This is a genomic window from Erythrobacter sp. JB2-19, assembly GCF_057365005.1.
The window spans coordinates 1,642,196-1,699,866 of sequence record NZ_CP200290.1; the positions used below are offsets into that span (position 1 = coordinate 1,642,196).

Annotated in this window: 53 protein-coding genes and 2 pseudogenes (2 of these 55 running past the window's edge); 15 read left to right on the top strand and 40 right to left on the bottom strand. The window is 57.1% G+C overall.

The annotated features are described in order from the left end of the window. Both AC0V6O_RS07800 and AC0V6O_RS07805 read left to right on the top strand, forming a co-directional pair. On the top strand, positions 1-907 hold the 3' portion of the coding sequence (locus tag AC0V6O_RS07800) for a thiolase family protein (RefSeq protein WP_486142963.1). Its footprint begins 290 nt before the window's first position; 907 of the gene's 1,197 nt are visible here — the last part of the coding sequence; the start codon falls outside the window, past its left edge; the stop codon is at positions 905-907. Then, positions 907-1,350 (top strand): hypothetical protein, encoded by a 444-nt coding sequence (locus AC0V6O_RS07805; RefSeq protein ID WP_486142965.1) that lies wholly within the window; start codon positions 907-909, stop codon positions 1,348-1,350. Before AC0V6O_RS07800 ends, AC0V6O_RS07805 begins: the two co-directional genes overlap by 1 nt. Before the next feature lie 5 nt (positions 1,351-1,355). Here AC0V6O_RS07805 and AC0V6O_RS07810 read toward each other — a convergent pair whose 3' ends face one another. Beyond that, the gene (locus AC0V6O_RS07810) at positions 1,356-1,838 is read right to left on the bottom strand and encodes an SH3 domain-containing protein (RefSeq protein WP_486142967.1); all 483 of its coding nucleotides are present in this window, start codon (positions 1,836-1,838) and stop codon (positions 1,356-1,358) included. A gap of 82 nt (positions 1,839-1,920) precedes the next feature. On the opposite strand from AC0V6O_RS07810, the gene AC0V6O_RS07815 reads away from it, so the two are divergent. The 3 genes and pseudogenes from AC0V6O_RS07815 (at position 1,921) to AC0V6O_RS07825 (ending at position 4,368) form a co-directional block, all read left to right on the top strand. Beyond that, complete coding sequence (locus tag AC0V6O_RS07815) at positions 1,921-2,943, top strand: 2-hydroxyacid dehydrogenase (protein WP_486145550.1); 1,023 nt, start codon at positions 1,921-1,923, stop codon at positions 2,941-2,943. Positions 2,944-3,203: 260 nt separating this feature from the next. Further along, a pseudogene (locus AC0V6O_RS07820) lies at positions 3,204-4,013 on the top strand (ammonium transporter); the annotation flags it as partial. Positions 4,014-4,122: 109 nt separating this feature from the next. Further along, a complete protein-coding gene (locus tag AC0V6O_RS07825; protein ID WP_486142969.1) occupies positions 4,123-4,368 on the top strand; it encodes a hypothetical protein in 246 nt (81 codons plus the stop codon). Positions 4,369-4,386: 18 nt separating this feature from the next. Here the strand turns inward: AC0V6O_RS07825 and AC0V6O_RS07830 are convergent, their stop codons facing one another. From AC0V6O_RS07830 to AC0V6O_RS07870, 9 genes are all read right to left on the bottom strand, one after another. After that, positions 4,387-5,442 carry an esterase/lipase family protein gene (locus tag AC0V6O_RS07830; RefSeq protein WP_486142971.1) on the bottom strand — a complete coding sequence of 352 codons (1,056 nt, stop codon included), beginning with the start codon at positions 5,440-5,442 and terminating at the stop codon, positions 4,387-4,389. Positions 5,443-5,484: 42 nt separating this feature from the next. Further along, entirely contained in the window at positions 5,485-5,946 is a 462-nt protein-coding gene (locus tag AC0V6O_RS07835; RefSeq protein ID WP_486142973.1) for a GNAT family N-acetyltransferase, read from the bottom strand. A 10-nt stretch (positions 5,947-5,956) separates the two neighbouring features. Beyond that, a complete protein-coding gene (locus AC0V6O_RS07840) occupies positions 5,957-6,745 on the bottom strand; it encodes an enoyl-ACP reductase FabI (RefSeq protein WP_486142975.1) in 789 nt (262 codons plus the stop codon). Between the two features lie 44 nt (positions 6,746-6,789). Then, the gene (locus tag AC0V6O_RS07845) at positions 6,790-8,019 is read right to left on the bottom strand and encodes a beta-ketoacyl-ACP synthase II (protein ID WP_486142977.1); all 1,230 of its coding nucleotides are present in this window, start codon (positions 8,017-8,019) and stop codon (positions 6,790-6,792) included. A 25-nt stretch (positions 8,020-8,044) separates the two neighbouring features. Continuing rightward, the gene (fabA, locus tag AC0V6O_RS07850) at positions 8,045-8,554 is read right to left on the bottom strand and encodes a bifunctional 3-hydroxydecanoyl-ACP dehydratase/trans-2-decenoyl-ACP isomerase (RefSeq protein ID WP_486142979.1); all 510 of its coding nucleotides are present in this window, start codon (positions 8,552-8,554) and stop codon (positions 8,045-8,047) included. 256 nt (positions 8,555-8,810) lie between these two features. Then, positions 8,811-9,533 (bottom strand): class I SAM-dependent methyltransferase, encoded by a 723-nt coding sequence (locus tag AC0V6O_RS07855; RefSeq protein ID WP_472638738.1) that lies wholly within the window; start codon positions 9,531-9,533, stop codon positions 8,811-8,813. Beyond that, a complete protein-coding gene (prfB, locus tag AC0V6O_RS07860; protein WP_486142982.1) occupies positions 9,533-10,660 on the bottom strand; it encodes a peptide chain release factor 2 in 1,128 nt (375 codons plus the stop codon). Before prfB ends, AC0V6O_RS07855 begins: the two co-directional genes overlap by 1 nt. 101 nt (positions 10,661-10,761) lie before the next feature. Continuing rightward, positions 10,762-13,269 (bottom strand): penicillin-binding protein 1A, encoded by a 2,508-nt coding sequence (locus tag AC0V6O_RS07865; protein ID WP_486142984.1) that lies wholly within the window; start codon positions 13,267-13,269, stop codon positions 10,762-10,764. A gap of 115 nt (positions 13,270-13,384) precedes the next feature. Continuing rightward, complete coding sequence (locus AC0V6O_RS07870; RefSeq protein ID WP_486142986.1) at positions 13,385-14,275, bottom strand: N-acetylmuramoyl-L-alanine amidase family protein; 891 nt, start codon at positions 14,273-14,275, stop codon at positions 13,385-13,387. Between the two features lie 451 nt (positions 14,276-14,726). Between AC0V6O_RS07870 and AC0V6O_RS07875 the strand changes: the two are divergent. Continuing rightward, positions 14,727-17,487, top strand: a pseudogene (locus AC0V6O_RS07875) (Rne/Rng family ribonuclease). A gap of 60 nt (positions 17,488-17,547) precedes the next feature. On the opposite strand, the gene AC0V6O_RS07880 reads toward AC0V6O_RS07875, so the two are convergent. Together AC0V6O_RS07880 and AC0V6O_RS07885 are read right to left on the bottom strand one after the other, a co-directional pair. Next, positions 17,548-18,183, bottom strand: a complete 636-nt coding sequence (locus AC0V6O_RS07880; RefSeq protein WP_486142988.1) for a class I SAM-dependent methyltransferase — start codon at positions 18,181-18,183, stop codon at positions 17,548-17,550. 71 nt (positions 18,184-18,254) lie between these two features. Continuing rightward, entirely contained in the window at positions 18,255-19,670 is a 1,416-nt protein-coding gene (locus tag AC0V6O_RS07885; RefSeq protein WP_486142990.1) for a hypothetical protein, read from the bottom strand. A 239-nt stretch (positions 19,671-19,909) separates the two neighbouring features. Between AC0V6O_RS07885 and AC0V6O_RS07890 the strand changes: the two genes are divergently transcribed. The 4 genes from AC0V6O_RS07890 (at position 19,910) to AC0V6O_RS07905 (ending at position 22,959) form a co-directional block, all read left to right on the top strand. Beyond that, positions 19,910-20,929 (top strand): D-alanine--D-alanine ligase family protein, encoded by a 1,020-nt coding sequence (locus AC0V6O_RS07890; protein WP_486142992.1) that lies wholly within the window; start codon positions 19,910-19,912, stop codon positions 20,927-20,929. Then, entirely contained in the window at positions 20,916-21,503 is a 588-nt protein-coding gene (locus tag AC0V6O_RS07895) for a P-loop nucleotide/nucleoside kinase family protein (protein ID WP_486142994.1), read from the top strand. The genes AC0V6O_RS07890 and AC0V6O_RS07895 overlap by 14 nt, the downstream gene beginning before the upstream one ends. Before the next feature lie 24 nt (positions 21,504-21,527). Further along, a complete protein-coding gene (locus AC0V6O_RS07900; protein WP_486142996.1) occupies positions 21,528-22,232 on the top strand; it encodes an FMN-binding negative transcriptional regulator in 705 nt (234 codons plus the stop codon). Between the two features lie 136 nt (positions 22,233-22,368). After that, positions 22,369-22,959 carry a histidine phosphatase family protein gene (locus AC0V6O_RS07905; RefSeq protein WP_486142998.1) on the top strand — a complete coding sequence of 197 codons (591 nt, stop codon included), beginning with the start codon at positions 22,369-22,371 and terminating at the stop codon, positions 22,957-22,959. Between the two features lie 63 nt (positions 22,960-23,022). Here the strand turns inward: AC0V6O_RS07905 and AC0V6O_RS07910 are convergent, their stop codons facing one another. The 14 genes from AC0V6O_RS07910 to AC0V6O_RS07975 form a co-directional block, all read right to left on the bottom strand. Then, the gene (locus AC0V6O_RS07910; RefSeq protein WP_486143000.1) at positions 23,023-23,316 is read right to left on the bottom strand and encodes a hypothetical protein; all 294 of its coding nucleotides are present in this window, start codon (positions 23,314-23,316) and stop codon (positions 23,023-23,025) included. 196 nt (positions 23,317-23,512) lie between these two features. Next, positions 23,513-25,045, bottom strand: coding sequence for a hypothetical protein (locus tag AC0V6O_RS07915; protein ID WP_486143002.1), 1,533 nt, complete (start codon positions 25,043-25,045; stop codon positions 23,513-23,515). Between the two features lie 2 nt (positions 25,046-25,047). Then, positions 25,048-25,980 (bottom strand): hypothetical protein, encoded by a 933-nt coding sequence (locus AC0V6O_RS07920; protein WP_486143004.1) that lies wholly within the window; start codon positions 25,978-25,980, stop codon positions 25,048-25,050. Further along, a complete protein-coding gene (locus tag AC0V6O_RS07925; RefSeq protein WP_486143006.1) occupies positions 25,977-27,296 on the bottom strand; it encodes a hypothetical protein in 1,320 nt (439 codons plus the stop codon). Before AC0V6O_RS07925 ends, AC0V6O_RS07920 begins: the two co-directional genes overlap by 4 nt. A gap of 11 nt (positions 27,297-27,307) precedes the next feature. Then, entirely contained in the window at positions 27,308-28,615 is a 1,308-nt protein-coding gene (locus tag AC0V6O_RS07930; protein ID WP_486143008.1) for a hypothetical protein, read from the bottom strand. 45 nt (positions 28,616-28,660) lie between these two features. Then, entirely contained in the window at positions 28,661-29,707 is a 1,047-nt protein-coding gene (locus tag AC0V6O_RS07935) for a hypothetical protein (protein ID WP_472639876.1), read from the bottom strand. Positions 29,708-29,744: 37 nt separating this feature from the next. Continuing rightward, complete coding sequence (locus tag AC0V6O_RS07940) at positions 29,745-31,517, bottom strand: hypothetical protein (RefSeq protein WP_486143010.1); 1,773 nt, start codon at positions 31,515-31,517, stop codon at positions 29,745-29,747. 67 nt (positions 31,518-31,584) lie between these two features. Continuing rightward, positions 31,585-33,078, bottom strand: a complete 1,494-nt coding sequence (locus tag AC0V6O_RS07945; protein ID WP_486143012.1) for a S8 family peptidase — start codon at positions 33,076-33,078, stop codon at positions 31,585-31,587. Then, positions 33,075-33,884, bottom strand: coding sequence for a hypothetical protein (locus tag AC0V6O_RS07950; protein WP_486143014.1), 810 nt, complete (start codon positions 33,882-33,884; stop codon positions 33,075-33,077). The genes AC0V6O_RS07945 and AC0V6O_RS07950 overlap by 4 nt, the downstream gene beginning before the upstream one ends. Further along, entirely contained in the window at positions 33,881-34,150 is a 270-nt protein-coding gene (locus AC0V6O_RS07955; RefSeq protein WP_486143016.1) for a hypothetical protein, read from the bottom strand. The genes AC0V6O_RS07950 and AC0V6O_RS07955 overlap by 4 nt, the downstream gene beginning before the upstream one ends. Next, positions 34,147-35,220: a hypothetical protein gene (locus AC0V6O_RS07960; RefSeq protein ID WP_486143018.1), complete on the bottom strand. Its 1,074-nt coding sequence runs from the start codon at positions 35,218-35,220 to the stop codon at positions 34,147-34,149. Before AC0V6O_RS07960 ends, AC0V6O_RS07955 begins: the two co-directional genes overlap by 4 nt. A gap of 155 nt (positions 35,221-35,375) precedes the next feature. Beyond that, on the bottom strand, positions 35,376-38,036 hold the full coding sequence (locus AC0V6O_RS07965; RefSeq protein WP_486143020.1) for a papain-like cysteine protease family protein: 2,661 nt from the start codon (positions 38,034-38,036) through the stop codon (positions 35,376-35,378). A gap of 6 nt (positions 38,037-38,042) precedes the next feature. Further along, the gene (locus AC0V6O_RS07970; protein ID WP_486143022.1) at positions 38,043-38,498 is read right to left on the bottom strand and encodes a DUF3467 domain-containing protein; all 456 of its coding nucleotides are present in this window, start codon (positions 38,496-38,498) and stop codon (positions 38,043-38,045) included. Between the two features lie 108 nt (positions 38,499-38,606). Continuing rightward, positions 38,607-39,566 carry a sigma-54 interaction domain-containing protein gene (locus AC0V6O_RS07975; protein WP_486143024.1) on the bottom strand — a complete coding sequence of 320 codons (960 nt, stop codon included), beginning with the start codon at positions 39,564-39,566 and terminating at the stop codon, positions 38,607-38,609. Positions 39,567-39,872: 306 nt separating this feature from the next. Between AC0V6O_RS07975 and AC0V6O_RS07980 the strand changes: the two genes are divergently transcribed. Next, entirely contained in the window at positions 39,873-40,322 is a 450-nt protein-coding gene (locus tag AC0V6O_RS07980; RefSeq protein ID WP_486143026.1) for a hypothetical protein, read from the top strand. A gap of 88 nt (positions 40,323-40,410) precedes the next feature. Here AC0V6O_RS07980 and AC0V6O_RS07985 read toward each other — a convergent pair whose 3' ends face one another. Then, positions 40,411-41,169, bottom strand: coding sequence for an SDR family NAD(P)-dependent oxidoreductase (locus AC0V6O_RS07985; protein WP_486143028.1), 759 nt, complete (start codon positions 41,167-41,169; stop codon positions 40,411-40,413). Positions 41,170-41,187: 18 nt separating this feature from the next. Between AC0V6O_RS07985 and AC0V6O_RS07990 the strand changes: the two genes are divergently transcribed. The 4 genes from AC0V6O_RS07990 to zapE are packed head-to-tail and all read left to right on the top strand — an operon-like array spanning position 41,188 to position 43,825. Then, entirely contained in the window at positions 41,188-41,457 is a 270-nt protein-coding gene (locus tag AC0V6O_RS07990) for a hypothetical protein (protein WP_486143030.1), read from the top strand. Beyond that, on the top strand, positions 41,457-42,236 hold the full coding sequence (locus AC0V6O_RS07995; protein WP_486143032.1) for a succinate dehydrogenase iron-sulfur subunit: 780 nt from the start codon (positions 41,457-41,459) through the stop codon (positions 42,234-42,236). Before AC0V6O_RS07990 ends, AC0V6O_RS07995 begins: the two co-directional genes overlap by 1 nt. 4 nt (positions 42,237-42,240) lie before the next feature. Next, positions 42,241-42,699 carry a PaaI family thioesterase gene (locus AC0V6O_RS08000; protein ID WP_486143034.1) on the top strand — a complete coding sequence of 153 codons (459 nt, stop codon included), beginning with the start codon at positions 42,241-42,243 and terminating at the stop codon, positions 42,697-42,699. A 19-nt stretch (positions 42,700-42,718) separates the two neighbouring features. Beyond that, on the top strand, positions 42,719-43,825 hold the full coding sequence (gene zapE, locus AC0V6O_RS08005) for a cell division protein ZapE (RefSeq protein ID WP_486143036.1): 1,107 nt from the start codon (positions 42,719-42,721) through the stop codon (positions 43,823-43,825). 8 nt (positions 43,826-43,833) lie between these two features. On the opposite strand, the gene AC0V6O_RS08010 is transcribed toward zapE, so the two are convergent. The 13 genes from AC0V6O_RS08010 to AC0V6O_RS08070 all read right to left on the bottom strand — a co-directional run. Beyond that, on the bottom strand, positions 43,834-44,757 hold the full coding sequence (locus AC0V6O_RS08010; protein WP_486143038.1) for a crotonase/enoyl-CoA hydratase family protein: 924 nt from the start codon (positions 44,755-44,757) through the stop codon (positions 43,834-43,836). Between the two features lie 203 nt (positions 44,758-44,960). Further along, positions 44,961-46,859 carry an XrtA/PEP-CTERM system amidotransferase gene (locus AC0V6O_RS08015; protein ID WP_486143040.1) on the bottom strand — a complete coding sequence of 633 codons (1,899 nt, stop codon included), beginning with the start codon at positions 46,857-46,859 and terminating at the stop codon, positions 44,961-44,963. A 12-nt stretch (positions 46,860-46,871) separates the two neighbouring features. Next, positions 46,872-47,084 carry a hypothetical protein gene (locus AC0V6O_RS08020; protein WP_486143042.1) on the bottom strand — a complete coding sequence of 71 codons (213 nt, stop codon included), beginning with the start codon at positions 47,082-47,084 and terminating at the stop codon, positions 46,872-46,874. Then, the gene (gene xrtA, locus AC0V6O_RS08025) at positions 47,050-47,916 is read right to left on the bottom strand and encodes an exosortase A (protein ID WP_486143044.1); all 867 of its coding nucleotides are present in this window, start codon (positions 47,914-47,916) and stop codon (positions 47,050-47,052) included. The genes AC0V6O_RS08020 and xrtA overlap by 35 nt, the downstream gene beginning before the upstream one ends. Next, positions 47,906-49,168, bottom strand: coding sequence for a TIGR03087 family PEP-CTERM/XrtA system glycosyltransferase (locus tag AC0V6O_RS08030; protein WP_486143046.1), 1,263 nt, complete (start codon positions 49,166-49,168; stop codon positions 47,906-47,908). The genes xrtA and AC0V6O_RS08030 overlap by 11 nt, the downstream gene beginning before the upstream one ends. After that, positions 49,144-50,205 (bottom strand): FemAB family XrtA/PEP-CTERM system-associated protein, encoded by a 1,062-nt coding sequence (locus AC0V6O_RS08035; RefSeq protein WP_486143048.1) that lies wholly within the window; start codon positions 50,203-50,205, stop codon positions 49,144-49,146. Before AC0V6O_RS08035 ends, AC0V6O_RS08030 begins: the two co-directional genes overlap by 25 nt. After that, the gene (locus AC0V6O_RS08040) at positions 50,202-51,101 is read right to left on the bottom strand and encodes an XrtA system polysaccharide deacetylase (RefSeq protein WP_486143050.1); all 900 of its coding nucleotides are present in this window, start codon (positions 51,099-51,101) and stop codon (positions 50,202-50,204) included. Before AC0V6O_RS08040 ends, AC0V6O_RS08035 begins: the two co-directional genes overlap by 4 nt. Beyond that, positions 51,102-52,232 carry an XrtA/PEP-CTERM system-associated ATPase gene (locus tag AC0V6O_RS08045; RefSeq protein ID WP_486143052.1) on the bottom strand — a complete coding sequence of 377 codons (1,131 nt, stop codon included), beginning with the start codon at positions 52,230-52,232 and terminating at the stop codon, positions 51,102-51,104. A 16-nt stretch (positions 52,233-52,248) separates the two neighbouring features. Next, the gene (locus AC0V6O_RS08050) at positions 52,249-53,895 is read right to left on the bottom strand and encodes a TonB-dependent receptor (RefSeq protein ID WP_472638769.1); all 1,647 of its coding nucleotides are present in this window, start codon (positions 53,893-53,895) and stop codon (positions 52,249-52,251) included. Then, a complete protein-coding gene (locus tag AC0V6O_RS08055) occupies positions 53,895-54,884 on the bottom strand; it encodes a P-loop NTPase (RefSeq protein ID WP_486143055.1) in 990 nt (329 codons plus the stop codon). The genes AC0V6O_RS08050 and AC0V6O_RS08055 overlap by 1 nt, the downstream gene beginning before the upstream one ends. A gap of 51 nt (positions 54,885-54,935) precedes the next feature. Beyond that, positions 54,936-56,456, bottom strand: a complete 1,521-nt coding sequence (locus AC0V6O_RS08060; protein ID WP_472638771.1) for an XrtA system polysaccharide chain length determinant — start codon at positions 56,454-56,456, stop codon at positions 54,936-54,938. After that, positions 56,453-57,112, bottom strand: coding sequence for an XrtA/PEP-CTERM system exopolysaccharide export protein (locus AC0V6O_RS08065; protein WP_472638772.1), 660 nt, complete (start codon positions 57,110-57,112; stop codon positions 56,453-56,455). The genes AC0V6O_RS08060 and AC0V6O_RS08065 overlap by 4 nt, the downstream gene beginning before the upstream one ends. Before the next feature lie 203 nt (positions 57,113-57,315). Further along, positions 57,316-57,671, bottom strand: the 3' portion of a protein-coding gene (locus AC0V6O_RS08070; RefSeq protein WP_486143058.1) for a pyridoxal-dependent decarboxylase, exosortase A system-associated. Its footprint extends 889 nt past the window's final position; only the last 356 of its 1,245 coding nucleotides appear in the window; the start codon falls outside the window, past its right edge — the gene reads right to left on this strand; the stop codon is at positions 57,316-57,318.

Below are 57,671 nucleotides of genomic sequence, written 5' to 3' on the forward strand. Positions count from 1 at the left end.
CATGCAGACAGTGATCATGGGCAGCGAGGCTCTGGCATCAGGCACGATCGACATGGTGGTTGCCGGCGGGATGGAGAGCATGACCAATGCACCGTACCTGCTGAAGAAGCATCGTTCTGGTGCGCGCCTTGGCCATGACACGACCTATGATCACATGTTCCTCGACGGGCTGGAAGATGCCTATGAAGAAGGCCGGGCGATGGGCACTTTCGCGCAGGACACGGCAAACGATTATCAAATGACGCGCGAGGAGATGGATGAATATTCCGTCGAAAGCCTGCGCCGCGCTAATGCTGCGATTGAAAGCGGCGCGTTTGCGGACGAAGTCGTGCCGGTGACGTTCAAGACACGCAAGGGCGATGTTACCGTCGACACCGACGAAGCTCCTGGTAAAGGCCGCCCGGACAAGATCCCGCAATTGCGCGCAGCTTTCGCCAAAGACGGCACGATCACGGCGGCAACCTCCAGCTCAATCTCTGATGGCGCGGCCGCAGTCGTTTTGACACGCGAAAGCGTAGCGGCGGAAAAGGGCGCGACGCCAGTTGCAAAGATCGTTGCCATGGCGGCCCATGCGCGCGAACCGAAGGATTTCACGATCGCGCCGATTGGAGCGATCGAAAAAGTGCTCGCCAATGCAGGCTGGTCGGTTGACGATGTTGAGCTGTGGGAAGTGAACGAAGCGTTTGCTTGTGTGGCGATGTTCGCAATGCGCGATCTCGGCATTGATCACGCAAAGATCAATGTGAACGGCGGCGGCACAGCCCTGGGTCATCCCATTGGCGCCAGCGGCACCCGGATCATTGTGACGCTGCTCAATGCACTGAAACAGCAGGGGAAAACTAAAGGTGTCGCCAGCCTATGCATCGGTGGCGGCGAAGCAACCGCTGTTGCGGTTGAGATCGTCTGATGCAATTTCGCCGAGCCGCCGCCTGTCTTGCTCTTCCAGCGCTGATCGCGCTCAGCGCTTGCGGAGAACCGGCGACCGGCAGCGATGGCGATGCAGAGGTCAGCGGTGAGGCAGTGGACGCCCCTGCCCGCGCTGAAGCCGCCGATGGCCCAGGTTTTGTTATGGTCCCTGGCCTCTATGCCATTGGCAGCAATGGCACGATCTACGCCAAGACGAAGCTTGAGCCGGACGGAACCTACATCGACTACAACCCGCAGAATGTCCGAGTTGGTAGCGGAACATGGGACGTCGATGGCGCGTCGTTCTGTTTCAATCCGCGCGGTGAGGATGGTGAAGCGCGTGAGCAGCGTTGCTGGAATAATGGCGCAGCAAATGCTGATGGCAGCTTCACCACGACATTGTCAGACGGCAGCGAAAGCTATGAGATTACGCCGCTGAAATAGAGCGGTCAGGGCGCGCCGGTGCCCCACAGGCGGTCTTCTGGTGCCCACCCCGTACGTCCGGCAATATCAAGCTCGCACCAGCCAGCCTCGCAATTCCCCAGTCTGCCGACATTGCCCGGCATGGCGCGCCATCTGAGCGCGGATGTGGCGCTGGCGGATGCACGCAGGTCAATCGGCCCCTCGCCAATGATCATGGCGGTGCGCGCGGCGCTTAGGAGGCTGCGCGTGACCCATCCTTGCTGCCCATCCGGATCTTCAATCAGGCGCCAGCCTTCGCGTAGGCGGATGACTTTGATCGGCAGACCTTTGCGTTTGTAGACCCATTCAATCGGGTAATCGACGCTCGGCCCGACCCGCATATTGACCCGCTCAGAATCAATCGAAGCCCAATATGGCGTCTCGCGGTCCTGCGCATACAGCGGCGCGCCAAGCGGCGCTAAAGCGAGCAGGCCCAACACGGCCAAGACAGAGACAACAAATCGTTTCATAACAGATCCATCCATAGCTTCATTGGATACGCGGCTTCAAGCGCGCTTGACCTGTGCGCCCACAAGCCATTAGCGCTAGATGATGCCAAATGAACCTGCGCAGACCCAGCGCCGCAATGCGCGCGAGATGAAAGTGGTGGTGACCCGCCAGTTGATGCCTTCTGTGGAGGCGCGGATGAGCGAGCTGTTCGATTGTCAGCTCAACACCACTGACGAGCCGATGAGCCGAGATGCTTTGATCACAGCGATGAAAAGCTGCGACGTGCTGGTTCCCACCGTTACAGACAGAATTGATGCGGATATGATCGCAGAGGCAGGCGAGCCGCTGGGCCTGATTGCGAGCTTTGGCGCAGGGATTGAGCATATTGATCTGGCCGCTGCGGCAGCGCGCAAGATCTTCGTCACCAACACGCCCGGTGTTTTCACCGACGACACCGCCGATATTGCGATGGCAGGCATTATCGGAGTGCCACGGCGCATTCGCGAAGGCACAGCACTGGTTAGGCGCGGCGAGTGGACCGGATGGGCGCCATCGGGCCTGCTGGGGCGTAAGCTTGGCGGAAAGACACTGGGAATCGTCGGCATGGGCCGCATTGGCCAGGCGGTTGCGCACCGGGCGCGCGCTTTTGGCCTGTCGATTCTCTATCACAACCGCAAGCCATTGCCTGTGGCGATCGAGAGCATGCTGGGCGCGAACTATGCGGAAAGCCTGGATGATCTGCTGAGCGCGGCTGACATCGTCACATTGCACAGCCCGCTGACCGATGAGACACGTAATATGCTCGATGCTCGCCGCTTTGCTTTGATGAAACCTGGTTCGTGCATCATCAACACGGCCCGCGGCGAGTTAATAGACCAAGAAGCGCTGATCGCCGCACTGGAAAGTGGGCATCTCGCGGGTGCGGGTCTTGATGTTTACCCAGAGGAGCCGAAGGTTGATGAGCGTCTCATCAGAAGCCCCAATGTCATGACACTGCCCCATATTGGCAGCGCAACGGCGGAGGGCCGCGAAGCCTCTGGGGAGAAGGTGATCGCCAATATCCGCTTTTGGGCCGATGGACACCGCCCACCAGATCAAGTGCTAGAGGCGCTGATCGCGGGGTAAGTTGCATTAATGCCATTGATATTGAGCGCTGTTTGAAACAAAGCGCGTGCAAAGGGATTAATTTGAGCAATGACCGCATGACTGCGCGGCCTTGGGGGGACATAACAATGCTGCGCACCGCGCTTTCACTCATTATTGCTGCGGGCCTTGCCGCGCCGCTTTCTGCTCAAGATGCGGTTCAAGAGGTGGCGCCCGCTGTCGCGGTGCCTGATACTGGCGACACCGCATGGATATTGGCCTCCGCAGCGTTCGTGCTGCTGATGACATTGCCAGGCCTTGCGCTGTTTTACGGTGGCCTCGTGCGCTCCAAAAACCTGCTGTCGGTTGTCTTGCAATGCGGCGCGATTGCCGCCGCTGCTTCGGTGCTGTGGGTGATCGCCGGCTACACCATCGCCTTTGGCCCGGTTACAACAGGCTGGATGGGCGGTGGCAACGCGTTGATGTTCGATAATCTGGGTACGGTGCGTGAAGGCACTTTGGTGCCTGAAAGCACATTTGCGCTGTTCCAGATGACTTTTGCGGTCATTACCCCTGCCCTGATGGTGGGTGCATGGGTAGAGCGCGCTCGGTTTGCCTGGGTGCTGGCGTTTTGCGCGCTATGGGGCCTCGTCGTATACGCGCCGGTTGCGCATTGGCTGTGGGGCGGCGGATGGCTGGCAAGCCAATTTGGAACGCTCGACTTTGCCGGCGGCCTAGTGGTGCACACCACCGCTGGCGTTTCTGCGCTGCTGGTTGCGATGCTGCTGGGTAGGCGCGACGGTTTTCCCAAGAAGCTGATGTTGCCCCATGCTCCGGCGCTAACGATGGCGGGTGCGGCTCTGCTGTGGGTGGGTTGGTTCGGATTTAACGGCGGCTCTGCCCTGGGCGCGAATGACAACGCCTCTTCCGCCATCATCAACACACATATTGCTGCCAGCGCGGCCGCGCTCACATGGCTGCTTGTTGAGCGGCTTGCGTTGGGTAAGCCGACCACAATTGGTTGGGCAACGGGCGCGATTGCTGGCCTGGCCACGATCACACCGGCTGCGGTGTTTGTCTCGCCTGGCGCAGCGATCCTGTTCGGCGTGGCCGGTTCAATGGTTTGTTACGGCGCGATCCAGCTGATCAAGCTGAAATGGCACATTGACGATCTCGCTCGACGTATTTGCGGTTCACGGTGTGGGCGGTCTGCTGGGCACTATGTTGCTGGCTGTGTTCCTGGCACCAGAGCTTGGCGGAACGGGGTATTTCCCGGGAATGGACATGGGCAGCCAATTGTTTGCGCAATTTGTCGGGATTGGCGCGGTCGCGCTGTGGAGTGCGATTGGCACAGCGATCTTGGCGTTGATGGTGTCGGCTTTCTTCCCGATGCGGGTCAAACAGGACGAGGAAATCGAAGGCCTTGATGTGACCAGTCACGGTGAGCGCGCCTGGGATATTGAGTGAGACCCAATCGCAGAGCGGTTAGAGTGCGTCCAAGGCGCGGCTGATCTTCACCCATTCTGATTTGATATGGTCGTGCATGATGACGCGCGGCCGGGCCTGGGTTTCGGGTGTCTTGCGGCTTGCGAGCACCCGTTCAAGCACGAATTCCTCCGGCCACCCGGCCCACTCGCCCGCAGGGTCTAACAGGTTGAACGAGAACGCTGGCTCCACCTCGCAGCGATAGATCGTCTCCAGCTCTTCCTTGGAATAGCCCGCATCAGAGATCATCTCAGCGATGCGAAAATAGTGATGCTCGTCGAGCTCCGTGTCGAGGAAAGTGTCTGACAGCACCGACCATACAGGGAGCCGTCGAGCGATCTCTTCGTCCGTCAGAACCGGCAGCTGAGCCAAGGCTAATGCAGAAGGCGCACCGTCACGCATTTCCTCGCGCAGAATACCCACCACCTCGCGTATGGCCCGACGCGATGTGGCGAGCTCCAAATGTTTATAGGGCAGCTCAATCCGCAGGTCCGATTGCTCCGGCGTTCCGGCGGTGCACTCAGGATGGATCACACCGTCCCTGCTTGACCAAATCGCGAGCGTGCGAACTGGCGGCTTGTCCGACAAATCCTCCTCAAACGGCGGATTATCGACGCTGTGATCGTTCAGTGCCTCATACAAACGCCAGGCATTGTTTGCCCGGCTGTCGCCCGAAAACGGCGATCCCAAGGTGACAGCAAGGTCGATATGATGCGGCAAGCGATGCGCGAGCAGCCGCGCGTATAGCCCGCCAAGGCTCCAGCCAATCACGATGATCTTTTGTGAGGTCTGATCAGACAGTCTTGCAATGTGATCTTCCACGGCCGTGATGCGCGCTGGCGTAACCTTGGTGTTGAGACCATTTTCCCAGCCATGCGCATCAAACCCGGCCTGCCGCAGGTTCGCGATGAGCAGGGCGGTTGCGGCATTGTTGGAAAGCATGCCGGGAATGACCAGAGCGGTCTTACCATTGGCAAACGGCTCCATCTGATCGACTGAACGCAGCGGTGCAACCAATACCTTGGGCAGAGCCAAAAGCTCGCTTGCTAGGCTCAAAAAGCTGGGGCGTTGAGGTTTAACTTCGTTCAATGGACGCCCTCACCCGGCACGCAAAGACAAAGCGTAAAACTTGTTGAAGTCACTTGGCGTGTAACCGGCAAAGGCCTCGCAAGGCACAAACCCAAAGTTCTTGTAGAGACCGACTGCTGGCTCGAAAACTCCGCCATCGCCTGTCTCTAGTTTGATTTGCGGGAAACCCAATTCCCGGGCGCGGCTGATCAAGTGCTCCAACATAGCTTTGCCCGCACCCTTCCCTCGCGCATCGGGATGGGCCCGCATCGATTTAATCTCGCCAAAGCCATCATGCTGTTTCAGTGCCCCGATTGATAATAGGGCCTCGCCTTCCCACGCCGCAAAAACCTCTATTTCTGGGGCTTTCAAGCCAGATAGGTCGAGAACATGGCACGTGCCAGGCGGAGAGAATTGTTCCATCTCTCCATGATGCAATTCGAGTAGCGCGATGACTTCCGGTTCGCTCAGGTCTGTAGAACGAATGATCATCACTCACCGATCATAAATTGTCGAGCTGCGGCATGCCCAGAACATGAAAGCCGCCATCCACATGGATGATCTCTCCGGTGGTGTATGCGCCTGCATCGCTGCACAAATAGACCGCCGTTCCGCCCACCGCTTCCAACGTAGCGTTGCTGCGCATGGGCGCATTGGTATCGGTGTGTCTGTAGGTCCTGCGTGCGCCGCCAATTGCGGACATGGCCAGCGTTTTCATCGGGCCGGGGCTGATCGTGTTTACGCGTATGCCCTCTGGGCCAAGATCATCGGCCAGATATCGCACGGCCGATTCCAGCGCGGCTTTTGCGACGCCCATGACGTTATAATTGGGCGTGACACGGCTCGAACCCATATAGCTGAGCGTCAGGATCGTTCCGCCATTTTCCACCATCATCGGATGCGCACGGCGCGCAACCTCGATCAGGCTGTAGGCCGAGATATCCATGCAGTTTTTAAAGTTGTCGCGTGACGTATCAAGGAAACGCCCGGCCAGTTCCGACTTGTCGGAATAGGCAATGGCATGGACGACGAAATCGAGCGTGCCCCAGCGTTCCTGCAATGCGGCAAAGGCCGCATCAAGCGAGGCGTCATCGGTCACATCAACATCGAGCATGACATCCGAACCGACGCTCTGCGCTAGCGGTTCCAACCGCTTACCAAATCCCTCACCCTGATACGTGAAAGCCAGCTCAGCGCCGGCCTCTGCGCAGGCTTTTGCAATACCCCAGGCGATTGAGCGATCATTCGCGACGCCCATCACAAGTCCGCGTTTTCCTGCAAGGACGCCCATGCTCATGTCACCTCAATTTTGGCAGCAAATCCTGCGTTAAATTCTCAACCGTGAAATTTCGACATCAGCATCGAACCATTGGTGCCGCCAAATCCGAAGCTATTGGTCATCACGGTATCAAGCCCGGCATTTTCGACCAAGTGCGTAGCGATCTCTTCCGGTTTCAGCGCCGGATCGAGGGTCTCCACATTGATCGAAGGAATGATAAAGTCATGTTCGAGAGCGAGCAGGCAATAAATCGCCTCTTGCGCGCCTGTTGCCCCTTGGCTGTGGCCGGTCATCGACTTGGTTGAGCTGACCGGCGGAGTTGAACCCTCCCCAAACACACGGCGAACCGCCTCGATTTCGCCAACATCACCCACCGGCGTGGATGTGCCGTGCGCGTTGATATAGCTGACTTTGCGGTCTTCATTCAGCGTTTTGATAGCACCGCGCATCGCCCGCTCTCCGCCCTCACCTGATGGCGCGACCATGTCCGCACCATCAGAAGTGGCACAGAACCCGGTGACTTCGGCGTAAATCTTTGCCCCGCGTGCCTGCGCATGTTCGAGGCTTTCCAAAACAACCATCGCGCCGCCGCCACCGATCACAAAGCCATCGCGGTCTGCGTCAAAGGCGCGGGAGGCACGCTGCGGAGTGTCGTTATACTTGCTCGACATCGCGCCCATCGCGTCAAACAGGCAGGATAATGTCCAGTCCAGCTCTTCGCCGCCGCCGCCAAACATCACGTCTTGCTGGCCCAGTGCGATCTGTTGAGCGGCCATGCCGATGCAATGCAGCGAGGTGGAACAGGCAGAAGTGATCGAGAAGTTCATGCCCTTGATCTGATAAGCCGTCGCCAAGTTGGCACTGACCGTGGAGGACATCGTCTTAGGCACCGCGAAAGGCCCGATCCGCTTGGTGGAGCCGTTCTTGAGCACAGTCTGATGTGCAGTCAGCATCGCAGAGGTCGACGGTCCGCCTGATCCAGCAATCACGCCGGTCATCGGGTTGATAACGTCTTTCTCTTCCAGACCAGCATCGGCGATGGCTTGCCCCATCGCGATATGAGCATAGGCCGCGCCCGGCCCCATAAAACGCAGGGTGCGCTTGTCGACGTGCTCTTTCACATCGAGATCCACCGAACCCGCTATTTGAGAACGAAAGCCATGTTCGGCCATGTCCTCATTGAAACTGATGCCGGATTTGCCCGCTTTCAGCGAGGCCAGCACTTCTGTTTGATTGGTGCCAATCGAGGAAACGATCCCCAGTCCGGTAATGACAACGCGACGCATGATCTTCCCCTATCGTCTCTGGCCCTTAGGCCTCTGAGAGCGCAACTTTCATATCTTTAACTTGATAGATGACCTCACCATCGGCCTCTACCTGGCCATCCGCCACACCCATCGTCAAACGCCGGGATTGCATCGCCTTGGTGAAATCCACGAAATAGGTGAGCTTCTTGCGGTCAGGCCGGACCATGCCGGTTAGCTTCACTTCGCCCACGCCAAGCGCATAGCCGCGTCCTTGCCAACCGCGCCAACCGAGATTGAAGCCCGTCAGTTGCCATAGGCCATCCAGGCCAAGGCAGCCGGGCATGATCGGATTGCCGGGAAAATGGCAGTCAAAGAACCAAAGGTCTGGTTTTATATCAAATTCAGCCACCACATGACCCTTGCCATGTTCCCCGCCATCGCCCGAGATCTCTGTAATCCGATCCATCATCAGCATCGGAGGTTCTGGCAATTGCGCATTACCTGGGCCGAACAATTCGCCCCGTGCGCATTTAAGCAGATCTTCACGGTCAAAGCTGGTTGGAAAATCTGTCATCCTTGGCGGTACTCCTGACCTTGTGGCATTGTGATCGCGGCAGCGCGTAGCACCCCACCTTGTTGATTTAAAGAGCGCAAGGTCACCGGACCGATGCTTGCATGAAGTTCGCAGGATCAATCGGCGCGGCTAGCGCGGCAGATCGGCTCCAGTCCCCTAATCAATGAAAGCTCCCCAGCGAGTTTGCCCCCGCGCTTTTCATGATTGTGTTTACGTTCGCGCATGGTGCAACACAATGTCACATTTGGGCTGTGCCCTATTTTTTGTTCAGACTGCAGGCTGTTATCTTACCCGGTTCTGGCCGCGTATCTGCCCGCTCAAAGCGCGCAAAATAACCTTTGATGTCTGGCTTTTCCAGAAATTCCATGAGTCGGTATCCCGCCGCATCAAACTCACAAAACAGCAATTTGGGCGGCATGCCGTGGCGGTCGGTCGGTCGGTCTGCGTCGACAACGATCACCTGACCGCCTTCGGCCAGCGCAGGCCACAGCCGCCACAGGAACGCATAGGGTTCGCTGACTTCGTGATACATATGCACCAGGAAAATACGGTCAAAGCTGCTGCCCGGTAGTTGCGGATCGTCAACCTCGCCAAGCTTGATCGAAATGTTTTCCAGCCGTTCCTGCTCAACCCTGCGGCCCAGCCGCTCCAAGGCATCGCGATCAATATCCTGAGCCAGCACCCGGCCGGCGTCCCCCACACGCTCCGCCAGGCGGACGGTGTAATAGCCCTCGCCCGCGCCGATATCGGCGACCGTCATACCTTCGCCAATATTGGCAAGGTCCATGACTTTCTGCGCCTCACCGCGATTATCCCGGGCGTCTTCGTTGGAAAACTGGTTTGAGGTGATGGTTGAGACCGGGCGATCAGGCAGCGGAAACTCAAGCGCGCTTTCGGGCCTGTCGCTTTGCTCTGCCTGCGGCATGCATCCGGCCAATGTAGCCGCCGCTCCTAGGATAAACGCAATCGAAATCCGCATTATTCGACGTCTTCCACATCCACTGTCTCACCGGTCACGCGCTGAGCGAGAGCGGCGGAGATGTACGGATCAAGCGCCCCGTCCAGCACATCATCGGGCGAACTTGAGGTTACGCCAGTGCGCAGATCTTTGACCATCTGATAGGGTTGCAGGACGTAAGAACGGATTTGGTGGCCCCAACCGATGTCGCTCTTCTCCTGATACTCGCCAGAGGCAACCGCTTCACGCTCCGTCATCTCGCGCTCAAACAGCCGCGCCTTCAGCATATTCATCGCGGTCGCACGGTTCTTATGCTGGCTGCGGTCGTTTTGGCTGGCCACCACGATGCCTGTCGGTTGGTGCGTGATCCGCACCGCGCTGTCGGTGGTGTTGACGTGTTGTCCGCCGGCGCCTGATGCGCGGTAGGTGTCGATCTTCAGGTCGCCCTCATTTATCTCCACCTCGAAATCATCGTCGATGACGGGATAGACCCAGACCGAGCTGAAGGATGTGTGCCTGCGCGCGCTGCTGTCATACGGGCTGATCCGCACCAGGCGGTGAACACCACTTTCGGTTTTGGCATAGCCATAGGCGTTCTCGCCTTTGACCAGCAGGGTGGCGGATTTGATACCAGCGGTTTCACCCGCCTGATATTCCACTGTTTCAATTTTGAACCCGCGCCGCTCTGCCCAGCGGCCATACATGCGAAACAGCATCTCGGCCCAGTCCTGGCTTTCGGTGCCGCCTGCGCCCGCGTGAATTTCGATATACGTGTCATTGCCGTCTGCTTCGCCAGACAGCAGCGCCTGAACCTTGTCCGCATCGGCCCTATCAGCGAGCTTCTCCAGACTCTTCAGACCATCATTGATGATGTCCTCTTCGCCCTCGGCCTCACCCATCTCAATGAACTCGATAGCGTCGCCCATTTCAGACGAGATATCGCGCACCGTTGCGACCGCGGTTTCGAGCGTCTTTTGCTCGCGGCTGACGGCTTGCGCTTCCTTGGGATTGTCCCACAGACTGGGGTCCTGCACGCGAGCATTCAGCTCATCCAGGCGCCGCAAAGCACGCTCCCAATCGAGCGACAGGCGCACCAGATCAAGCGCAGCTTCAATCCGGTCGATATTGGCTTGCGCTTCTGCGCGCATGGCAAATCCTTTGCGGTGGTTTGGAAGGCCCCGATTAACGGGCGGGCCGTGATTGTAAAGTTTGAGCGGGAGTGACGGCGGTGGATTGAGCGGAGGCGCCGCTAATACAGCCCACCTTGATCCTCGACAAAGTCCTCGACTTCGCCATCGCTGGATTCAGTGGCTTGGCTGGTGCTGCCACGAGCGGACTTGATCAATTCCAGGATCTCATCACGCTTAGCCGCGATTTCATCGGCTCGGGTCGAACGCTCTGGCTCAGTATCCGGCTTAAACGCTTCCCAGATAATGGCCGAACGCTTGTCATTGGTGGGCCAGCCATCGAGCACGCGTTTGCCCGAGCGGCGGTCCACCCTGACCATACGCACTCCTGCTGGCGCGATTGCAGGAAGGTCAGACCATTTGTCGCGCGATTCGCGGATCAGCGTCTTGATGATCGGTGCCGCTATCGTTCCACCCTGAGCGTAGCCGCCCATATTGCGCGGGGTATCAAACCCGACATAGGCACCCGCGATCAGCTCCTGCGTGCCGCCGATAAACCAAACATCCTTTGGCCCGGTGGTCGTGCCGGTCTTACCAAACAGCGGCAGACCCAGATCGTTGAGAACTGTGGCGGTGCCGCGATCAACGACCCCTTTCAGCATGTGCATTGTCTGGAACGCGGTCCGGGCGTCCATCGCTTGCTCACCCTTTAGGCCGAAGCGCGGCATCGGCTTGCCATCCCATTTCGGCATGTTGCAGCCATCGCATTTGCGATTGTCCGCGCGGTAAATAACCTTGCCATCGCGGTCTTGCACATAGTCGATGACGGTCGGATCATTCAGGCGCCCGTGATTGGCCAGCGCCGCATAGGCCGCAACCATTTTCATCACGGTGGATTCGCCCGCGCCCAAGGCAAAGGCGGGATAGGGATCGTAGCTGCCGATGCCCAAATCCTGGATCTGCTGAACGACATTATCCATCCCGGCAGTCATGCCGATCTGCACGGTCATAATGTTCTGCGATTGCTCTAAGCCATAGCGCAGAGGAAACTCGCCTGCGCGTCCGCCGCGAATGCACTTTTCGCCCAGGCGGCGGCCCTGATAATAGCAATAGCGCGAGTTATCGATTTCGGTCGATGGGGTCATGCCGTGGTCGAGGCCGGTGGCATATACAAAGGGCTTAATCGTTGAACCCGGCTGACGCTCTGCTTGGGTCGCGCGGTTGAAGTCGGAAAGGCGATAATCGAACCCGCCCTGCATAGCGAGCACCCGGCCATATTGCGCGTTTTGAACCACCAGGCCGCCTTGAGCGTGCGGAATGGCCTTTACACGAAAGCCATTGCCACTGGGCACAACAGCGATCACGTCGCCTGCTTTGAGCGCGTTTGGTAGACTGCTCAGCGGTTTCTCTTCGCCATCGGAGAAGCCGATAGTTGCGCTGGATCCGCTGCGGTTTGTGACCACACCGACGCGCCAGTTTTCATAATTAACGCTGATGTTGGAACTAGCGAGCTGACTGTCCCACGCCCCATCATCGAAGTTGATGGTCGCAATCGGTCCGCTCCAACCCCGGCTGCCGTGATAACGCACAAGGCCTTGGCGCAAAGCTTTGCGCGCGGCATCCTGCATCTCTGGATCGAGCGAAGTGCGGACCCACAGCCCGCCAGCATAGACGCTGTTCTCACCGTCCTCGGCGCTCTCGCCAAAATCAGAGATCAGCTCGCGCCGGACCTCTTCGAGGAAATAGCCCGCATCGACCGAACGTTGGCTGCGTTGGCGCACCAGACCAAGTGGCTGTGCTTTGGCTACGGTCTCTTGCTCAGCAGTGATGAAGCCGTTTTCTTCCATCTGCGAGAGAACGAAATCGCGCCGTTCCAGCGCACGCTCTTCATTGGCCGCGCGGCCATAGCGCTCCGGCGCCTTTGGCAGGATCGCAAGGAACGCCATTTGGTGCAATTCCAGATCGACCACATCGCGGTCAAAATAGGCGCGGCTTGCCGCCTGGACGCCGAAGCTGCGGCGACCCAGAGGAATTTCATTGAGATAAAGCTCGAGGATTTCCTCTTTGCTCATCACCCCTTCGATGCGGCTGGCGAGGATCATTTCCTTCAGCTTACGCGTAACGGAGTATTCGTCGCCCAGCAGCAGGTTCTTTGCCACCTGCTGAGTGATGGTGGAGCCGCCGACCGCGCGGTCGCCAGAGCCAAGCTTGCTTACATAGTCGAACACAGCATTGGCTGTGCCGGTTATGTCGACGCCGCCATGCGAGAAGAAGGTTTTATCTTCGGCGGAAAGATAAGCCTCAACCAGCTTTTCCGGGAAGTCGGGATATTGCAGCTGCACGCGGCGTTCGCGGGCATAGGAATGGACAATCTCGCCATCGATCCCGCGCACCACAGTGGGCAGCGGGGTCTCATAATCGAGCAGACCCTCTGCATCAGGTAGGTCGCGCGCCAGAAACACCCAGCCAGCAACCCAGGCGAGCAGCATCACGATCAGGCCGAAAGCGCCCAGCTTAAACAGTAGGCTCGATTTCCATTTCGCCTTGAACCATCCGCCGGCCGCGCTCAGGTCTCTGCCCAGGCGATAGCGGAAATATTCGAGCGATGTCTGTTGGGTGGACTCAGTCATAGTTGCGTGTGTCTTAGCATGAGTGATTTTGCGGGCGCTAGCGCCTTGTGCCTGATTATCCGATGAACCTGCGGCTTGTCGTCGAATTGCATCAGCAGATGATTGGTGGACGCGGTTATCGTTCCGCTCTGCGCGCGAAGTATATACGGATCGCACGGGCCAAAACGCGGGCATAGGTCGCGCGGCCTTCTGCTGTGGTTAGACGCGCACGGTCGGCCTGATTGGTGACAAAGCCGCTTTCAAACAAAACTGAAGGCACATCTGGCGCCCTTAATACAGCCAATGCGGCGGAGCGTTGAGGCGTGCTCACAAAGGCTAGCTCTCCATCGCCCTCGCGTATGATAAGCGAGGCGAGATCGGCTGAGCTATCCTGTGTCTGCTGCTGCGACAGTTCGACCAAAATCGCGCTTACCTCTTCGCTTTGTCCCTCAATGGTGAGGCCATTCACGCGGTCGGCGTCGTTCTCTCGCGCTGCAAAGCGAGCGGCGGCTTCGCTTGATGCCTCTGACGACAAGGTGTAAATGCTCGCGCCAGAGACATCGGTCGTCCCTCCGGCGGAATCGGCGTGGATCGAGACGAACAGGTCGGCATTCAATTGCCGCGCAATTTCTGGCCGGTCGCCCAGCGGAACAATGCTGTCATCACTGCGGGTCATGGCCACTCTGATCCCGCCATCGGCCAGCAATTGGTCGCGCAACTCCAGGGCTATTGCGAGTGTCACATCTTTCTCACGCACAACTTGGCCGTCCGGGGTTTCACCCACCGCGCCGGGGTCACGCCCGCCATGCCCGGCATCGATAACGATCAGCGGGCGGGTCAGATCATCCGGGCCGGTGATATCTGGAAGGACTACTGGTCCGCCCTCCCCGCTCAGACTGATCCGCTGCACATAGTCGCGGCCCAATTGCGGGACAGGTATCTTCACACCCGCCGCTATCGCCCCGCCCACCAGCAAGGCCGGCAGCAGGATAACCATCAGGATCAGCGTGCGCAGTGACATATCCATAATGGCGTAGTGTGTTGTGATAGGAGAACGCAATATGGTTGCGGGGTCTAACCCACGATGCTAACAGGATTTCATCGAAAAATTGGCCGGCGCGGTGGGAAAGCCCCGGTGCGACTCGCCAATTTGCTCTCGACGCCTGGGCAGAACCCTTTTGCCAAGGCCACTTAACAGGTTGATGCAGTGACGAGACGCTTCTCCTCGCAATTCCAGTCGCAGCGCCCAGCGCTGGCGACGGTTTGTGCGAGCCGAAACGGGGGCCAAATGTTTGGTCAATCCCGCACTCTCTTCACAGCAGACACGTTCATCAAATCCCGTGCAATTGGTGCTCGGGGATCCGATAAATCGACCGGCTCTAGCAATGTCTTCCAAGATATTTGGCGAGCCGTTTCATCATACAAATTGCGTTTTATGAGCGGCCACCGAGCCGCCATAGGCGCGTGGAGACAACATAATGGCAACGCGCATGCTAATCGATGCGCGCCACTCGGAAGAGACCCGGGTGGCGGTACTAAAAGGCAACCGGATTGAGGAGTTCGACTTTGAATCTGCCGAACACAAGCAGATCAAAGGCAATATTTATCTAGCCAAAGTTACCCGGGTAGAACCCTCGCTACAGGCGGCGTTTGTCGACTTTGGCGGCAATCGGCACGGCTTCCTCGCCTTTAGCGAAATTCACCCTGACTATTACCAGATCCCTCAGGATGATCGGGAGCGCTTGCTCGCCGAAGAAGCGGAGGCCGCCGAAGAAGAGGCGCGTCTGCGCGCTGAGGAAGAGGAAGAAGGCAACGTCCCCGGCGAGGAATATGACGCTGACGACGAGATCCGCTGGAGCTCTGGCAGAAGATCTCGCCGAAGACGGTATGGAAGAGATCGACACATCTGAAAAAGACACAGTTGCCACCATCGAAGAAGGCAATGTCGATGGCGATGACGACGATGATGATGATGACGACGATGATGATGAAGACAGCGCAGAGGATGACGCCGAAGATGGCGAGACATCTGACGAAGACAATTCAGAAGAAGAAGACAAGCCGCGCCGCGGCCGCCGTGGACGCGGACGTGGCCGCCGCCGTCAGGGCGGAAAGGGCGATAGCAAGAAGGGCCGCAGCCGGGCGAAAGAAGTCGACGAAGTGCGCGCCAAGCGTATGGCGCTGCGCCGCCGCTACAAAATTCAGGACGTTATCCAACGTCGCCAGGTAATCCTGGTTCAGGTGGTGAAGGAAGAGCGCGGGAACAAGGGCGCTGCCCTCACCTCCTATCTCAGCCTCGCGGGCCGTTACACCGTGCTGATGCCGAACAGCTCGCATGGTGGCGGGATCAGCCGCAAGATCAATTCTTCGTCTGACCGTAAGCGATTGAAGCAGGTCGTCTCTGACCTCTCGCTGCCTAAGACAATGGGCCTGATCGTCCGGACCGCCGGCATCAGCCGCACCAAGACCGAGATAAAGCGCGACTTTGATTACCTTGCGCGCCTGTGGGACGAGATTCGTCAAAAGACGCTGTCCTCCACCGCACCGTCGCTGGTCCATTCAGACAGCGACCTGATCAAGCGGGCGATCCGCGACATCTACAATCGTGAGATTGAAGAAGTGATCGTTGAGGGCGAGGAAGGCTATAAGTCAGCCAAGAGCTTCATGAAGATGCTCATGCCCAGCCACGCGCGCCGGGTAAAAGCCTATTCCGATCCGGTCCCACTGTTCCAGCGTTACGGCGCAGAGGATCAGCTGAGGGCGATGTATGATCCCGTGGTTCAGCTCAAATCGGGCGGCTATCTGGTCATCAACCCGACCGAGGCTTTGGTCTCGATCGACATCAACTCTGGCCGTTCGACTAAAGAGCACGGCATTGAGCAAACCGCCGTTGCCACCAACCTGGAGGCTGCGCGCGAGATCGCCCGTCAATTGCGCCTGCGCGATATGGCCGGCCTGGTTGTGATCGACTTCATCGACATGGAATACAATTCCAACGTCCGCAAAGTTGAAAAGCAGATGAAGGAAGCTCTGAAGAGCGACCGCGCCCGTATCCAAGTGGGCCGCATCTCAGGCTTTGGCTTGATGGAAATGAGCCGTCAGCGTCTGCGCACCGGCGTGCTTGAGGCGACAACCCGCGAGTGCCCGCACTGCGATGGCACTGGCTTGGTTCGCACTGCATCCTCTGCTGGCCTGTCTGCGCTTCGGATTATCGAAGACGAGGCCGCCAAGGGCAAAGGCACGATCATCCGCCTGTCCGCAAGCACGGAGGCAGCGGTTTACCTGCTCAATGCCAAACGCAGCGACCTGGCTGAGATTGAAGATCGTTACGGCGTAAATGTTGAAGTCGTCCCAGAAGGCGAAGACGAAGGCGCGAAGATGAGCGTAGCCAGTGCTGGCCCGCGCCCAACCCACGCACCTAAGTTTGAGCCCATCGTCGATGAAGATGACGATGATGATCTGCCGGAAGAAAGCTTCGACGAAGACGAAGACGATGATGACGCGCCGAAGAAGAAGCGCCGTCGCCGTCGCCGTGGTGGTCGCGGCCGCAACAAGAACCGCGACGAAAATCGCGGTGATGATGCAGCCAATGACGACAGTGAAGATGGCGAAGATCGCGATGGCGGTCGTGAAGCCTCAAACGATGATGATGGCGAAGACAAACCAAAGCGTCGCCGCCGTCGTGGCGGCCGCGGTCGTCGCCGCAAGGAAGGTGACAACGCAGCTGAGGAAGCATCAGAGGGCGTAGAAGCAGGCTCAGACCAAGCGGAAGCGGTACAAGCTGACGATACTGCGGCTGAAGAAGCGCCTGCTGAAGAAAAGCCGAAGCGCAAGCGAGCTTCGCGGGCCAAGAAGAAGGCTGAACCAGAAGCAGAGGCCGATACGACTGCGCCGAAAGAAGACGCTCCTGCTGAAGAAGCGGCTGAAGCAAAGCCGAAGCGCAAGCGGGCATCCCGGGCGAAAAAGAAGCCTGAGGAAACCGCAGAAGTGACGGATGCTCCTGAGGCAGATGCTGAGGAAGCGCCTGTAAAGAGAAAGGCACCTGCCAAGAAGAAGGCTCCGGCCAAACCGCGTGCTAAGAAAAAGCCTGCGGCGAAGGCTGACACTGAGGCATCAGCCAGCGAAAGTGCGCCTGCCAAGGCCAAAGCTGACGCGGCGCCTGAGAACTCTGCTGAGGAAGCGCCAGCTGTTGGTGGCAAACCAAAGCGTGGCTGGTGGCAGCGGACATTTGGCGAATAACTTCGCCCTAGCTGACTGCGGTCAGTAAGTTGGCGACAATTGTGAGCCGGGGGCGTTTAATTACATCCCCGGCTTGCGCGCCACGCCCCACTCGTTCCACATCGCAAACTTGGGAGCCTTTGGCAGATAGCCCTGCCCGTGCGGCTCCACATCAAAGCCTGCCCCGCGCAGGGCCGAACCGATAGGCCGCGTCAGATGGCATCCGCCGGCAAGCCTCTTCCAAACTGGCTCAATCCGATCCTGCCATTTGGCAACATCGGGATCGGGCGCACGCCCATGCTCTAGGAACAGCACTTGTCCGCCCGGCCTCAGGACGCGGCGCATTTCCGACATAACCTGAGCGGGGTTTTCGACCGTGCACAGAGTGAATGTGCACACAACATTGTCGAACGATCGGTCGGCAAAGGGAATAGCCTCGCCCACCCCTTCGCGAATATCAGCGGGCCAGCCTTTGGCCTCCGCAGCGGCTCTTGCCTGGTCCAGCAGCGCGCCATGCGGATCAATCCCGGCAAAACTGGTGACGGCACCGCGATCATAAAACTGATGGTTTAGTCCGCCGCCGCAGCCCAGCTCAAACACATCACCGCGAGCGAGCGGCACCACCTTTGAGCGGCGTTTCATCACTTGGCCTTGCGCACAGGCAAATCCGACGAGGCGCGGCATAATATGCGCATCATACCATTCTTGAACAGCCATCGGCACCCTCCCAAGACCAACAGGCCAGCAGTGTACCGCAGTTTTGTCAAAAGCCAATCATGCGCCGACGATTAGGCGAAAGTGAGCGTCTTTTCCCGCAATTTCTTCGCGATGAGCCCAAGGTCGCTGGCGAGTTGGCGCTCGATCTCGTCTGCATTCATGGCGGCCCATGCGCTCATGATCGGCATGGATAGGCCGACCCGCAATGTCCCGCCCCACCCGCCATCTTGCCGTACGCATTTGACCGGTTGGCCCAAACGCACGCCATCATGCGCGAGCTCTTTGTGCAGCGCCTGCGCGTCATCGAAGGTTCGCAGGCCCGGCAGCATGCTAACATCCAAGGTTGCCAATGTACGCATTTCAATCGGCAGGTTGAGCGATGCACCCTTGGCAGAAGTAAAATTGGGCAACACACGCTTCACGCCAAGCGGTTCGATAATTTCAGCCTGAAGCACCGTGTCAAACGCTGCAATCATCATCTCGACCCGGCCAGGGGCAATTCGTTGAAACCGTTCCAGCTCAAACACGGCGGCCTCCAAACGTAGGGCGAGCGAGCGGTTCTGCCCTTCATTCAGCCTATCCACGCCCGGCCAATTCTCTGGAAATTCCGCCCGGTTAAATATTTGCGCAAACCCTTTGGGGAGCGGCGCTGCTCGCGTCGCCACGGCCGAAGGCACCACGGCAAAGCCATTGAACGGCGGCGCGCCCATGAACTTCGATCCGGTCAAGAGAACAATGCACCCCCGCTCAACGTAGGCGGCAATCGCAGCGCTGGTGATGCGTGCCTGGCAGGCGTCAACGACGAAGGTCGCATGCTCGCCATAGTGCGCCTGTAGACTGTCGAGATCGGTGAGGTCAGGCAGCACGAGCCCGGTCTTTGAACCATGGACGATGTGCACCAGAGCATGACGCTGAGACGCTTTGGCAAGCTCAATCTCGCTCGCGAGGCTTTGGGCAATTTCCGCGCCAGAGCAAGCGACACCTTCGGTGCAGCGGACCGGCACATCGACCAGGCTGATTGAGCCACAACCCGCAATATCCTCTCGCGGGGTTGATGGAATGCCCAGCGCCGTGGTCTCTGCAAAATATCGGCCATGAGCGGAGTGGATACAGCCGCTGCCAATCTCATCTGCGCCAAGCAGGACATTGTGGATCCCTCCCGCTGCGCGGCCATGTACGCTGGCCAGTGCCACATATTCCAGGTCGGTGCCCGAGGCTGCGAACACAATCTCGCTCTCGGACGATAAGGAATAAGCGGCTTTGATCCGCCGCCTCAGGCCGTCCAGCTGATCCGCATATCCCAGGCGATCCTGCGCCGCCTCCAACATCAGGAGATGCGCAAATGCTGGCCCTGAGATATCGTTGACGGTCGAGGAGGAATAAGCCACCACATCGCGCGGATAGGGCGCCGAATGGTACTTATTGAGGCCATTATCGGCTCGCAAAGTGATCCGCTCGTCCCCTCCAGAGGACAGAGCGCAGACCAAAGCGTCACAAGCTGGCGATCGATCAAGCCCGTTTTCGGGTCTGTTATATGTTATCTTTGTAATGAGCGACCATTCCCGCAGGTTATTAAACGCGACCCGGCGTTGCTATATTCATCCCCATAAGCGATGGGAAGTGCATGCGCGCCGGACCGGTTGATTACCCGGGTAAGTTTTCTGCTGGCGCCGCCCGTCTTACCGCCGTAAACGCGCGGCTCCATACCGTTGCTAGGCATGAAAACATGACAGACACGCTCACCCCTTTGCGCATTCCCGATGAGGTTAAAAAGGGCGCGCATATCCTGTTCCTTGCAAAGAACGCACTGTGGGAGGGTGAGATACACCCGGAGGATGGCAACCATGCCATGTATCACCGCGAGATGCGCGAGGTGCTTGAGGGGCTTGGGCTGAAACTGACCATTACGCAGACCTTCGACATTCTATTTGACCCGCCAAAGGACGTGGATTTCGTCTTTCCACTGCTCAACCGCGCAGGGTTTTTCAATTCGGAGATGCTGGTGCCGCTGTTGTGTGAGCGCGCTGGCATTCCCTATCTTGGGGCCAGCCCGATCCTGCGTGGTCTTTCCGATGACAAACATCTGGCAAAGCGCGCAGCCGTGGATGCCGGTGTCCCGACCGCGCCGTGGACGATTTTCCGCAAAGGCGCCCCGATCGAGGAAGTGAAATACCTCAAGGCGGATCGCTATGTGATTAAACCCAATGCGTCTTCGGCCAGCTGGGGCGTGGGTGACGCGCGCGATTGGGCGGGCGTGAAGACTGCGGTTGAACGCATCCACAATGACGATAGCAATGGCGGACAGGATGCGATTGTCGAGCCGTTCCTCGACGGCAGCGACGTTGAAGTGGCCGTTGTTACCATCAATGGCGAGCCGCAAATCCTGCCCATGATGATCTTTCGTCAGGCCGACCCGTCGCATCTGCGCACCTATCAGGAAAAGCGCGATCTGGTCGACCGTAGCCAGAAATATGCGCTCGAGCATTTTGACCACCCTGAACTCACCGCAAAGATTGCGGAGCTGACCAAGCGCTGCTGGGAAGAATACCGCCCGTTTGATTATGGCCGTTTCGAATTCCGAGTGAACGAGGATACGGGCGAAATCACCTTCCTGGAACTCAACCTCAACTGCAATCTGTGGTCGCAAAAGGTCTTTGGCCGCGCGGCTGAGCTGGCTGGGTGGAGCCAGGAAGACCTGATCGAAACAATAATTGCCGAGGGCCTACGCCGGAATGGGATCGTCTGATTCCAGCCCAATACCGGCCGCTGGGAAGACGGCGATCGGGCGGCTTATCGCAAATTCATTTGGTTGGCCCTTCCTCGACAAGGACGACATACTGGAAGCTGAATTCAATAAGTTCTCGGCAGTTGATTTGCCTCTCCGACAACGCCTGAGTCGGGAAAGCGATGAGGTTTTTGCGGATCAAGCCAAAGCATTGCCGTCGGGTGTCTTAGTGTCATTTTGGCGTCCGAGGGACCTCTCTGTCTCCTACGGAACTGCGACAGATTGGATCGCTGAACTTCACGCCCCTATTGTGGAGCTTCACTGCAAGTGTGAACCTGATGTGGCCCGAGAACGGTTTCTGAAAAGGCAACGTCACCAAGGTCATAACGATGAGCTGCGAGTTGATAGTCTGACGCAGCAGTTTGATGAGCTAGCAGCTCTTGGCCCGCTGAACCTTGGCCCTTGCGTAACTATCGACACCACTCATTCGGACGATATCGCTGCTCTTGCCGATGAAGCAATCAGAGAAATGCGAGCACTCCTGAGCTCGTCGTTCGAACCTGGAGTGAGTAAGGGGAATACACTGAACCCCTGATTATACCCACAAGCCTTTAAGAATATGGGTGAAGTCCTTCCAACGGTGCCGAAATTTACTAATCCAGCAATAGATGCGCAGAGGTCTCCAATGTACATTCCAAAGCCATTTGAAGAAACGCGATTGGACGTGTTGCATGGGCTGATCAGACAGCACCCACTTGGCACATGGGTCAGCTCGGGTCAGGTAGGTCTAAATGTCGACCATATACCTTTCATCCTAGATGCCTCTGAGGGGGCATTTGGTACTCTGTATGGTCACGTTGCAAGAGCGAATCCTGTTTGGAAGGAAAGCTCGGCGCAAATGCAGCATGTCGTGATTTTTCGTGGACCACAGGTTTACATTACACCCAATTGGTACCCCAGCAAAAAGGAGCACGGCCGGGCCGTACCGACATGGAACTACGCGACTGTGGCGATCCATGGGAATCCTAAATTTATCGAAGATCGTCAATGGTTAGAGGGGCATTTAGGTTCGCTGAGCGAGCAGCATGAACGAATACAGTCAATGCCATGGTCGTTAGACGATGCTCCTGAAAATTTCCTGGACAAGCTACTCCAAGGGGTGATTGGCGTGGAGATTCCGATCTCGAGAATAGAAGGCAAATGGAAAACAAACCAAACTAGTACCGAAGGCGACAAGAAGGGGGTGATCTCAGGATTGCTCGAGGACGGAGGTGAAGAAGCGCGAGCTATGGCACTGCTTGTGGAGCAAACTCTGCAAAATTAGAGCTTCCCTTGCCAAGATCAGCTTCCTGCCGGATCAAGAGGAAGCAGCTCATCTTATGACCCCTCACGTTATGGTTTTACAGTAGGGATAGGGGCTGTCTTGCCACGTACAAAAGATTTGGTCATATCGGCCTACAATGTGTGAAGTTTTTCTCATTCGTCACGGCCAAACCGAATGGAACTCATCCGGCCGATTTCAAGGAAAACTGGACTCCGCTCTTACCGAACTTGGATTTATGCAGGCGCGAGCAATCGGCGAACGGCTTGCCGAAATCGGTACGAAGATAGACACCTTTGTTGCCAGCCCGCTTGGCAGAACTCGCCAAACCGCAGAAATCATTCAAAATTGCGGCGATTTTCCGAAAACACAATTCGACAAGCGACTTGAGGAAGTTTCAACCGGTTCGTGGGATGGTTTAACCCATATCGATATTGAGGCTCGCTGGTCGGGAATCTTGGATGGCTCCACTCCATTCGATTGGTATTTTCGCTCGCCTGATGGAGAGAGCTATGATGCTGCGCGTCAACGCGCGGCCAAGTGGCTAGCCAACACGAATGGATCAGTAATCGCCGTTTCCCATGGTCTATTCAGTCGTATTATTCGAGGCGTCTACCTCGATCTATCGAAGGAAGAAACTCTCGAACTTCCCGTCCCTCAAGATGTAATTTGGCGCATGGCTGACGGAGACGTAGAGGCAATACCGTCACGAACTTGCACGAGAAAATAAGAGCTTACTCGCTCTTTTAGAGGCTTGGGACGGCTGTTCACGCCCGTTTGCTGCCGCTCATGTTTATCGTCCATGGCGACGGTTTCGGCAATTCTCTTTCCGGGTTACAAAAGCTTCACGGGGCTTCTCAGAAACCAGGTCGAGCAGCCGGGCGATAAACAACTCTGGAGTTTGGTATGGGAGGAGCTCTCCAGCGCCGGGGGCAATTTCTGCAGTTACCATTTCGCCAAGCATGCTGATATCGACTAGGTCTTCATCGGCAAATTGCTCAACATCAAAAGGCATTAGGAAATGCGTTGGGATATTTAGATCCTCCATCCAGTCTTGAATGCAACTGGTCCCAACCATGCATTGCATTTTCACAAATCCCTTAGGGCCTTGGTTCGCTAAATGTTGACAGGCAGGTCGCAAAAGTGCCGTTCGACACCACCACCAAGACTCCTTTCTGCTTCGCACCTGTCGTGTCTTTGCCTGATCAGCTGATCGATTGTGGCGCTACATGCCAGTCGGTTCGTGCTCTTGGATACGCATCGTTAGCGCTCCTATGGACAAGTTAGCCGGGGTTTGATCCACGCTGGGTTGTAGGAGGAGGCGTGCGCGTTGCCGCCGGAGGATCACCGTTTGGCGCGGCAGGCGTGTTGGGTGTTGTAGTGGCAGGAGTACTGCGCGTTGGCGCCGCAGGAGAATTCCGATTTGTCGCACCGGAAGGATTGCGTGCCGGTGTCACAGCAGCAGGGTTTTGCGCACTCACTCCATTCTGACCACCCTGATTTTGGGCAGTGTTGTTGGCCCTGGTCGCTGAACTATTGTTATCTAAATCGATGTTCGGAGTATTGGGAGGGGTCAATGGTTGCCCTGGCGCGAGGCTCGGCGCTTGACGGCTCGCACGCGCGGTATCGCGCGCCTTATATCGCTCTTGGCGCGCTGCTTCAGCCTGCAACATCAACTCTGTCTCTCGGTCGGGATTGAGCGAATTTTGCCCAAGTCTTTTCTGCGCTTCACGGGAGGCGAGTCGGTCCAGGGGAACCTGATCAGTCCGAAAGTTGAGCTCGACCCGGCTGGTGAGGTCCGCACTCGCTGAAAGATCCTCGCTGGTCGTGGTATCATTGGTGCGGACATAGCCAATCGTCGAGCTCATACTTGCGGAGGCACTCCACCAACCGAAACCCACTTTCCCACTCGCGGCTATCGAATGACGCGTATCAAATGATGATGTATCGCGGTCTTGCGCGGCAGATGTTGCATCGATGTGGAACCGCATTCCCGCCGTGATCTTACCAGAATCTATGACAATCCGCTGCATTCCCATGCGGATCATAGTCGCAAGCATACCCTGACGATTCTTGGCAAGCGCGCGGCGAACAAAAGGGACGAGTGATTCCGCACCTCCCGTTGGCACTTGCGCGTCATGCTCAAGCGACAAAGCAGCGCGCAGCGCATCCTCGCTTGGTGGCGAGCCAACAGGTCTGATCCGCAAAGGTTCTGCGTCGTCATCATCATCTATGCTTGGGAAGTCGTCTTCTTCCTCGTCCTGCCCATCAATCGCGTAGCTAGTGGGAAACTGCTGAACCAACCAACGTCTCGCGGCGTCATCATTGCCGCCCAGTGAAGCGAAACCATCGAGTGACTGGGAAACACCGCGGATGAGCTCCAGATACTGCTGAAGCTGCTGTTGATTGGTGTCCACCATTGCCTTGAAGACGCCATTGATTAACTCGGCAACAAAGCGTGGGAATGAGATGGCTTCGAGCACATTGCGAGTGGTTTGACCTATTCGGTCAACTGCTGTGCCGGAAAAGGCATCTCCGGCATTCATCGCCTTGGCCGGGATTTTCTTATCGCCTGCCGGCTCGTTGTCATTCAATTGCGGCGGCAAGGGCGCGTCAGAATTGCGCTGTGCGTCAATATCTTCTTCGAGCAGTTTTGCCGCTTCCGCGATGCGGACCAGCGAGTGAGCAATCTCACGCCGCGTTGGGCGATCCACACCATCAAAGCCATCAGCCTGAGATAAAACCGACTTGATCCCCTGGCGCGTTGCAGCGCTAGGTTGCGCGAGCTGCTCCGCCGTGGAGGATTGGCTGGCCATGCCTAGCGTCCAAGATCGAGCCAGGAGCCGGTCGATTCAGATGCGGAGCCTCCCTGCGCTTGGCGCGATCCATCAACCGCCTCGATAAGCGTAATCGTTTCATCCACCCAGTCGAGCGCCGCTGCCAGAACTGGAGCATCTGCAGTAGGGCGATGAGTAGAAGCATCTTTCTGTTCGAGAAAATCGCCCAACCAAGCGAGAAGAACCATCCCTGCACGCCCTCGCCGCAAATGATTAAGAGTCGGTCGTACAGGCCTTCGCTGCCGGCGATCAATTGCCGCGACGGATTGCCAAAGCGATCGAGCACCAAGTGCGGTTCGTATCTTTGGATGGTTCAGTATGGCAATGGAGCGGGACAGACTCGCAATAATGTCGCGCGCCATTATCAGCACCATATCATTGCCCGCCTGAACCAAATTTTCGGATAAGCGCCGAGCCGCACGTCGCATGTTAACCAGTGGGCCACCATCTGCAGCGTCAATAATTGCTTCGCAGAGCGCAAAAAGCCGTTCTTCAAATCCATTGTTGGTACCGCTGAAGCTGTCCACCACATCCGCTGGGGAACCGAACAGGCTCGCAAACAATGCCTGACGCTCCTCTGGCGCTGCACGTTCTTTTCGGTTCTCCCAGAATGTGACGATCAATCCGGTTGCATCGCCAAGATCATGCATGATTTGGCCCGAGCGAACCATTCGAGTCAGCGCGTCAACCGCTTGGATCAGGCCCGCAGATTCAAGGGCCGATGCCAAGTAGAGGCTCGCGACAGCTCGGATTTGCATTGGGTTGGCCGACGCCGCCTGTGGGATATGGATGACGCCCAGTTCGGACAGCATAACCGAATGCGCCTCAGCCGAAAGGAGCAAGTTTGCGGCATCTTCGACAGCACGCTCCACACTTAACGCGGCAGACGTTTCAAATGGGATGGCGCGGGTCATGGCGATTGTGTTCCGTTATCGATGTTTCCAGATGAGCTTCCGTCCTGCCGGTTGTCTTTGTCAGACGCTGGGGCTGCATTCCCCTGGATTGCGCCAATCATTTCCGGTGTCGCCATTTTCTCGAGCGGTAAGTAGTCGGACTTGAAGTTGACCCGCACCTCCCCTTGCATTTTGGCCGAGAGATCAAGGCGCGATTCGCTAGACTCATCCACGCCCGTTTTTACCGTTGCGACATGGCTGCGTGAGTTGGTGCTCACAGTTCCGCCGCCAAATCCAAGGAAGCTACCACCGCCAAAACTCGTCCGCTTGTGCCGCCTTGTCTGGCGATCATATGACGAGGCCTTGTAGTCGCGCTCCGCCAGATCGGTTGATCGCATATTGAACTTCACCTTCGCCGTGATTGAGCCATCGGTGACCACGATCCGGTTGATTCCCAACATCACCATTGAAGCGAGCAATTGCTGACGAGAACGTGCCATAATCAGCCGTGCACCATTGACGAGCCGCAATTCTTCTTGGTCGTCGCTTAGATCCTCGACCGGTCGGCCGGACATACCCATGGACTGGTGAATTTCTCGCATCCCCCCGTCATTGTCTTCATCTTTGGCGAGGAGGCGTGAATTGCCATCATCATCGACATTGACATTGACATCCAACAGGTCGGGAAAGCGATCAACCAGATAATCGCGTGCCTGCCCGACCCCGATATTCTCATTCATATATTCTTCGGCAGACTTCGCTACATTAGCTACCAGCTCGGCATAGGCCCGCATTTGTTCGATCGACGTTTCGACGATTGTTACGAAAACGTTCTGGATCAATCCGCCAACGAATGAGGGGAAGTCGACCTCATCAACTAGGCGGACAAATTGATCAGTTCCTTGTTGCGCTGCTCCAGCTTCGAAGTCCTTGCCAGCAAACCCGGGTGACTGCGCCAGGTTGCGTTTTACGAGTTCATTTGGATCGGTACGCCGGCGGTTCATCGCCTGAGATCGAGCTGCCTGTGCCTTTTGCGCAGGATCCTGCATCGCATCGCTGACGACGCTGTTAGGGTCATCAACATAAGCGAAGAGCTTGACCATGTTGTTGGCGAGATCGAGCTGTTCTTGCTGTTCCATCTCGCCATAGGCGGGAATGCGGGTAAGCATTTCGCGCACCATGGGGCGAACCCGGCGGATGGCCTCGTCGCTCAGGCCCTCCGGCTTTTCATCGTGTCGAGACGTGGCTTGCGGTGTATTTGGAGGGGCATCGCCTTCATGAACGGGCGCTGGCCCATCGCTTGGCTCCTGCCGCGCCGTGTATGCAGCTGTTTGCATGGCAGAATACCCTAGGCGTTTGCCGTCTGATTTTGAGCACTGGCGCCTTCCGCCTCGTAGACCGGACGGTTGTGATCAACCGGTTTTGACCGCATTTGAATCGATGCCATCATCTCGGGCGTGGCCATTTTCTCAAGCGGCAAATAGTCCGACTTGAAGTTCACTTCGACATTCCCGGCAAGGCTGGCACGTGCAGACAATTGGTCCGTTTGAGCATCCGAGGCAACCGACATCGCGGTGAGCACTGGCCTCTCGGCATACTTATATTTACCCTTGGTATAATATTCTGAATCCCGGGTCACATGGCGCTTGCGTCGGCGCCCCTTCCTTTCATAACTAGTGTTGCCGCTCGCCTCGAATTCACCTTCGCGATTGGCCATTTTCTGTAAGGAGCCGTCTGCATTCCGTGCAAAATCACGAGCCATTGCCGACCGTGATAGTTTACGCTGGCTCGATGCATTAAAATCATACAGAATGCGGGCCTGGATCTTACCATTGGTAACTACGATGCGATTAAGCCCCATCATCACCATGGTTGCGAGCAATTGTTGGCGCGCGGTCGCGATATGACTACGTGCAGCCTTGATCAGCTTGGCCTCTGCTTCGGGGTCTGAGACATCAATTGATGTGATGCCGCCCTCGACTAGCTCTCCCATAGTTTGCTGTACGCGGGAAAGTGCACTTTCCTGATCGACATTGTCGCGCAATTGCAATCGCGGTTCTTTCGAGTCTGAAAAGTCGTCTGTACCGATCGAGAAGATATCCGGAAACTGCTCGACCATCTGGTCGCGGCCGTCATCATCAGATGTGTTCTCGTCTCTGAACTGATTGAGCGACTTAGAAACATCCGCGACCATTTTCGAATAGGCTTCCATTTGCTCTATCGAGGAGGTCACTATCGAATTGAAGACGCCGTCGATTAACCCGGATACGAAATCGACGAAGTTGATCTGGTTCATGAAGTCAGCGGCAGCCTCTCCACCAGCTCTCACCGCACCTGCATCGAAATCGTCTCTACCGATCGCATCAACTGCTTTTTGTCCTTCTTTGAAACTTGTCGACGGATCGTTCATCGCCGCGCTAGTGACACTTTGCATGCCTTTGTCCGCGTCCGGGCCGCCGACAAGAGCATCCGCGATAAGCGCGGTGTCACGTGCGACCTGCTTTTGCTGCGCGGCTGGCAACTGCCCAAAAGCTTCGGATCGGCTGAGGAGATCTTTGACTTGCGCACGCACTTCGGGCCGCGGGGTCGGGCTGTCATTGATCGACTGGGCCGCGCCTGTATCGGCCGGCATCACACGGGCAGTTTGAGCGGTCATGGTTCAATCCTTTCTTGCGCCCATGTAGGACGCTGGGGAAGCGGCTCAGGCCGCGATAGTTTGCGAGCCGAGCCGTGCCGCCGCTGGAGAGATTTCAAATTCGACAGGTCTTAGGACCAAGTTGATTTTGGCAGGCCCTTTGGTGCCGATCCGGATGCCCAGGATCGAAAACCGCCCTGGCCAGACATTGTCTTCGGGAGTGAACGCTTCGAGGAAACGCTCGAGAGCGGTCAATTCAGCCGGACGTTCACGCAGGTTCATGGTCAACAATTGCAGAAAGTTTGGTGGCACATCCGAGATCGCATCGAGCATGATCTGCATTTCCATCTCGACGCCCTCCGGACCGCGTCCGAATGCGACCAGCGTCGAACCGCCAGGCAGTTCAAACCGGCCACCAAGTGCGACCCCGACAACTTGCATGATCGGCGCAATGCGATTGCCAAGGCCGATTTCGCGCATCATGGGTTCCAGATCAGCCAGTCGAATACCATTGGTCAGCAGGAAGCTCATCCACTGCGCACCGCTGGTCCGTCCAGCAATTAATGTGGTGAAAACCGGCTTCAATCCAGGCAAAGCCGCCATTGCATTGCCAACCAGTCGGGCGAGATTGGGATTCACGATAATGTTGCTAGGATCGCTACTTTCATAGCTGACGGTCGCAGTTTCCAGCCCGTCGCTGTCAAAGCTTGACCCGAAGAACGCCCCATATTGCAGATTATTACTACGGGTTCCGCTGCGAAAGGGTTCACTCGCCTGATCGAACCATCGCAAAGCTGCGCTGCCGAATTGCTGGTCAAGCAGCCCGCGTGCTTTCTGACTGGTGAAATCACGCTTGTCAGCAGGCCGTGCATGTGGACCGAGCGGTTCCATCTCGAATGACAAGACGCCCGGGCGCCGCGCAAGAAACTGCGACTGGATAGGTGCCGCTCCGGGTGAAAGCGCATTGCGAGCGTATGCCGGATCATCTTCAGGGTCATGAAAACTGTCATCAATGACCCGCCCGACATAGTGGGACGGATCGGCAGTACGCAGGGAATGCGCGGCCTTTAAGAGTCGGGACTTCACCCGGTTGGCCAAAGGTTGGCTATGCATGATCTATCTCCAAATTCGATGCTCTCGTCGCTGCGCCTCAATATGCGGCGTAGCCAGACCGATCGTGGCCATTGGCCATCTGCGGGTGATGATCGAAGCTGACGCCTAAACCTGCGCCTTCGAGCAGATCGCGTGCGATCGACGGCATCTGGATTGGCCGGCTTGGCTGCTGGGGCGACTCGCGTGGCTGCGACATCTGTTCAATCCGAATGTCATCGAGCGCAGAATCAGCGAGCCAAAGCTCGCAAGCGTTGATCAGATCATAGTCGGTTGGATGCGAAGTGGCGGTTTGCCCAGCCATCCGCGCGGGCGGATTGGATACATCCTTCAACTCAATGATTGGCATTGTCGGATCACGCAGCCGGTCAAGATTGTCACCTAGCCAGCGGACACAAATTGCACCGCTTGTAGCAAGCGTACGATATTTGCTGGAGTTGCGTGCACCGCCAAGCTCAACCTGTGCGATCTGGTCGATAACACCCCACATATCGCGGGCGCCAAAGGCGCTACGGACTTCTGGATCAGACAACAGTTTGATCATCTCATTGATCTGCTCTTGCAAATCAACAGCGGCGTAGAATGCCATGCCATAGCCATGCAGGGACATGTTGGTGACCAGGTCACGCGCAGCCTTCTTCACCTGTTGCTGATTGATCGCCGAGGGCAATTCTGACCGCAGCAATTGATCAACCCGGTTCTCACGAACCAAGGAAGAAACCGAGGAGACAAAGCGCAGCCACAAATCCTGGAAATCACTGTTTGAAGAAGCGCCTGGTTGGCCGCTCGGCAGGCCCAGCGTCATGGCATAGAATGTTTGCCGCTCAACCTCGCTCATCCGGTTGGGCGCATTACGCCAGTAATTGTACAGCTGAGTGCCAGCCGTCCCGCGGGTCAGAGTGATGTAGCCTTGCTGCGACATCTCCACCAGCTTGTCGACGACTTGAAATGCCTTCAATTCCTCAAACATTGACGCGAAGATCATAGGGCCCATCAGATAGATGTTGTCGGCCACCACATTGTCGTCGATCCATGAGTTGAGGTCGGGCAGATCAATCGCCATCTCATGCAAAGGGATATCGCTTTGATCATCCGGCCCAAGATCAGTTGAGCGATCCAACAGCTCATCGACAAATGGTTTCAGCTTGGGATTGTCCGCAGAAATGTTGCGATCAATCAGATCGCTGACAACATCTGCAAATTGCTTGGTGAATATGTTTGGGGTCTGACGGGAATTGACCCGCACATCATTGATGGTGATCAGCAAAGTCCGCTGAGCAAGGTCCATCTGTCCGGCGATCTTGCCTAATGCACTGTAAAAACCCGCCAAAAATTTGGCCATATTGGGGTGATTGGTGTCTGGCCCGGTTTCCGGCTCGTTATCCGTCCCAACCGATAAGACAGGAGGTGTGGCGACCTTGCGAGAGCACAAAATGCCATAAAGCAACGCGCTGCGGACCACCTGCCTGTCATGGTCAGGGTTGTCGAGCGCCGGCGTGAAACCGATCTGGCCATTGCTGTGTTCGACGGTTACCGGCGTTAGATTACCGTCATTGCTGCGCAAGGCGTGGCGCAGGGCGACAAACAGCGGATCAATATAGATACCACGGCCTGGTTTCAATGCGGCTAGTGCCTTAAGTCTTTTGAGCTCTTCAATATCGGGCTCACTTAAGACTCTGCCGTTTTCCACCCGTCGATTGATTTGCTCTAACCGCTGGCGCAGCCTTTCGCGCGCTTTCTCTTCGCGGTTTTGAATATCGACAAATCGCGTCTTGTTCGGAATATTCGGAGCGCTGGTTCCTTCGCTTGCCATATTAATTTCCTTTCGTATTCGATGCGTAATCTTTGTTCTAAGCGGGGCTGAATGGGATGACGGTTAGCTAGGCATGGGCCGTCCCTCCGAATTCAACACTAGGATCGGCGTCAATTGCCTCATCCAGCATGGCTAAGGCGCGCCCACCGTCGAGAATTCCGACACCATGACCTTGGGTATTGCCTTCTCGATGGGTGCGGGCACTGGTCGTTAGTAGCGTCTTCACATCGCGCGGCGAAAGCGGTGCTGAGCGGCGTTGCGCGCGGGAATGAAGTAGGGCTGCAACCGATGCGACAAACGGCGCGGCGAAGCTGGTTCCGGTGGCGCGTTGATAGCCCTCAAGGTGGGCCGTTCTCACCCTCTCACCCGGGGCGCATAGCGCTACATGATCGCCGCTTGTGCTAAACTCGCTAACCGTTCCGTCAGTACTGACAGAACCGACCGCCACAACTTCTGGGAAAGCGGCTGGCCAGTAAGTGCGCCGATCGCCGCTATTTCCCGCTGCTGCGACCAGAGTACATCCCTGAGCGGTCGCAAACTCCACCGCCTCGCGATGCGGCTTATCCAATGTCGGATCAAGAGAGGCATCGTCGGTTCCAAAACTCATATTGATGACTTTCGCGCCGAGCTGGACCGCCATCACTACACCTGCATCAAGATCGCTAATCGCCCCGACCCCTACAGGGCGCTTCTTACCTGGAAACAAAGCGGCTCCAAGCGAGCGAATGGGCAGCACTTGGCATTCACCGGCCATACCGGGCGGAATGTGCTGTCCAGCGGCCCCGATAATACCAGCACAGCCTGTGCCATGGCCGACATGACGATCGGATGGATCGACATCAGCCCCGGCATTGTCACCCAACAGAGCAATCCCACCAGCCAGTTCGTCATGCCCGAGCTGTACGGTGTCAAAACCGCTGCGTAGCCCACGTGAAAACTCACGATGGTTGGGGTTCACACCGCTATCGACAACGGCCACAATAACAGCTGGATCGCCTGGTTCACGGGCCAAGGCCTGTCGTCCATTTATTGCGTCGCGATGCAGCCAGCCCTCTTGATCGTCACTTCGGACATTTTCGAAACGCGAGCCAAAGGTATGTTCTTGGTTATCCCGCTCTTCTGAAGACAGCGGCTCATCCATGCCCAAAGCAACAAGATAGTTTGGTGTTGCGCTTTCCACGATATCCAATTGGCGCAACGAAATAGCCATCGAACCAACATGTGTGCCCGGCTCGACATCAAGCCGTAACACGCGTGATATGCCGCAAGCTTCCTCTGCATTTGTGTAATTGCGGTTGCGTTCACCGACACGCAACAGTGCGCTTTTGGCGCTGTGCAATCGGCTGATCCGAACTGCACCGCCAAAGGTGCTGGCCACACGATCAAACGCCCCATGCCCGGTTCTATCAGCAGCACCGCAAACGCCTTGCCGGACATCAAGTGCCGCGGGCAGATGATCGGGCGTTTCACCTGATTTTAAGCGCACCAGAAGGCTGGTCGGGGACGCATAAACTCCGGTATAGTGATGCCATGGCTGGACCATGCGAGGCAGTCTGATCATTGGACCAACTCCTTCACTTCACCATTGGCCGCGTTCGCCGTAGAACGTGGCTCACCTTGGGCATTGGCTTCTATGTCGAACCACAGATCGGTCTTCGATTTGTCATCGAATGCGAGGCTCAATTGACCCCCGAACTGATCGCTACGCGGTGTCAGAACGATATCCGTATCACTTGCCTGAACGACACCAACAGCTTCGCCATTGATCTCCGCGCGAGGCGGCTGGCCGTCGCGGATGAGATTGCGGCCACGAATGCGCAGCCTGCGTCTCCCATCGGAGGTCCGATCCTCGGCCTCAACGCCTTTCACCTCAGGTCGGGTGGCCTGCGATAAGACCCGCTCAAGCTTCTCGATGGGCAACCGGGTTATGCGTCCTACTGACCGCCCGAACCCTTGCTTACGCACCTCACGAAGCTGCGAGACGGTGCGAACGCCAATTCCGTCAAGCCGGGTTAACTCATCGGCAGTCAGATCGACCGATGCCTCTTCCAACAGAGTATCGTCTTGATTGTCAGTAGACAATTGAATCGCATTTTCTTCAATCATCGGCTTTGTAATCGCCGTGAAGACCAGATGAAGCGTGCTCGCGTTGGTGTCGCCTGATCCTGCAGGCTTGATGCGGACCTCACCTGAATCCATTTCGACATGGGCTTTCAGATCCATCGAAATGTCTTTGATCGCGAAGGTTAGCGGCAGACTGTCATTCTGCGCCTTGAGTGTCATGCGAGCTTGCGCGGTGTCTAGCTGCGACTGGACTGCCTGAATGAAGTCTTCCAGCGCGACGATTGAGGTAGGCTTGTTCCTCATGCCACATCCCCTGTAACGATGGTTGCGACCAGGCGGCTTACCGGCACATCAAAGTCGCTTCGCATGCGCGTGCGAGGGCTGTCAGCCAAAACCACCCAATCGCCGTCGCGATGTTCAATGACTGTCTCAACCGGAAGATCAAACTCGACAGAGCTTGCAGCCACACCGACTTGATCGAGGTCAGTCGGACGAAGCGAACCAGACTGCCGCACGCCGTCCATCAATTCGACCAACATATCATCAAGGGGGCGACGTGGTGCGATCATCCTGTGGCCCCCGGCGGCGGCGTCACTTGCACCGGTGCAATCGCACCAGGTTGCGGGGTGGCAGATTGTGGCACAGTCGGTTGCGGCTGTGGCTGCTGTACGGGTTGGGCGCTGGGTTGAGGTTGAACAGCTTGCGGCACTTGAGCTGCTGGCGCCACCGCTGCTGGCTGCTGAGTAGGCGCTATTTGTGTGTTAGCTTGCTGCGGCTGACTGGCGATTTGCCGGGCGGCCTGAGTCAAGGCAGGCCGTGCCGCGCGCTCCAGTAGAGTTTGTTGCGCGTCATCAACAAAGCGATCGAGCGGCAGCGTTTCGCTCGAGAAGTTGATTTTGACCTGGCCAAACAGATCCGCGACGAGCGAGCTGTCCGTTTGCGCGTTCACACCAACGGTGGAGACCTTGGTCGTCGATGCTTGATATGTCGTGCTACCCCGGGTCGCCCAGCTTCCCGAGGATGAACCCGCCGGATCATCGCTCACCGCATAGTCTACTCCGCTATGATCGGCAGCTGCGGCACGGAGCCGCATTCGCGCTGTGATAGAGCCATCGTCAACCTTGATCCGATTGAGACCCAGCATGACCAAAGTTGCGAGCGTTTGCATCCGATCGCGAGCCATTCTGTCACGGGCGCGAGGGACGAGCTGTTCATCAATCAGCTCTGAATTCAGAGATTCCCCGGCCAAGTCGAATTCAGCCAACCAGTCAGGAGAAAGTTCATCGCCAAAGGTATCATCGCTGCCCCGCGGTAGCACCGCATAACCCCCATCATCCTGCGCCAACTCAAGGTCGCCAGGATGCTGTGAAACAAGCCAGTCTTTCGCCTGATTTACAGAGATGTTCTCATCACGAAACTGTTCAAGTGGTTTCGAAATAGCCGAAACAAGATCGGAAAAAGCTTCCATTTGCCTGATGGATGAATCGACCATCGCGTCCCATGTTCCGTGGATTAGCGAGGCGACAAACTCTGGAAAATCAAGCTCGTCAGAAAGAGAGCCTGCCCGCCGCCCGATTGTCTGCGTCGCAGCCTCGCGGGTCGCCGAGGAAGAGCCACCATTTTCACCTTGCGCGCTCAAGAAGCCGTCATCCTGGCTGCTGCCAGGTTGATCGTTGCTTTCGTCTCGGCTCCAGAAGCCACCGCCAGACATCGCTTGCGATCGCGCCGCAGATCGACGTCCAGTACTCGGCGGTGCCGGAGGGAGCTTGGGAGCGTGAGGCACTCTCTGCACCTCTACTCAGCGGGGATGAGCGCGGGATCACTCGCCTCAAGCGCTGAGGCTTGGATCCAATCACCACTCACTTCGAAAGTGCCGTCCCCATACAACTGGATATGGCGTTCAGCAATGACATCAGAGCCTATCGTTCTGGTAAAGCGATAGGTGAAAGTGAGCCGGAGACCGGCGGCACCATTGCTACCATGCGACCGGTCATCATCCATAATCCTTGCACGGACTGAAAGACCCCAACCGACCGCGTCGTTCACGCCGATATTGGTAATAGAGACATTGCCAAGCGAGGTGCCGTTATACTGCCAATCAATCTGGAACCAGGCGTTGATGTCATCGACAAGACCGCCAGCCGTTGGCCAATCATTGAGCATGATAGGTGCGGCATTCTGGAACGGTGCCGGATTGCTGGGCACAATATTGCCAGGGTGTTTGATCTCACGGAATTGATCAAGTTCCCAGCTAACATCGCCGCGATTGTCACGTATTTTGGTCAGCACCAAGCGACCTGCTGCGACACCGGCAGAGGTCCGGGTGCGGCTCGAACTTGCAGCATTGCCTGAAGCGTCATTGCCGCCGCCATCCATAGCGCGGGAACGAGGTGGAGGAGCGGGCGGCAATGCCGCCTCTTCTGACGAGTGGGGATTATCCGATCCCATGGATAGGGCCGAAGCCTGAAGCCAGTCGCCCGACACTTCATAGGTCCCGTCACCGTACAGCTTGACGATACGCCGCGCGATTACCTCCGAGCCAATTGTCCGGCTGAAGCGGTAATGGAAAGTGAGCTTGAGCGCCGCTACATTGCCAGAATGGTGCACCATATTGTCGTGCATGATCTGTTCGGTAACGTGGAGACCCCAACCCACTGCGTCATTGACGCCCATATTATCAACGCGGACATTGCCTAGCGACCGGCCGTCATACTGCCAGTTGACCTTGAACCATGCGCTGATGTCGTCAACCAGACCGCCTGCGACAGGCCAGTCATTGAGCGAGACCTGCTGGCCATCGCGCACGGTGCCACGGTTCTGTGGCACTTGGTCGTTAGGATGTTTCCAGCCACGCAGCTGGTCGAGCTCCCAACTGACGTCGCCTTCATTGCTGGCGATGCTGTCAATGACGAAGCTGGCTGCGGCGATCGCGACGGTGGCTGTGGCGCCGCCATCCATGACGTGTGCATGCGGCTGAGGCGCCGGTGCCAAACGAGTGGCCTCACCGCGACTGTCGCAGCCTGCGTGACCCATCGCAAAGCCTTCAGGCGCAGACGCAGTCGAGGTGTTGGCTGTTCGACCTTGTGGGATGCCGGGTGAAAGAATTTGGACAAATGTCTCATCTGCATTGCCCCGCGCGCCCAGCTCATATTCGCTGGAAAAGCGTGCGTAATCCATTGAGCCGCGGCTGCCACCATGCGCCGGATCGAGATAGCGGACGTGATATTGACCATCCAGTTCATACATCCCAACGACCAAGACGGCGTGGGTGTTGCCGGTCGCGCTACCAGTTGATTTGCCGACATAGAGTGGCCCAAAGTCAGCGATCAGATCCCAAAAGGATTCGGCCGGAAAACTCTGTGGTGGATGCGTGTTCAGATTCAGCTTGGCGGCGACATCGTCGCGCTGCGACCACGGCAAGACTTGATTGATATCGTGACCACACAAATCAGCGATCTGCTCTGGTGACATACTCACCCCATCGCGCCAGCCCACAAGCATCGCCAGCGTCGTTGCCCAACATGCCAATGGCGTAGGCTGCGCCAGCAGCTCGACTCCATCCCAATTGATGCTGCGGCTTGGTGTGCTCATCGCAACCGGCCCGCGATAATTCATCGGATCGGCAAGATTGCCATTGCTGGGCATTTGCGGCTCAGCTTGCAAAGGCGGATCGAGCACATCGAGCAGTGGAGTGACTTGGGTTTCAGGAAGGCCTAGATCAAGCGCTTGTCCAATGCGGTCAGCAAAGGGGCCACCGATCCGTTTGGCGCGCTCGCGCGACTGTCCTGGCAAATACGGCATGACCGCCTGATTGCCAGCACGATCCATTGCGGGATCAACGTGCATATCGTCACCAAACGCTCTCGCCGCTTGTTCGCGACTAGGCAGTTCGGGAAGATCACCGAAACCATCGTCATAATCGGCGGAGTCAGGCAACTTGTTTGGTTCTGCACGCCCGTTTGCCGGCGATGCGGATGGCGCGCGGCGAGTTGGCTCAGCGCCTGGCGTCGCCCTATCGCCCGTCCATTCCATAATTGGAGTAGTGTTGGCCACGTTGCCACCGAAATTGCGCCGGAGCGAGCGTCCGGTGAAACCTGACAAGGAAACATAGGGGCTTCCTTCGCGGGGTACCGCATCCACCTCAAGCGGGCCGCCCTCAGCCGATCCCGTCGCAAGAGCGAAGAACAGCTTATCCTGACCGATAAAGCGCGCGAGGATCTCTGGTGGGACAACGAACACACCCTCGCCGCGCGGAATTGAGAGCATTCCATGCTCTCGGCTAGTATAGAAGTTGGTGGCAGTACGCTGATCGCGCTGGTCGGCTGCAAACAACCTTATGTTGGTGGCCAGCACCACTTCCCCCTGGGATTGTGGACGGCTGGTTTTGATCGAGAACCCAAGGATTGGAAAGCGGTCGTTTACCTGCATGCGATTGGGACGGATTTGTGCTGTCATGACATCTCACCTGTCTTTCTTGGGATGGGTTGCGCGTCGTTTGTTTTTGCGACGTGGCATTGAGCGCAGTTCGCGTGCGCGTTCTTCGAATTGGTCGGGCAAGGATCGCAATATGATGTCGAATGAAGAGCCACTTTCGACAATGGCTCTGATCGGGCCATGCTCAGCCTCATGCTCGGTCACAGCGTGGCTGAGCAGCTCTGACAACATTTTCGCGTATGAAGGGGAAATGGCAACTCGCGTGTGGATCGAGATGTCGCCGGCACCAGCTTGGTCAGATGGCCGGAACTGCCCCAACTCGATGAGAAATTCATAGAGGTTATGAGCAACCTCAAAATAGTTGACGTAAAGCGAGACCGGATCGCCACGGCGAATTGCCACACCGTCAAGTGCCTCTGGCTCGCTCATTAGATTGTTCTGCCATCTGTCATTACGAAGCACAGACAGCAGGATCCATGCCAAGATGAAGTATAATTGTTTTTCAATTACTTATGTGGTTCAAACAATCCGATGACCTGTAACATGATACGCTGATGTTACATTCAATGTGTCACAAAGAACCGCATCCAATCAGGCGTCTGAATCACCATCGTCTCGCTTAGATTGGCTGTCTGAGATATGATATTTGGTCAGCTTTCGATACAAAGTCATCCGAGACCAGTGGAGTGATTTCGCTGCCTTTGCCTTGTTCCAATTGGTCTTCTCAAGCGCTGCCAGAAGACGCGCACGCTCATCCCTTCCTGTAAATCGATAGCTCCGCCGGAGGCGTTCGAAGGCCCGCGGAATATCGTTTACAGTGACCAAGCCGTCGGGTGGGTCAATGAAAACGCCTTCAACGAAATTGCGAACCTCGCGAATATTGCCTGGCCATTCATAGTTTGAAAGCACGTCGAGCAGCTTTGGATCGATGCCAGAAACATCTTTGCGTCGCTCGCGGTTGAAACGACTCAGGAAGTGATCGACATAAACCGCGATGTCTTCTGGCCGGTCCGCCAGACAGGGTATGTCGATCCTTGCAACATTCACGCGGTAATAGAGGTCATCTCGAAATTCGCCATCTGCAACTGCCTCTTCGACGTCGACATTGGTCGCAGCGATAATCCTGACATCGAGTTTGAGGGGTTTCGAAGCTCCGATCGGAAAGGCTTCCTTTGCCTCTAAAAGACGCAGTAGCTTTGTCTGGCTATAAGGGGACAACTCACCAATCTCGTCGAGGAATAAAGTCCCATGGTCGGCCATCTTGGCCTTTCCATCGCGCGATAAGGTGGCGCCAGTAAAGCTCCCTTTTTCGAAACCAAACAACTCTGCTTCAAATAGGCTGTCGGGGATCGCGGCACAATTCAATGCGACAAATGGCTTGTCTTTCCGATCGCTTGAGAAGTGTATCGCCCTCGCAAAGTGTTCTTTTCCCGTTCCTGTACTGCCAGAGATTAGAGTTGGGGCATCAGACCGTGCTATTTTAGGTATTTCGGAGCGAAGTGATCGAATTGAATCACTCTTTCCCAATATATCTGTAATAGAAAGGTCCACGGCTCCTCTTCCCGCGACCAAATCTCACGCTTGATTTTGTTTTATGCGTGATTGGGAAATCGTTAAAGACTTCAGTTTCGAAGATCGATTTGAGACTATGACCCTCGATCCGAGTCGGTCAACTCTGTTAACCAGCGCTCCGTCGCGACCTGATCTCGTCCGGTAGCATATTCACTCGCGACCTATGTAAACCGTATCAGTCTTCGTGTGACAAACCTTGAAGCGGCTTCCAGTTCATCGAAACGCAAATGAATGCCCGCGATCGACCCATTTGCGGACTTTAGTATGATGACCTAAGTGCATCCTATGAAAGCACTCATTTTGTTCATACTCGCTATTGGATTTGCCCAACCAGCCAGCGTTTATGCCCAGCAATTGGCTGTCGATGAAGCGCCTAAGAAGCGTCAATTGATCGACATCACAGAGCATGAGGCTGAAGTACTTATCTCAAAGCTAAAAGTTGCGCAGGACCGACTAGAAGCGGGACAGTTCCAATCTTTTCGTTTGTTGGCTGGTTCAATCGCATCTTACGATCAAACGAAGGTCTCACCTCGCAGAGCCTTTCTAGATATAGATTTCGATGACGTGTGGGAGGTAAAACATCTTCCGAATGCGACTAACATCGGACACTCCTTTCATCTTGTCTATGCTCCGGACGGTTTGGGTAGGCTCTTTTGGGACATCAAGGTGACCACTGACACGACTGAAAGATTAAACGTCGTCTCAATGACTTATCGGCCTCCAGAACAATTCTAAGACGAGAGAATGTCCGCTCCGACCCTCAAGATCAGCTATTGAGCTCCGCCTGGCCTTGGGATGAAAGCTGATATTGCCCTGGCTCCGCTCAAGCCCTAATTTTCTCGCCCTGCCAATCGAAGACGTGGCCGCTGTGTGACGCGTCCAGGCCGCTGAGGACATTGAGCAGGTGTGCAGCGGACTTCGCCGGATCGAACAATTGTCCTTCCGGCAGGCCCTTTTGAAACGGCTCTGACAGGGCGCTATCCACCGTGCCAGGGTGCAGGCCGACGACGATGCTGTCCTTATGCGTGCGGGCCATTTCCAGTGCGAAGTTCTTAAGCAGCATATTGAGCGCGGCCTTCGATGCCCGGTAGCTGTGCCATCCGCCGAGCCCATTGTCAGTAATCGACCCAACCCGTGCAGAGAGCGCCGCGAACACGCCCCGCCCCTCTCGCGGAAGCAGCGGCAACAAGTGCTTTGCAATTATCGCTGGGCCGATGGTGTTGAGCGCGAGCACCTCTGCCATGGTCGCGGTGTCCAGGCGTTTATAGGTCCGCTCTGGCCCGCGCCCATCCGCCAAGGTCAGCACGCCGGTGGCGACGATGACCATCTGAGGCGGAGCGTCTCGCATCACGCCGGCGGCATCGGCAATGCTGGCCTCATCCCGAAGGTCAAATGCAAAGGGGATGATACCCTCGCCCATGGGCTCCCGGCCCGCGCGTGATCCGGCATAGAGCCGCGTCACCCCATGTTGCCCCAACGCCTCGCATAGAGCGCGGCCGATCCCTCCACTCGCACCGAAGACTGCGGCGGTGGTTGGCCACGAGGCTGGGCCTCCCAAATTGCTGTGTCCTACATCGCTCATGCGAGGTAAAAGGCGGCAATGGCCCGTAAGTTCCGCTCATCCCGCAATTTACTGATCGAATACCTCGATCAATCAGGCGTCTTTGATCGATTGCTTTTCATGTTCTGGACTGTGTTCCAGGTGTTCCAAGCGTGGCCTAGTAGCGACAAAGCGTTGAACCTGCCCGGTGTGATCGGCCCCGGTGATCGTTACTCAACAATTGTGGCTATACTCGCAACAAAGCGTGTCTTGCCCTCGCGCGCCAAGGCGTTAGATAGGTATCACAACGCAATGGGATCAGATTTGTAATGGCGACCTTCACGCTTCCTAAGAATTCAAAGATCAGCAAGCAGGGCAAAGTGTACAAGGCCGATGGTGGCCGCGCAAAGTCGTTCAAGATCTATCGCTATGATCCGGATAGCGGCGACAATCCGCGCTATGACAAGTTTGAGATCGATCTCGACAATTGCGGTCCGATGGTTCTCGACGCTCTGTTCAAGATCAAGAACGAGGTTGATCCCACCCTCACCTTCCGACGCTCTTGCCGCGAGGGGATCTGCGGATCCTGCGCGATGAACATGAATGGCAAGAATGGGCTGGCCTGCACCACCGCGATTGAAGACCTGAAGGGTGAGGTTCGCATCACCCCGCTGCCGCATATGGATGTGATCAAGGACCTGGTGCCGGACTTCACGCACTTCTACGCGCAATATGCCTCAATTCGCCCATGGCTTCAGACGGTTACACCGACGCCCTCGGGCAAGGAGCGGCTGCAAACGCCGCAGCAGCGCGAGCAATTGGACGGCCTATATGAGTGCATTCTGTGTGCTTGCTGCTCGACCAGTTGCCCGAGCTATTGGTGGAATTCGGACAAGTTCCTAGGCCCTGCGATCCTGCTTCAGGCCTATCGCTGGCTCGCGGATAGCCGCGATGAGATGACCGGTGAGCGACTCGATCAGTTGAAGGATCCATTCCGCCTGTACCGCTGTCACACGATCATGAACTGCGCTAATGTCTGCCCGAAAGGCCTCTCGCCAGCGAAGGCGATCGCAGAAACCAAGAAGATGATGGCAGAGCGCGAAATCTGATCCGGTGACGTTAGACGACGAGGTATTCGAGCATACTCCCGATCCTGACAATCCGGGTTGGAATCACTGGAACCTGAAAGACCAAACGCTGTTCAATGGCGCGGTGATGGGAAAGCTCATCACCCGGCCAGAAGGTGATAAGTGCCGCCTGCGGATGTTCCCGGAACGGCGGCATGAGAACCTGCAGGGCATCATCCATGGTGCGGTAACGCTCAGCCTGATCGATATCTCCATGTTCACGGCCATGCATGTTGTGGGCAGTGGCAATGCTGGCCCATCTGTGACCCTGGAGCTTTCCACTCAGTTCGTGGGCGGCGGCGACCCTAAGCGGCCGCTGGATGCGGTGACAGAGATAGTACGCGAAACGGGCCGCATGCTGTTCCTGCGCGGTCAGATCGTGCAGGACGATGATGTGGTTGCGAGCTATTCTGGCATTGTGCGCAAGATGAAGCCGCGCGCATGACCCACGCTGAGTAAGATCGATGCTGGCGCGTTACGAACGTCTGATTGCCAATGGCGAGTTGCGGCCGGATCCGGATCAGAGGCGTGCGGCGGAGCAGCTTGATCGGCTGCAAAAGGACTTGGAGGCGGAGACCTCTGGCGGATTGCTGGCTCAGCTATTCGGCGCAAAGAAGGTTCGACCGCAAGGCGTCTACATGGTCGGCGGGGTTGGCCGGGGCAAGTCGATGCTGATGGATCTGTTCCATGATCAACTGTCGATCACGGAAAAGCGGCGGGTCCACTTCCATGCCTTTATGCAAGAGGTTCATGCCGAGCTGAGAAAGGCGCGCAAGACCGAGAGCGGAGATCCTATTCCCGTGGTGGCAGAACGGCTTGCGGCCCACCTTCGCTGTCTGGCCTTTGATGAGATGGTGGTGAATAACTCGGCCGATGCGATGATCATGAGCCGCCTGTTCGCGCAGATCATCAACCAGCAGAATGTGGCGATTGTGACGACGTCAAACCGGCCTCCGCAAGACCTGTACAAGGATGGCCTAAATCGGGAGCATTTCCTGCCATTCATCGACCTGATCGAGGCCGAGCTGGATGTTGTCAGCCTTAACGGCCCGACTGACTACCGGCTTGATCGGATTGGCGATCTGAAGACGTGGTACACGCCTATAGGAGATGCAGCGACCGACGCGGTGCGAGAGGTGTTCTTCCGCCTAACGGACTTTGCGCCTGAGGATGCCGAACATGTGCCGTCACAGGAGCTGGAGGTGAGCGGTAAGCGCACAATCCATGTGCCTAAGTCCTTGAAAGGGGTTGGCGTGTTCAGTTTCAAGCGCCTTTGCGTAGAGGCGCGCGGCGCGCCAGATTACCTTGCCATAGCCCGCAATTTCCACACGGTGATTATCGTTGCCATTCCGCAAATGGGGCCGGAAATGCGCAATGAAGCCGCGCGGTTTGTGACCCTGATCGACGCTCTTTACGAGCACAAGGTGAAGCTGTTCGCCACCGCTGCAACCGTGCCAGGTGCTTTATATCAGGCCGGTGATGGCAGTTTTGAATTTGAGCGCACGGCTAGTCGCCTGCAAGAAATGCAGAGCGATGAGTATCTAGCTCTCGGACATGGAGCCGAGGGATAGCAGGAGCTCTATGCCACGGCGATGCGCTCGGCCAACCGCTCTTGCGCCGTCGTAAGCCGGTTCATCACCTTCAGGTCCTGTTCGCGCAGCTCTAGCGCGGTGTCCGCCCACAGTTCCGTGATGCGGTTGAGCTCTGCCAGTTGGAGATTCCAGACCTCCTTTGTGGCCCGCCGAGAACCAACCAGCCCAGCGTGGCGACGCTCCGACTTCTTGATGAAATCGCGCGTTGCATTCACCCCATCTCCAGGTTCGGCCAGCTGATGAACGATCCCCATCTCGTACATTTGCTCTGCAGTGTAGGTCTCGTTCGACATGATAAGGCGTTCGGCCATCGCGCTGCCGATCTTGCGTGACAGCAATGCGTGGGCGCCCATCCCGGGAAACAGGCCGAACATCACCTCTGGCAAGCCAAATGTCGCAGTTCTTTCAGCAATTATGTAGTCGAACGACAGAAGCGCCTCAAACCCGCCGCCAAGCGCCGCACCCTGCACCATGCCGATGGTCAGCATGGGAATATCAAGCGCTTCGATATTGCGGTGCAGGATCGCGCAGCAGCGGTGGCCATAGTTAACCAAGCCGTCGCGATCACGCTCTCGGATCAATCGTTGGAAAAGCGCGAGATCCCCGCCAAAGCAGAAAACGTCGGATGAACGGCTGCCGAGCACGAGGTAACGCAAAGGGACCTTACCCGGTCCAAAACCGAGTGCAATCAGACGTTGCCATTCTTCAAAATTATCCAGCATCGCTCGCGTAAAGCTTGGGCGATCAGCGGGATTCATATAGCTCCACAGCGTGCTCGACGTATCGTCGTACATCGCATCTATTTCACTGAGTTTAAACAACTCTTCTGGAATCGCAGCATGCAATGCGCTTTCCACGAACAACTCGTCGTCGTCCGTAAAAGGTATTGCCCTGCTTGCCCCGCTATCCATTTTCGAACTGCTCCAAATACCACTAAGGCGAAGCTTCGATCTTTTATTCGCTCCATTGAGCTGGATCGCCGATTTACTCCGATATGAAACGATCTAGGCGCGGCTATGCTTCAAGTGCAAATGCTAATTTGCGAATACAACATGTATTTACGTTTCAGTTTGGGTCACCGCATGGTTAATCGGTGCCAGCTTGTTAGCCAGCGTTATCCGCTAACGCCTAGCTGGACCATTGACTTTTCCAGCATCAGCAATTGCCATAAAACTCTGGAGTTGTCCGATCGCCCTGCAATGTGTGCTTCAGCCAAGTCAGCCACGTGCTTGCGATCAAACCAGCCTGATTGAGCCAGCTGAGAGCTTGAGGCGATCGCCCGCGCAGAACTGGCTAATGGCCCGCGCAGCCAATCGGCAATGGGTGTCACGAAACCTTGCTTTTGCCGATAGAGTATATCGCTCGGCAAATAGCGCTCCATGCATTTCTTAAGCAGGTACTTACCGGTCGATCCGCGCACTCGCATTTTCTCTGGCAGGCGGGCCGCAAATTCAATCAATCGGTGGTCAAGTAAGGGCTCCCGCGCCTCCAGACTAACGGCCATGCTGGTGCGGTCGACTTTGGTCAAAATATCCCCAGAAAGCCAAAATTTAAGGTCCGCATATTGCGCCCGGTCGAGCCCGCTGCGCGCTGGGGCGTGCCTCATCAGGGCAATTAGATCATCTTCGCCGCGATAACCCTGAAGCTCGCTGGCGAAACCTGAATCGTACAGAGCCCCTCGCTGTTCAAACGTGTTTACAGAAAGCCCGCGTGCATAGCCTGCCTCACCGCCTCCAGCGAGTGCTAGCAGTGTGGATTTGGCGCGGAATGGCCGCGGTGCCCAATCCGCCTTTGGCCACACCCGCCCAAGCGTGCCAAACACGGGTTTACGCAGGCCAGATGGCAGAATCGAGCGCACACGCTCTTCATGATGGTGGAATACTTGCCTGCGGTATCCGGCAAATGCTTCATCTGCGCCGTCGCCAGAAAGGGCAACGGTGACTTTCTCACGCGCCAGCTCGCAGACCCGCCATGTCGGCAATGCGGACGCATCGGCAAAAGGCTCGTCGAACATGCCCACCAGCGCATCGACCGCGCCAAAATCATCTTGCCCGACCGTGCGAGCCTCATGGTCGGTGCCGAACTTCTCTGCGACCGTTTGTGCGTAACTTGTTTCGTCGAGTGCCGCGACATCAAACCCTATCGAGCAGGTTCGCACAGGCTCCGCGCTGACTTCACTCATCAAAGCGACAACGCTGGAGGAATCGACACCGCCCGACAGGAACGCACCCAACGGCACGTCGGCGACCATGCGCGATTGCACCGCCTCGCGCATCAAATGGACCAATTGCGCAGACAGGTCTGCCTCGGACCCGCGCACGCGCTCTTCAAAGCTGATATCCCACCAACGTTTTGGCGCGCCGATCGGCTGACCATGTTCGAGCAACATGAAATGACCCGCAGCAAGTTTTTCAACCCCGGCTAGGATCGAGCGGCCGTCTGGAACATAGCCCCAGGTAAGGTAGTCATCGAGCGCCTGCGGGTTCAGCCTGCGCCGCAGCAATGGGTGGGCGAGCAAGCCCTTCAGTTCTGATCCAAAGGCAAGGCTCCCATCGCTCAAACGTACGAGGAACAGCGGTTTTACGCCGAGCCGATCGCGGGCCAGAAACAGGCTGCGCTTGTCCAAATCATAGATCGCGAAGGCGAACATGCCATTGAGGCGCGAAAGGCAATCCGGTCCCCAACGTTGCCATGCGGCGAGAATGACCTCGGTATCGCCGGAGGTTTTGAACCGCGCACCGGATTGTTCCAGCTCACGGCGCAACTCGCGGTAATTGTAGATCTCGCCGTTGAAACTGATAACCGCGCGGCCATCGACGCTGGGCATGGGCTGCGGAGAGCCTTCGAGGTCGATGATCGAGAGGCGGCGATGGCCCAGCCCTATTCCAGGAGCGGTCCAAACACCTGCTCCATCCGGGCCGCGGTGGACGAGCGCATCACACATCCGCTCAACCCGCGCAGGGTCCACGGGTTTGGGCGTTTCCGCATGAAAAATTCCGGCAATCCCGCACATATGCCGAGCCGCCTAGCCGATTGGAGTGGTAATGGCGACAGCCGGGATCAGTGCAGCCACAATTCCTGAGAGTGCGGCCAGAACGATGACGCCGATCAGGATCGCCGTGTGGCTGGTATTGAAGCGCTCAAGCTGGCCAATCCAAAGCGTTGCGCTCAACTCTTCTGAGGTGAAACCAGCATCCTCAGGCTCACGCTCGAAAAATCTCCATGCACCTGCCAGCATGATCACCAGAACGATTGCGAAGAATATCCAACCATAGAAGACGTGATCGAGATCCCTCGGCAAATTCGACGCCCTGACTCTGCGCGATATAGATCGTGCCCCACGCCCGGACCCCATTGGCTAGGATCGGGACAATGATGGCCGCCAGCATAAAGGCCGCTCGGCGGCTCCAACTGGTGAATTGGGTGAAGCAGATCAGCACTGCCAGAGTGACCATGGCGACGAGAAATTTCACGCCGGAACACGCCTCTGCAACGATGAACAGACCGACGGGTGTATCGATGTAAATACCATCAATTTCGGCAGGCACTCCGCTGGCAAGAGTTAGCCAGATCGCAATCTCAGCGGTGATCATTTGCAGAGGCGGAATGATCTCATCGCCAAAGGGCACAAGGAAGGCCATCATCGCCAATGGCAGGACGAGCAGCATGGAAATGCGCGGACCGATGATTGCGATTGCTGCTGCGATCATTGCGCCAACAGCGCCCGCCTGAGCAAACAGGTTGATCCCAGTGGCGCGGCCCAGTGCCCAAAGCGCTAACGACGCTGCAACCAGGCCGAGGCCAGGCACCCAGCCCTTAGGTGCTGCGATGGCGACCTCATCGCGCCTCAACCAGACGAGCCATCCGACGATGACAGGCACCAGCAGTATGTGATTGTAGGTATCGATGTTCCACCATTGGTGCAGCATCTCACCCCATTCGCGGGCCGCCAATACGACGAGCGCGGTGACAGCCAATGCCAAAATCACAAGCGGTTGCCTCCACACGCTTGGCACATGGTCGCCCAAGCTTTGTTGACGCCAATCCTGCGTGAGCTTCTTAGGCTGCATTGCGCGCCTCACTCGCTAGCGAAATCAAATTGCCAAGCGGTTCCAGCATGGCATGCCACGCGTGGCGGTCTAGCACGAATTGTCGCGCTGAGGCTCCAAGGTCGAACAATGCATCTGGATCGGACAAGGCCGTCTCGATCCGGGCGGCCATCTGTTTTGGGTCAGCAGGTGCCACCAGCCAATGCTCCCCGTCGTGCGCGGCAATACCAGTCGCAGCCTCCTGTGTGAGGACGACAGGTTTGGCCATCGCCATCGCTTCTAGAACTTTGTTCTGAACGCCGCGCGCAATCAGTAGCGGCGCGAGCACGAAGTCTGCCGCCGCGATGAAGGGTTTGACGTCAGGCACCTCGCCCCAAATGGTTAGGCCCAGTGTATCGGCATGGGCCAGCAAACACGCGGTAGGATTGCGGCCCACGATGTGACATTCGGCCTCGGGATACTTGGTCCGGAGAACCGGAAGCAATTGCTCAATGACCCATTCCGCCGCTTGCTCATTGGGTCGATAATCCATCTGCCCAGTGAAGACGAAATGCGGCCCCTGGCGAGCCTGCAGTTCCGCATGAGGCTCGCTCGCGCTGGGGTCAAAGGCGGCGGCATCAATGCCATTGCCAATTACCTGGACGTTCACGCGCGATGGGTCTTTCAGCCTGCTTCGATATAGCTCAGCTTCGTTTTCGCTGATCAGAATGGTTGCATTGGCCTGCGCGCCAAGGCGCTCTTCTTCCTCTGCCAGCAGGCGCCCTTCCCGCGTATTCAGCCAGACACGCTCGCCGGCTTCGGCATAGCCCTCAAACTTGGCGCTATCGACATCGCATAGGTCGATCACCACTCTGCCTGCGAAGCTATCGGGCACATATTGCCCCATTTGTCCGGAAAAAATGACGATTGTGTCGATGGGATGCTTGGCGAGGGTTTGCTGTATCCAGCTTTCCAAACGCGCGCTGTGAAAGGCGGTGAGGCTGACGGGTTTGCCGGTCAGCACGGCTTCAACCCCGGCGAGCGTCAAAGGCTTACGTCGGTCCACCACACATTGCGATGCAGCGATTGCATCGACCTCTGCCACGGCTGTTCGATCCTCCGCATTCTCAGCAAAGCAACCCACATGGACCGGGGCAATCTGCGCCAGCCTTTTCAGCAAATGGTGCGCGCGGATCTTGTCCCCGCGATTGGGCGGGAATGGAACGCGGTGCGCCAGAAATAGGATTTCCCCATCAGCTTGCCCGATCCCTAGGCCAGCCCGCGCGCGATCCACGGACCGATCGCATTGGCGATCGGCAGCGGCAGCTTCTTCCAAAGCTCAATCTTGCGCGAATAGGCCTCGCTTGTCGGGTCAACATCGCGGGGTTCAACGCCCGGCGCATGCCAATGGGCATAGGTCAGCGGCGCAGGCTCAAAGCCCCAGTTCTTCTTGAAATTGTAGGGACCGCTGTCTGTTTTGGAGCGGCCAAAGTCGAAGCGCGACATGCCAAGCGAGCGAGAGTGACACATCAGCTTGTAATACATCAGCTCATTTGCGCGCAGGGAGCGGGCAGCAAATGTGCCACCGCCCCAAAAAGGCATCACCGCGCCTTCGTGATAGAAGGATAGGACGCTGGAGACCGGCTCGTCACCTGAATACACGGTCAGAATATCGGCGCTGCTAGGAAAGCCCTCGATCATAGCCTTGAACAGTGCCTTGGGAAACACAGGCGTGCCGAGGTTGCGCACGCTTTCGCTATAAACTGAATAATGCGCCGCCAGATCGCTGTCTGACCGACCAATGCGCACGTCTAATTCGCCTTTCAAGCCCTTGCGCACTTCCGCCCTTGCCTTGCGCGGAATGGCGAGCAATTGCGCCTCATCATCCTCCGCCAGCTCAGCGATGAAACCGGCGTGTTTGTCGCTCACACCGTTCCAACCATTGGGAACAACACCTCCACGCAGCTCCACACTAGCAACCGAATTTCTAATCGCATGATCTTGTGCTGCGCCAGCAAGCGCCTGAGCCGCCTCCTGGGTCTCGGCAAGGATACCGCCGCCCACGCCGAAACCGCTGGAGACCATAGCCCGCCCAAACAAGGCCGAATGCGCATCGGTGAGCGGCAGCCATCCGGTGATGACGCCCATCTGCTGAGTGACAAAACCGCAGGCCTTCTGACCAGTCCCTGCTTCAACCGCTTTCAGCCATGTCGGGCGATGAAACAGACTCGCCTTATGCTCGCGCACAAACCCCTCAACCCGCTCCAGCATTTGGGCATCGGAGAAGTCCACTTGCGAGACGGTGATTGGCAGTTTCACGGGCGCGTTCATGGGGTCAGATCAACGGCCCGTGAGGCTTCGCGCAAAGCGATCATATCCATCCGTGCCCATCGGAATTCATGCACCAATTCGCCGAGCTTACCCGCCATTTTATCGAGATTGGTGTAATGGCGCAGCTTTGATCGCATCGGCGCATTGCCCACACGTGGTTGATCGGGGTCAATTTCCCACGGGTGGAAATAGAACACCGCCGGGCGTTCTTCGCGGCGGTTCACTTGCCGGATTGCCCAGCGTGAAAAGGCATAGGGCAGCACGCGGAAGAACCCACCGCCACCAGCAGCCACGCGGCGACCGCCAAGGATCGCTGTAGTGACTGGTATCTCGATCATGTCCGACCAAGGGATCGGCTTAAAGGCAAAACGCGGCGCCTCTGGCCAGCCATAATGGTCGTGCGCAATCGGCGCGACGCTGGAAGAATAGGTGTAGCCCTGCTCCGCCAGTTCCATGAACGCCCACGGTGTGCGCTGGTCTATTGAAAAACTTGGCGCGCGGTAGCCGGTAACCTTGGTGCCAGAGCAATCCTGCAATATATCCCGCGCTAGCTTTAGGTCTTCCGCAAATTTCTCGCGAGTGAACGTGAACACGCGGGCATGATCATAGCCGTGGCTGGCGATTTCATGGCCCGCATCTGCAATCCGCTTGATCATTTGCGGGTGGCGTTTTGCCACCCAACCTAATGTAAAGAACGTGCCGTGCACGTCGGCTTCGGCAAACAGGTCTAGGATACGGTAGACATTGTCTTCGACACGGGTTTTGATCCCGTCCCATTCGCCGCGCTCGATCACATCTTCGAACGCGCCGACCTGAAACCAGTCTTCAACATCAACGGACAGCCCGTTGACGACCTGAGCCTTCACATCCCTGGAGAAATTCGGCGCGACGTTCATTTACGCAGCCTCGCGCGATGCATCTTCCTCAAGCCATTCAATCAGCATGCCAACGACATGACGGAACGATTGCTCTTGTTCTTCAAGCCGGCTTTCGATGCGGTTGATCGCCTCGCTCACCTCTGGATCCATTTCCATCGGTTGCGCGTGGGAGCTTGCGTTTTGCAGTTCACCAATCGCGACCTCTAGTTTTGAAGTGCGCTGATCACGCTCCGCCAGCAATGCGGCAACTTCGGGCGCAGGCACCGCGTCAATCGCCGTTTCTGCGACGGATGCGGATGTAGTTACTTGAGCGGGAATATCGCGAGCACCCTTTGAGGTGTCAGCCAGCATTTCCTCACAAACGGCCTCTACCATTGCGGTGGTTAGCTCACTTTGCTCTTCGATCGCACTTAGCAATAGCATCCGGTTCATGATCTGATTTACCCGGCGCGGAATACCATCCGTTGCTTCGTAAACTGCGCTCAGAACCTCGGCACCGATGGCTGGATTACCCTGCCACCCAACATGCTCAAGCCGGTGGTTGATATAGGCTTCAACCTCTTCCTCATCGAGCGCTTCCAAGTGATGCGAAGCGATTACGCGCTGGCGCAGCTGATCGAGATCAGGATGGCTGGCGACTGTGGTTCGGAATTCCGGCTGCCCCAGCAGCAGGCTTTGCAGCAGCGGATGCGAACCCAGTTGAAAGTTGGACAGCATGCGCAGCTCTTCCAATGCACCAACGGGCAAGTTCTGGCATTCGTCGACGATCAGCAGACAACGCCGACCGGCTCGTGCTTCGTCCTGAAGGAAGCTCTCAATCGCGCCCAAGGCGCCTGCCTTGTCACGGCCCGAGACTTCGATGCCAAAGCTTTGCGCAGCTACATGGATCAGCTCTTCACCGTCCAGCGCACTGGTGACCACCTGGCCAACCGTCAGCGCCTCTGGGTCGATTCGCTGCATCAAATGCGCGACCAATGTCGACTTACCAGCACCAACCTCGCCGGTGATGACGATAAAGCCCTCGCCCTGGTTCAAGCCATAACCGAGATAGGACAGAGCCTTCTTGTGGCTCGCGCTCTCGAAATAGAACTCGGGATCAGGGGTCAGCTGAAATGGGCGAGAATTGAAGCCGTAAAATTGTTCGTACATCGTCAGGGTGTCCGGATCAGAAGTCGTAACGCAGGCCGAGCAGCGCCGTTGCAAAGGCAAAGTCATCAGCCGACAAGTCGGAGTCGAGATAGTCTACGGCGACCGCCGCACGGGCCGACAGTTTGCCGGTAAGGGAGCGGCTGTAAGCAGCAGACGCGCCGTAACCGGTCACATTGCCGTCGACCCCGTCACCGCGGCCAAACCAATTGACGTAGCCATTGACGGCGAGGTTCGCATTGCTGCCGATTGGACGGTTTAGCGAGCTTCTTACGAAGTAACTTTCATCCGTCACACCGTCTGCGGTGGCCAAAATGGTACCTGGCGCCGCGATGAAGCGGCGGTTGTCATAACCAGCAGCGATGGCAGCGTTGAGGCGGCCAATCTGGCGCTGATAGGCGACTTGTCCGCCGCGGCTGCGGAAGGCTGCTGAACGAACCGAGCCGAATAGGCCAGCACAGCCAGTTCCGCTTTCTCCGCCAACACAGCCGCCAAAATCACCGGTCAACGAGTTACGAATGGCCGAGAATTCGGTTGGCAGTGCGGCCAGTGAATTGGTGAGCGATCCGCCAAAGCCGCTGACCGCATCATAGACTGAGATGCTCAGCTGGCTGCGACTATCAGGGACAAAGGTGAAGTTGCCGTAATATGTGGTTGAATCGTAACGACGGCCAACGGTCGCGGCTAGCGATGTGCGGCTGCTAGGACGCCACAGAACGCCGACGTCCCAAATGAAACCGTCAATGTCGAAGGCAAGTTGGCGCGGAGCGCTGGTGTCAGTCACCAGACGGCCATCAGAACCAATGACGGGATCGCCATTTATGTCGCGCACGGCATCGCGGCTCGACACCTCAACATCTTCGTAACCAACGCCGCCAACAACCGAGAGATTGCTGGTGATCGGCACGGTTACATCGGCGCGCACATAGGTATCGCGAACGCGTTGATCGAGGTTGGAAATGTCTTCCTGAAAGTAGCCTCCGCCGACGCCAATGCCGACGGGCAAAGGCTCGCCAGGGCGCGTGGCAGCACGCAATTGCGCATTATAGGTGACACTGTCGTCAAACACATCGGCGATCGCGCCAGACGGCGTGACGATCGCGTCGTTCGCCTCAAGCCGGGTGTAGCCCACCCGAGCAGAGCCGGTCACGTCGACCGCGCCAACGCGGGTTGCCAATGTTGGCCCGACATAACCACTGTAGATTTGGCTTTCGGCATCGTCTTGTACCAATGGGTTGGAAGTGATCCCGCCGGATCCATCGATCCGCGTGCGACTTGCCAATGCCCCTGCATCCAAGGTCAAAGCGCGAGGGATGATCGAGAGATATCCGCGCGCAACCCCGCTAAAAGTGTCAGAATCAATACCATCGGACGCGCCGTAGCCAATGTTACGCTCATATCGCAGCGACAGCGAACCGCCGCTGTTACGGCCTGCTGCGGAAACATCCACACCGGCAGCCACCTGAGTAAAGGTCAGTACGTCATCGCCGGGCGATAGCTCCGCCGAGAGGACCTGTGACACCTCGATGTAAGGTTGCACAGCGACCCGTGGGCCATCCGATACACCTGTATCGCCGGTATCATCCTGGGCCTGCGCATGAGCGGGCGCGGCGGCAACGATTGCTGCCAGCCCCACCAACAAAGCTGCTCTGAGAACTTTAGTCACTATCTTTCCCCTTGCCTGCCATAATTGCCAAACTGGCGTCCTGACGGGCTGAATTGTGCTGCATTGAGCAACAGTTTGATGTCGACACAGGCCGACAGCAGCTGCTGCGCATCTTCAAGCGCGGCACGGCTTGTTTCATCGGCGCGGGCGACCAGCAAAACCTGGCCAACATGCGCGGCGAGCTCGGCTGCCGCGGAGGCAGCGAGCGCGGGCGGTGTATCGAAAATGACGATCCGGTTTGGTGCGCCTTGGGTCAGGCGTGCGAGCACATCGCCCGTCCGCGCGCTGGCCAAATATTCGGCGGCATTGGAATTGCGGCTGCCCGCAGGCAACACGAAAAGGTTGTCGATGTCTGTTTTGACCGCGAGGGTCTCTGGCTCAAGGCTGGGATCGGCCAAGGCATCCATCAGACCCTTGCCCGGTTCAAAGCCCAAGCGTGCCGGAATGCTTGGTTTGATGACATCGGCATCGACCAGCAGAACTTCGAGATCACGCTCGGCCGCCAAAGCAATTGCCAGGTTTAGCGCGCAATAGGTCTTGCCCTCGCCCGGATGCGGAGATGAGACCAGAATTTGCTGCGCTTTGGATGATCCGCCTGCACGGGCATCGGCAAGCAGCTCGCGTTTGACGATGCGAAACTCTTCGAGCAACTCGCTGACGCCATCCTCGGGCACGATCAGGCCAGCATCGCGCAGATCATCGCGCGAGATGGGCTGATGCGTGCTGCTTAAAGCCACGGCTTGCGGAGCAGCTTTCGCCGGCTCAGGCGTTGGAGCTGTTGGCGCAGGCTGCTGGATAGTTTGCACTGCCGGTGCTGGCGCCGGGGTCGCTACTGGGGCAGGAGCGCTTTGAACAGCGGGCTGCGCAGCAATCGGTCTCCGAACGCGCTTTTCGCCTTCTGGCAGGCGTACGGGAGGCTTCGCAGGTGCCAGTGCATCCAGACCAAAAGTGTCATTAGCACGCTCAAACAGAGACGGTTTCCCGTTCACTTTCGTCGCTCCTTCGCGTGAAATCTTACTGTGTTCTGTCATCTCAGCCCCTCACGCGACCGCGCCGACTGAGACAAATTCAATGCCCAGCAAAATCACGAACACACTGAACAACCCAGCGGTTGCTCCAGCGAATTGCTTGAACCGTTTGGCCCGCAGCTCTTGCGCGGCCTCAGATACGGTCATCGAAATTGAACCGATCACGGGCAGATCAAGTGCGCGCTCCAGTTTCTTCGGCGTGGCGAAGGTCGAACGCAGCTGGCTGAGCGCATAAGCGGCCCCTGCCCCCGCTGCTAGGCCGACAAACAACACACCAAGCAGCAACAAAGGACGATTGGGCGCAGCCGGGCCTTGCGGCACAACAGGTGGATCCGTCAGCTGGAATTTGAACTGACTGGTGTTGTCTTCCACTTCGCCGCGGGTGCGCAGCTCTTCGCGGTCTTGCAGCAGCTTTTCGTAGTTCTGTTGCAGCACTTCATAATCGCGGCTGATCCGGTTGGCTTCCGCAGCAACCTCTGGCTCAGCGGCCTGGCTGCCCATCAGCGCAGCAATATCAGATTGGATTGCGGCGCGCCGTGATTGCAGCGATTCGACGCTGGCCTGACGATCCGCACGGATCGAGATCAGCGAAGTGTAGGCTGGGTTTGGCGTACCGCCAGAGGCGTTCGGGCCTTGGGCAGCAACTTGACGTGTTAGAATTTGAACCTGCCGAGTTGTCGCCACCACATCGGGATGCTCATCGGTTAGCCCGCGCGAACGCAGCTCTGCCAATTGTGCTTGAGCGCCAGATAGGGCAGCGCGAGGACCACCAGTGCCCGGTGTGTCAATCGTGCGCGGCGTACCGGCCAATTGCCCGTTTATCGCAGCCAAAGCGCTTTCCGCCGCGGCAAGATCAGCTTCGATTCCACGCGCTTCTGTCCGAGACTGCTGAAGGCGGGTCACAAGCGTGCTCGAGCCACCGATCAGGTCGGGGTATTGCGCTTCAAAGGCGAGACGGCGCTGTTCGGCCGCTTCCAGCTCGCGCTTACGCTCTTCGAGTTGTTCATTGATCTTTGTGACCGCGCCAGAGACTTGCGCTCGGCTGCCCGCGACATGCTCGTCGCGCAGAATATCGATTAGTTTTTGCACCACGTCGCGCGCCAGAACGGCGTTTTCGGCGTCGGACAGATCGCCCTTGCCAACCGTCGCGGTGATTTCAAACAGGTTGTCCTGCTCGCTGGTAACCGTCACTTTTTCATCAAGGTTTTTGATCTCTGTCTCAAGCGCAGAGCGTTCTGTGATGTTCTCACCCAAACGCGTTGATTTAATAACCTTTTCAAGATTCACCGCGCTTGCCAATGTTTGCCGAACACGGCGAATTTCTTCGCGCCCATCGCCAGCAATACCCAGTTGCTCTGACAATACATCGTCGACATCGACATAGATGCGTGCCTTGGCCTCATAGGAGTTGGGGATCATCGCGACCACCAACCACCCGAGCAGGCAAACGCCCCAAGCGACGGCGAGCGCCAGCCACCGGCGGTGCCATACCGAGTAAAGCGCTGTGCGCAGCTCTTCAAAAATCTCGCTCATGCGCGGCGCGGGTCCTTAAAGGTGCTCTCAGGGATGATGATCACATCGCCTGGGTTCAGGGTTACGTTCGCTGCGCTGTCGCCTTTTTTGAGCAAGTCCTTGAGGCGCAGGCGGTATTCAACCTGTTCGCCGCTCTCGCGGTCCAAACGGATCAGCTTTGCACGGTTGCCAGCAGCAAATTCGCTGAGGCCGCCCACCGCGATCATCGCGTCAAGCACGGTCATGTTCGCCCGGTAAGGCAACGATGCTGGCTGTTCAGTAGAACCCACGATGCGGATTTGCTGGTTAAACGTGCCGGAAAACTCATTGACGATTACCGATACGATCGGCTGTTCAATGTACTGCGCGAGTTGATCGCGAATATCGTTCTGCAATTCGGTGGCGGTTTTGCCCACGGCAGGCAGATCGCGAACCAAGGGAATCGTGATCCGGCCATCTGGGCGAACCTGAATTTCCTCAGCGCTCAGCTCTGGATTGCGCCAAACGTGGATGGTGATTTGATCGAGCGGTCCGATAACATATTCTTCGCTCGGCCCCTCTTCCGTTGTTGCAAAGCTGGCTGGAGGCAGTTCTTGCCCCGCACCGCCACAACCGGCGAGCAGCGAAATTGCAACAACAGATCCCACGATGCGGGAAAGCGAAAAAGAGGTCTTCATTGGTACGTATCCTTGCCTGGGTCGGCGGGATCAGCACCTGCTACAGGAGCGACCTGAAGCACTGGACCCGCGAATGACCCGAACTCTCTCGCTCATATTGGTGAACATTGTGTTAGTAATAACGCCTGTTTTGGCCCCCTATCCCGTTTCGGGACAGCGGTTTGCCAAACTTTAAACGCGCATAATTGCGTGGTTTTCAGCTCTTAAACGAGCATTTCCGCCGCAGGTCCATGGCCAAGGAACGCGCTGGGGCTGGCGCTCGCTCCGTACGCTCCAGCACAAAACACAGCGACCAAATCGCCAACATCTGCGCGCGGCAGGCCAGCTTTGTCGGCCAGTCGGTCTAGCGGGGTGCATAGGCAGCCGACCACATTGACGATATCGTCCGCCGGCGCATCGTAACGATTGGCGATGGCAACCGGATAATTGCGGCGTACAACCGTTCCGAAATTACCGGATGCGGCAAGTTGGTGATGCAGTCCGCCATCGGTGACCAGATAGGTTGTGCCGTGGCTAACCTTGCGGTCTATCACCCGCGTCAGATAAACACCGGACTCGC

Excerpts from the sequence above, each read along its gene's own strand:
- AC0V6O_RS07805 (WP_486142965.1), top strand. The coding sequence starts at position 907 with ATGCAATTTCGCCGAGCCGCCGCCTGTCTTGCTCTTCCAGCGCTGATC.
- AC0V6O_RS07940 (WP_486143010.1), bottom strand. The coding sequence starts at position 31,517 with ATGGCAAGCGAAGGAACCAGCGCTCCGAATATTCCGAACAAGACGCGA.
- AC0V6O_RS07965 (WP_486143020.1), bottom strand. The coding sequence starts at position 38,036 with ATGACAGCACAAATCCGTCCCAATCGCATGCAGGTAAACGACCGCTTT.
- AC0V6O_RS07905 (WP_486142998.1), top strand. The coding sequence starts at position 22,369 with ATGTGTGAAGTTTTTCTCATTCGTCACGGCCAAACCGAATGGAACTCA.
- AC0V6O_RS07995 (WP_486143032.1), top strand. The coding sequence starts at position 41,457 with ATGGCGACCTTCACGCTTCCTAAGAATTCAAAGATCAGCAAGCAGGGC.
- AC0V6O_RS07990 (WP_486143030.1), top strand. The coding sequence starts at position 41,188 with ATGGCCCGTAAGTTCCGCTCATCCCGCAATTTACTGATCGAATACCTC.
- AC0V6O_RS07855 (WP_472638738.1), bottom strand. The coding sequence starts at position 9,533 with ATGCGGATTTCGATTGCGTTTATCCTAGGAGCGGCGGCTACATTGGCC.
- AC0V6O_RS07945 (WP_486143012.1), bottom strand. The coding sequence starts at position 33,078 with ATGATCAGACTGCCTCGCATGGTCCAGCCATGGCATCACTATACCGGA.
- AC0V6O_RS08060 (WP_472638771.1), bottom strand. The coding sequence starts at position 56,456 with ATGAGCGAGATTTTTGAAGAGCTGCGCACAGCGCTTTACTCGGTATGG.
- AC0V6O_RS08020 (WP_486143042.1), bottom strand. The coding sequence starts at position 47,084 with ATGCTGGCAGGTGCATGGAGATTTTTCGAGCGTGAGCCTGAGGATGCT.
- AC0V6O_RS07835 (WP_486142973.1), bottom strand. The coding sequence starts at position 5,946 with ATGATCATTCGTTCTACAGACCTGAGCGAACCGGAAGTCATCGCGCTA.
- AC0V6O_RS07895 (WP_486142994.1), top strand. The coding sequence starts at position 20,916 with ATGGGATCGTCTGATTCCAGCCCAATACCGGCCGCTGGGAAGACGGCG.
- AC0V6O_RS08010 (WP_486143038.1), bottom strand. The coding sequence starts at position 44,757 with ATGGATAGCGGGGCAAGCAGGGCAATACCTTTTACGGACGACGACGAG.
- AC0V6O_RS07930 (WP_486143008.1), bottom strand. The coding sequence starts at position 28,615 with ATGACCGCTCAAACTGCCCGTGTGATGCCGGCCGATACAGGCGCGGCC.
- AC0V6O_RS07955 (WP_486143016.1), bottom strand. The coding sequence starts at position 34,150 with ATGATCGCACCACGTCGCCCCCTTGATGATATGTTGGTCGAATTGATG.
- AC0V6O_RS08015 (WP_486143040.1), bottom strand. The coding sequence starts at position 46,859 with ATGTGCGGGATTGCCGGAATTTTTCATGCGGAAACGCCCAAACCCGTG.
- AC0V6O_RS07950 (WP_486143014.1), bottom strand. The coding sequence starts at position 33,884 with ATGAGGAACAAGCCTACCTCAATCGTCGCGCTGGAAGACTTCATTCAG.
- AC0V6O_RS08065 (WP_472638772.1), bottom strand. The coding sequence starts at position 57,112 with ATGAAGACCTCTTTTTCGCTTTCCCGCATCGTGGGATCTGTTGTTGCA.
- AC0V6O_RS07865 (WP_486142984.1), bottom strand. The coding sequence starts at position 13,269 with ATGACTGAGTCCACCCAACAGACATCGCTCGAATATTTCCGCTATCGC.
- AC0V6O_RS07880 (WP_486142988.1), bottom strand. The coding sequence starts at position 18,183 with ATGGCTGTTCAAGAATGGTATGATGCGCATATTATGCCGCGCCTCGTC.
- AC0V6O_RS07980 (WP_486143026.1), top strand. The coding sequence starts at position 39,873 with ATGAAAGCACTCATTTTGTTCATACTCGCTATTGGATTTGCCCAACCA.
- AC0V6O_RS07925 (WP_486143006.1), bottom strand. The coding sequence starts at position 27,296 with ATGCAAACAGCTGCATACACGGCGCGGCAGGAGCCAAGCGATGGGCCA.
- AC0V6O_RS07870 (WP_486142986.1), bottom strand. The coding sequence starts at position 14,275 with ATGGATATGTCACTGCGCACGCTGATCCTGATGGTTATCCTGCTGCCG.
- AC0V6O_RS07910 (WP_486143000.1), bottom strand. The coding sequence starts at position 23,316 with ATGCAATGCATGGTTGGGACCAGTTGCATTCAAGACTGGATGGAGGAT.
- fabA (WP_486142979.1), bottom strand. The coding sequence starts at position 8,554 with ATGACAGATTTTCCAACCAGCTTTGACCGTGAAGATCTGCTTAAATGC.
- AC0V6O_RS08040 (WP_486143050.1), bottom strand. The coding sequence starts at position 51,101 with ATGAACGTCGCGCCGAATTTCTCCAGGGATGTGAAGGCTCAGGTCGTC.
- AC0V6O_RS08045 (WP_486143052.1), bottom strand. The coding sequence starts at position 52,232 with ATGTACGAACAATTTTACGGCTTCAATTCTCGCCCATTTCAGCTGACC.
- AC0V6O_RS07810 (WP_486142967.1), bottom strand. The coding sequence starts at position 1,838 with ATGAAACGATTTGTTGTCTCTGTCTTGGCCGTGTTGGGCCTGCTCGCT.
- AC0V6O_RS07890 (WP_486142992.1), top strand. The coding sequence starts at position 19,910 with ATGACAGACACGCTCACCCCTTTGCGCATTCCCGATGAGGTTAAAAAG.
- zapE (WP_486143036.1), top strand. The coding sequence starts at position 42,719 with ATGCTGGCGCGTTACGAACGTCTGATTGCCAATGGCGAGTTGCGGCCG.
- AC0V6O_RS07815 (WP_486145550.1), top strand. The coding sequence starts at position 1,921 with ATGCCAAATGAACCTGCGCAGACCCAGCGCCGCAATGCGCGCGAGATG.
- AC0V6O_RS07935 (WP_472639876.1), bottom strand. The coding sequence starts at position 29,707 with ATGCATAGCCAACCTTTGGCCAACCGGGTGAAGTCCCGACTCTTAAAG.
- AC0V6O_RS07985 (WP_486143028.1), bottom strand. The coding sequence starts at position 41,169 with ATGAGCGATGTAGGACACAGCAATTTGGGAGGCCCAGCCTCGTGGCCA.
- AC0V6O_RS07900 (WP_486142996.1), top strand. The coding sequence starts at position 21,528 with ATGGGTGAAGTCCTTCCAACGGTGCCGAAATTTACTAATCCAGCAATA.
- AC0V6O_RS07915 (WP_486143002.1), bottom strand. The coding sequence starts at position 25,045 with ATGGCCAGCCAATCCTCCACGGCGGAGCAGCTCGCGCAACCTAGCGCT.
- AC0V6O_RS07840 (WP_486142975.1), bottom strand. The coding sequence starts at position 6,745 with ATGGGCGTCCTTGCAGGAAAACGCGGACTTGTGATGGGCGTCGCGAAT.
- AC0V6O_RS07920 (WP_486143004.1), bottom strand. The coding sequence starts at position 25,980 with ATGACCCGCGCCATCCCATTTGAAACGTCTGCCGCGTTAAGTGTGGAG.
- AC0V6O_RS08035 (WP_486143048.1), bottom strand. The coding sequence starts at position 50,205 with ATGAACGCGCCCGTGAAACTGCCAATCACCGTCTCGCAAGTGGACTTC.
- AC0V6O_RS07825 (WP_486142969.1), top strand. The coding sequence starts at position 4,123 with ATGTTGCTGGCTGTGTTCCTGGCACCAGAGCTTGGCGGAACGGGGTAT.
- prfB (WP_486142982.1), bottom strand. The coding sequence starts at position 10,660 with ATGCGCGCAGAAGCGCAAGCCAATATCGACCGGATTGAAGCTGCGCTT.
- AC0V6O_RS07845 (WP_486142977.1), bottom strand. The coding sequence starts at position 8,019 with ATGCGTCGCGTTGTCATTACCGGACTGGGGATCGTTTCCTCGATTGGC.
- xrtA (WP_486143044.1), bottom strand. The coding sequence starts at position 47,916 with ATGCAGCCTAAGAAGCTCACGCAGGATTGGCGTCAACAAAGCTTGGGC.